The 55990-nt window shown below is 65.8% G+C and carries 54 protein-coding genes and 1 other RNA gene (2 of these 55 only partly in view); 23 read left to right on the plus strand and 32 right to left on the minus strand.

Translation table 11 applies throughout. The features are described 5' to 3' along the window. The 4 genes from dtd to thiD all read right to left on the minus strand — a co-directional run. Positions 1–211, minus strand: the 5' end (the start) of a protein-coding gene (gene dtd, locus HALO32_RS02235; RefSeq protein WP_151442164.1) for a D-aminoacyl-tRNA deacylase. Its footprint begins 227 nt before the window's first position; only the first 211 of its 438 coding nucleotides appear in the window; it begins with the start codon at positions 209–211; its stop codon lies off the left edge, out of view. Positions 212–267: 56 nt separating this feature from the next. Next, the gene (locus HALO32_RS02240) at positions 268–825 is read right to left on the minus strand and encodes a chalcone isomerase family protein (RefSeq protein ID WP_151442165.1); all 558 of its coding nucleotides are present in this window, start codon (positions 823–825) and stop codon (positions 268–270) included. An 80-nt stretch (positions 826–905) separates the two neighbouring features. Further along, a complete protein-coding gene (locus HALO32_RS02245; RefSeq protein WP_151442166.1) occupies positions 906–1751 on the minus strand; it encodes a universal stress protein in 846 nt (281 codons plus the stop codon). A gap of 83 nt (positions 1752–1834) precedes the next feature. Then, positions 1835–2647: a bifunctional hydroxymethylpyrimidine kinase/phosphomethylpyrimidine kinase gene (gene thiD / locus HALO32_RS02250; protein WP_151442167.1), complete on the minus strand. Its 813-nt coding sequence runs from the start codon at positions 2645–2647 to the stop codon at positions 1835–1837. A 63-nt stretch (positions 2648–2710) separates the two neighbouring features. Here thiD and HALO32_RS02255 point away from each other — a divergent pair, with 63 nt between their 5' ends. Next, positions 2711–3142, plus strand: a complete 432-nt coding sequence (locus HALO32_RS02255) for a YqaA family protein (protein ID WP_151442168.1) — start codon at positions 2711–2713, stop codon at positions 3140–3142. Between the two features lie 75 nt (positions 3143–3217). Here HALO32_RS02255 and HALO32_RS02260 read toward each other — a convergent pair whose 3' ends face one another. The 6 genes from HALO32_RS02260 to HALO32_RS02285 all read right to left on the minus strand — a co-directional run bounded on the left by HALO32_RS02260 (position 3218) and on the right by HALO32_RS02285 (position 8797). Further along, entirely contained in the window at positions 3218–4324 is a 1107-nt protein-coding gene (locus tag HALO32_RS02260; protein WP_151442169.1) for a TRAP transporter substrate-binding protein, read from the minus strand. 159 nt (positions 4325–4483) lie between these two features. Then, positions 4484–5887: a TRAP transporter large permease gene (locus HALO32_RS02265; RefSeq protein WP_151442170.1), complete on the minus strand. Its 1404-nt coding sequence runs from the start codon at positions 5885–5887 to the stop codon at positions 4484–4486. Continuing rightward, positions 5887–6450 (minus strand): TRAP transporter small permease subunit, encoded by a 564-nt coding sequence (locus HALO32_RS02270; protein ID WP_151442171.1) that lies wholly within the window; start codon positions 6448–6450, stop codon positions 5887–5889. The genes HALO32_RS02265 and HALO32_RS02270 overlap by 1 nt, the downstream gene beginning before the upstream one ends. Before the next feature lie 106 nt (positions 6451–6556). Further along, positions 6557–7393: an endonuclease/exonuclease/phosphatase family protein gene (locus HALO32_RS02275; RefSeq protein WP_151442250.1), complete on the minus strand. Its 837-nt coding sequence runs from the start codon at positions 7391–7393 to the stop codon at positions 6557–6559. A gap of 1 nt (position 7394) precedes the next feature. Beyond that, entirely contained in the window at positions 7395–8027 is a 633-nt protein-coding gene (locus HALO32_RS02280; protein WP_151442172.1) for a thiol:disulfide interchange protein DsbA/DsbL, read from the minus strand. Positions 8028–8176: 149 nt separating this feature from the next. Next, positions 8177–8797 carry a c-type cytochrome gene (locus HALO32_RS02285; RefSeq protein WP_151442173.1) on the minus strand — a complete coding sequence of 207 codons (621 nt, stop codon included), beginning with the start codon at positions 8795–8797 and terminating at the stop codon, positions 8177–8179. 243 nt (positions 8798–9040) lie between these two features. Between HALO32_RS02285 and yihA the strand changes: the two genes are divergently transcribed. Beyond that, positions 9041–9658, plus strand: coding sequence for a ribosome biogenesis GTP-binding protein YihA/YsxC (gene yihA, locus HALO32_RS02290; protein WP_151442174.1), 618 nt, complete (start codon positions 9041–9043; stop codon positions 9656–9658). A gap of 60 nt (positions 9659–9718) precedes the next feature. Here yihA and HALO32_RS02295 read toward each other — a convergent pair whose 3' ends face one another. Genes HALO32_RS02295 through argH form a run of 7 tightly spaced genes read right to left on the minus strand, consistent with a single transcriptional unit; the run spans position 9719 to position 15848 of the window. Next, complete coding sequence (locus HALO32_RS02295; protein WP_151442175.1) at positions 9719–10462, minus strand: HAD family hydrolase; 744 nt, start codon at positions 10460–10462, stop codon at positions 9719–9721. Beyond that, a complete protein-coding gene (locus HALO32_RS02300) occupies positions 10459–11361 on the minus strand; it encodes a tyrosine recombinase XerC (protein ID WP_151442176.1) in 903 nt (300 codons plus the stop codon). The genes HALO32_RS02295 and HALO32_RS02300 overlap by 4 nt, the downstream gene beginning before the upstream one ends. An 11-nt stretch (positions 11362–11372) precedes the next feature. Continuing rightward, on the minus strand, positions 11373–12089 hold the full coding sequence (locus HALO32_RS02305; RefSeq protein ID WP_151442177.1) for a DUF484 family protein: 717 nt from the start codon (positions 12087–12089) through the stop codon (positions 11373–11375). Between the two features lie 29 nt (positions 12090–12118). Continuing rightward, positions 12119–12952, minus strand: coding sequence for a diaminopimelate epimerase (gene dapF / locus HALO32_RS02310; protein WP_151442178.1), 834 nt, complete (start codon positions 12950–12952; stop codon positions 12119–12121). After that, complete coding sequence (gene lysA, locus HALO32_RS02315) at positions 12952–14232, minus strand: diaminopimelate decarboxylase (RefSeq protein ID WP_151442179.1); 1281 nt, start codon at positions 14230–14232, stop codon at positions 12952–12954. The genes dapF and lysA overlap by 1 nt, the downstream gene beginning before the upstream one ends. 3 nt (positions 14233–14235) lie before the next feature. After that, a complete protein-coding gene (gene lptM / locus HALO32_RS02320) occupies positions 14236–14430 on the minus strand; it encodes an LPS translocon maturation chaperone LptM (RefSeq protein ID WP_151442180.1) in 195 nt (64 codons plus the stop codon). Then, a complete protein-coding gene (gene argH, locus HALO32_RS02325; RefSeq protein ID WP_151442181.1) occupies positions 14430–15848 on the minus strand; it encodes an argininosuccinate lyase in 1419 nt (472 codons plus the stop codon). Before argH ends, lptM begins: the two co-directional genes overlap by 1 nt. A 265-nt stretch (positions 15849–16113) precedes the next feature. Between argH and hemC the strand changes: the two genes are divergently transcribed. The 5 genes from hemC to HALO32_RS02350 all read left to right on the plus strand — a co-directional run bounded on the left by hemC (position 16114) and on the right by HALO32_RS02350 (position 22257). Next, entirely contained in the window at positions 16114–17055 is a 942-nt protein-coding gene (hemC, locus tag HALO32_RS02330; RefSeq protein ID WP_151442182.1) for a hydroxymethylbilane synthase, read from the plus strand. Further along, the gene (locus HALO32_RS02335; protein ID WP_151442183.1) at positions 17055–17849 is read left to right on the plus strand and encodes a uroporphyrinogen-III synthase; all 795 of its coding nucleotides are present in this window, start codon (positions 17055–17057) and stop codon (positions 17847–17849) included. The genes hemC and HALO32_RS02335 overlap by 1 nt, the downstream gene beginning before the upstream one ends. A 6-nt stretch (positions 17850–17855) precedes the next feature. Beyond that, on the plus strand, positions 17856–19439 hold the full coding sequence (locus tag HALO32_RS02340; protein WP_151442184.1) for a uroporphyrinogen-III C-methyltransferase: 1584 nt from the start codon (positions 17856–17858) through the stop codon (positions 19437–19439). Continuing rightward, positions 19436–20686, plus strand: coding sequence for a heme biosynthesis HemY N-terminal domain-containing protein (locus tag HALO32_RS02345; protein WP_151442185.1), 1251 nt, complete (start codon positions 19436–19438; stop codon positions 20684–20686). The genes HALO32_RS02340 and HALO32_RS02345 overlap by 4 nt, the downstream gene beginning before the upstream one ends. Before the next feature lie 212 nt (positions 20687–20898). Continuing rightward, the gene (locus tag HALO32_RS02350; protein WP_151442186.1) at positions 20899–22257 is read left to right on the plus strand and encodes an NCS2 family permease; all 1359 of its coding nucleotides are present in this window, start codon (positions 20899–20901) and stop codon (positions 22255–22257) included. Positions 22258–22348: 91 nt separating this feature from the next. On the opposite strand, the gene ybiO is transcribed toward HALO32_RS02350, so the two are convergent. Beyond that, positions 22349–24670, minus strand: a complete 2322-nt coding sequence (ybiO, locus tag HALO32_RS02355) for a mechanosensitive channel protein (protein WP_151442187.1) — start codon at positions 24668–24670, stop codon at positions 22349–22351. A 293-nt stretch (positions 24671–24963) separates the two neighbouring features. On the opposite strand from ybiO, the gene HALO32_RS02360 reads away from it, so the two are divergent. Beyond that, positions 24964–25353 carry a fluoride efflux transporter FluC gene (locus HALO32_RS02360; RefSeq protein ID WP_151442188.1) on the plus strand — a complete coding sequence of 130 codons (390 nt, stop codon included), beginning with the start codon at positions 24964–24966 and terminating at the stop codon, positions 25351–25353. Further along, positions 25350–25742 carry a fluoride efflux transporter FluC gene (locus HALO32_RS02365; protein WP_151442189.1) on the plus strand — a complete coding sequence of 131 codons (393 nt, stop codon included), beginning with the start codon at positions 25350–25352 and terminating at the stop codon, positions 25740–25742. The genes HALO32_RS02360 and HALO32_RS02365 overlap by 4 nt, the downstream gene beginning before the upstream one ends. Before the next feature lie 6 nt (positions 25743–25748). Here the strand turns inward: HALO32_RS02365 and pgi are convergent, their stop codons facing one another. Genes pgi through pyk form a run of 3 tightly spaced genes read right to left on the minus strand, consistent with a single transcriptional unit; the run spans position 25749 to position 29384 of the window. Further along, on the minus strand, positions 25749–27389 hold the full coding sequence (gene pgi, locus HALO32_RS02370; RefSeq protein WP_151442190.1) for a glucose-6-phosphate isomerase: 1641 nt from the start codon (positions 27387–27389) through the stop codon (positions 25749–25751). Between the two features lie 53 nt (positions 27390–27442). Continuing rightward, the gene (locus HALO32_RS02375) at positions 27443–27919 is read right to left on the minus strand and encodes a methylglyoxal synthase (RefSeq protein WP_151442191.1); all 477 of its coding nucleotides are present in this window, start codon (positions 27917–27919) and stop codon (positions 27443–27445) included. Continuing rightward, positions 27912–29384 (minus strand): pyruvate kinase, encoded by a 1473-nt coding sequence (pyk, locus tag HALO32_RS02380; protein ID WP_151442192.1) that lies wholly within the window; start codon positions 29382–29384, stop codon positions 27912–27914. The genes HALO32_RS02375 and pyk overlap by 8 nt, the downstream gene beginning before the upstream one ends. A gap of 360 nt (positions 29385–29744) precedes the next feature. Here pyk and gap point away from each other — a divergent pair, with 360 nt between their 5' ends. After that, the gene (gene gap, locus HALO32_RS02385; RefSeq protein ID WP_151442193.1) at positions 29745–30767 is read left to right on the plus strand and encodes a type I glyceraldehyde-3-phosphate dehydrogenase; all 1023 of its coding nucleotides are present in this window, start codon (positions 29745–29747) and stop codon (positions 30765–30767) included. A 151-nt stretch (positions 30768–30918) separates the two neighbouring features. Here the strand turns inward: gap and HALO32_RS02390 are convergent, their stop codons facing one another. The 6 genes from HALO32_RS02390 to smpB form a co-directional block, all read right to left on the minus strand. Beyond that, complete coding sequence (locus tag HALO32_RS02390; protein WP_151442194.1) at positions 30919–32217, minus strand: aspartate kinase; 1299 nt, start codon at positions 32215–32217, stop codon at positions 30919–30921. 13 nt (positions 32218–32230) lie between these two features. Next, a complete protein-coding gene (nspC, locus tag HALO32_RS02395; protein WP_151442195.1) occupies positions 32231–33403 on the minus strand; it encodes a carboxynorspermidine decarboxylase in 1173 nt (390 codons plus the stop codon). A 7-nt stretch (positions 33404–33410) separates the two neighbouring features. Beyond that, positions 33411–34610, minus strand: coding sequence for a saccharopine dehydrogenase family protein (locus tag HALO32_RS02400; protein WP_151442196.1), 1200 nt, complete (start codon positions 34608–34610; stop codon positions 33411–33413). 163 nt (positions 34611–34773) lie between these two features. Next, complete coding sequence (locus HALO32_RS02405) at positions 34774–35994, minus strand: cation diffusion facilitator family transporter (protein WP_151442197.1); 1221 nt, start codon at positions 35992–35994, stop codon at positions 34774–34776. A 249-nt stretch (positions 35995–36243) separates the two neighbouring features. Next, positions 36244–36624: a transfer-messenger RNA gene (ssrA, locus tag HALO32_RS02410) on the minus strand. A gap of 40 nt (positions 36625–36664) precedes the next feature. After that, the gene (gene smpB / locus HALO32_RS02415) at positions 36665–37156 is read right to left on the minus strand and encodes an SsrA-binding protein SmpB (protein WP_151442198.1); all 492 of its coding nucleotides are present in this window, start codon (positions 37154–37156) and stop codon (positions 36665–36667) included. Positions 37157–37284: 128 nt separating this feature from the next. Here smpB and HALO32_RS02420 point away from each other — a divergent pair, with 128 nt between their 5' ends. Beyond that, positions 37285–37719 carry a type II toxin-antitoxin system RatA family toxin gene (locus tag HALO32_RS02420; RefSeq protein ID WP_151442199.1) on the plus strand — a complete coding sequence of 145 codons (435 nt, stop codon included), beginning with the start codon at positions 37285–37287 and terminating at the stop codon, positions 37717–37719. After that, positions 37709–38023, plus strand: a complete 315-nt coding sequence (locus HALO32_RS02425) for an RnfH family protein (RefSeq protein ID WP_225809670.1) — start codon at positions 37709–37711, stop codon at positions 38021–38023. The genes HALO32_RS02420 and HALO32_RS02425 overlap by 11 nt, the downstream gene beginning before the upstream one ends. Before the next feature lie 52 nt (positions 38024–38075). Here the strand turns inward: HALO32_RS02425 and HALO32_RS02430 are convergent, their stop codons facing one another. Then, a complete protein-coding gene (locus HALO32_RS02430; protein ID WP_225809673.1) occupies positions 38076–38504 on the minus strand; it encodes an outer membrane protein assembly factor BamE in 429 nt (142 codons plus the stop codon). Between the two features lie 72 nt (positions 38505–38576). Here HALO32_RS02430 and fur point away from each other — a divergent pair, with 72 nt between their 5' ends. After that, positions 38577–39023: a ferric iron uptake transcriptional regulator gene (fur, locus tag HALO32_RS02435; protein WP_151442202.1), complete on the plus strand. Its 447-nt coding sequence runs from the start codon at positions 38577–38579 to the stop codon at positions 39021–39023. A 120-nt stretch (positions 39024–39143) separates the two neighbouring features. Here fur and recN read toward each other — a convergent pair whose 3' ends face one another. Next, positions 39144–40817, minus strand: a complete 1674-nt coding sequence (recN, locus tag HALO32_RS02440) for a DNA repair protein RecN (protein WP_151442203.1) — start codon at positions 40815–40817, stop codon at positions 39144–39146. Positions 40818–41054: 237 nt separating this feature from the next. Here recN and grpE point away from each other — a divergent pair, with 237 nt between their 5' ends. The 3 genes from grpE to dnaJ all read left to right on the plus strand — a co-directional run bounded on the left by grpE (position 41055) and on the right by dnaJ (position 44987). After that, positions 41055–41696, plus strand: a complete 642-nt coding sequence (grpE, locus tag HALO32_RS02445) for a nucleotide exchange factor GrpE (RefSeq protein ID WP_151442204.1) — start codon at positions 41055–41057, stop codon at positions 41694–41696. 121 nt (positions 41697–41817) lie between these two features. Beyond that, the gene (gene dnaK, locus HALO32_RS02450) at positions 41818–43746 is read left to right on the plus strand and encodes a molecular chaperone DnaK (RefSeq protein WP_151442205.1); all 1929 of its coding nucleotides are present in this window, start codon (positions 41818–41820) and stop codon (positions 43744–43746) included. Between the two features lie 92 nt (positions 43747–43838). Continuing rightward, positions 43839–44987, plus strand: a complete 1149-nt coding sequence (gene dnaJ, locus HALO32_RS02455; protein WP_151442206.1) for a molecular chaperone DnaJ — start codon at positions 43839–43841, stop codon at positions 44985–44987. A gap of 75 nt (positions 44988–45062) precedes the next feature. Here dnaJ and HALO32_RS02460 read toward each other — a convergent pair whose 3' ends face one another. Both HALO32_RS02460 and corA read right to left on the minus strand, forming a co-directional pair. After that, positions 45063–46007 (minus strand): HNH endonuclease, encoded by a 945-nt coding sequence (locus HALO32_RS02460; protein ID WP_151442207.1) that lies wholly within the window; start codon positions 46005–46007, stop codon positions 45063–45065. A gap of 126 nt (positions 46008–46133) precedes the next feature. Then, complete coding sequence (gene corA, locus HALO32_RS02465; RefSeq protein WP_151442208.1) at positions 46134–47099, minus strand: magnesium/cobalt transporter CorA; 966 nt, start codon at positions 47097–47099, stop codon at positions 46134–46136. A gap of 186 nt (positions 47100–47285) precedes the next feature. Here corA and HALO32_RS02470 point away from each other — a divergent pair, with 186 nt between their 5' ends. From HALO32_RS02470 to greA, 6 genes are all read left to right on the plus strand, one after another. Next, on the plus strand, positions 47286–47564 hold the full coding sequence (locus HALO32_RS02470; RefSeq protein ID WP_151442209.1) for a DUF2218 domain-containing protein: 279 nt from the start codon (positions 47286–47288) through the stop codon (positions 47562–47564). After that, positions 47561–48460, plus strand: a complete 900-nt coding sequence (locus HALO32_RS02475; protein ID WP_225809675.1) for a DMT family transporter — start codon at positions 47561–47563, stop codon at positions 48458–48460. Before HALO32_RS02470 ends, HALO32_RS02475 begins: the two co-directional genes overlap by 4 nt. A 52-nt stretch (positions 48461–48512) precedes the next feature. Beyond that, a complete protein-coding gene (dapB, locus tag HALO32_RS02480; protein ID WP_151442210.1) occupies positions 48513–49319 on the plus strand; it encodes a 4-hydroxy-tetrahydrodipicolinate reductase in 807 nt (268 codons plus the stop codon). A gap of 508 nt (positions 49320–49827) precedes the next feature. After that, positions 49828–50973 carry a glutamine-hydrolyzing carbamoyl-phosphate synthase small subunit gene (carA, locus tag HALO32_RS02485; protein WP_151442211.1) on the plus strand — a complete coding sequence of 382 codons (1146 nt, stop codon included), beginning with the start codon at positions 49828–49830 and terminating at the stop codon, positions 50971–50973. Between the two features lie 53 nt (positions 50974–51026). Then, a complete protein-coding gene (gene carB / locus HALO32_RS02490; RefSeq protein ID WP_151442212.1) occupies positions 51027–54257 on the plus strand; it encodes a carbamoyl-phosphate synthase large subunit in 3231 nt (1076 codons plus the stop codon). Then, entirely contained in the window at positions 54254–54730 is a 477-nt protein-coding gene (gene greA, locus HALO32_RS02495; protein ID WP_151442213.1) for a transcription elongation factor GreA, read from the plus strand. The genes carB and greA overlap by 4 nt, the downstream gene beginning before the upstream one ends. A gap of 179 nt (positions 54731–54909) precedes the next feature. Here greA and HALO32_RS02500 read toward each other — a convergent pair whose 3' ends face one another. Next, positions 54910–55236 (minus strand): YhbY family RNA-binding protein, encoded by a 327-nt coding sequence (locus HALO32_RS02500; RefSeq protein ID WP_151442214.1) that lies wholly within the window; start codon positions 55234–55236, stop codon positions 54910–54912. Between the two features lie 194 nt (positions 55237–55430). Between HALO32_RS02500 and rlmE the strand changes: the two genes are divergently transcribed. Next, positions 55431–55990, plus strand: partial view of a 23S rRNA (uridine(2552)-2'-O)-methyltransferase RlmE gene (gene rlmE / locus HALO32_RS02505; protein ID WP_151442215.1) — the 5' portion only. It continues 106 nt past the right edge of the window; 560 of the gene's 666 nt are visible here — the first part of the coding sequence; its start codon is at positions 55431–55433; its stop codon lies beyond the right edge, outside the window.

Below are 55990 nucleotides of genomic sequence, written 5' to 3' on the forward strand. Positions count from 1 at the left end.
CCTCGGCCTGCTGCAGGTTGCAGTTCATCTTGCCCGCTTCGTCGGGAAACACGCGATAGTGCAGCAGCTTGTGCAACAGCCTGTCGGCCGCCGCCTCATCGTCACCCTTCTCGACCCCCACCAGGGCCAGCAACCCCAGGCCTATGGCGCCTACCTCGCGATCGTCTATCTCGACGCTTGCACGTTTCACGCGCTGGATCAGGGCCTTCATGGGGTGGGGTCTCCTTGGCTGCCGTTACGGACCGCCAAGCCTAGCATGTCGCCGCCTCAGCGCCCCAGCAGGTCGTCACGGAACGCTTCGCCCAGTGGCTCCTCGCCCAGCCAGATGCCGAACAGGGCGCTGGCAAGATCCGGGTCGTTCCCTTCGTAGAGCATCTCGCCGTTCAACGCCAGGGTCAGCCGGTCGCCATCCCAGGTCAGCGCATAGCGGTCGCCGGGTTCGACGTCGCGATAGCGCTCGTTGAAGGTCTCCAGTGGTGAACTCAGCTCTTCATAGGTAGCGTCATCGAGGGCCTCACGCACGCTCTTGCGGGTCGCCTCGGCGAACTCCTCGGCCTCGATGGCGTGGAAATATTCGAGCTCCAGGCGGCGCGGGACCTTGGACAGTGGAGCCGGACGCGGAAAGCCCTGGGCCTGATAGTAGGCGCCAGCATAGGCATCCCAGATCATGTAGCGGAAGAGGCCGTGGCCGATCCGCTCGTAGCGCCGCTCATCGGTCTCGATGGTAGCCGGGAAGCTGGCACCTTCGATCTCTACGGTATCGGCCGTCGCGGTGGTGGCCATTGCCGCCAGCAGGAGTGCGCTCAGATTACGGGGCAGCGACATGATGAATCTCTCACGACAGGGGATTGTCCTGTACGGACAATATCCTTTCGTAAAAGTTCTGTATAGCTATTCGGCGTTTCCTACCAGGCGCGACAGAGCATGATGTCGCAGTGAGGTTCGGACAGCAGACGCTCGGTGATCTGGCTCTGGCGACCCAGCGGGCCACGGCTGCCCAAGGCGAGCAGGTCCGGCGGCTGACGGCGCAGACGGGTCATCAACACCTCGAGGGGGTCGCCCTGCTCCAGCACCAGCTCGAGCTCCGGAACGTCGTCGAGCTCGCTCATCAGCTGCTCGGTCTCGCGCTCGAGCTGGGTACGCAGCCGCTCCACCTCGCGGTCGCGCCAGCGGGCATAGTCGCGGTCCGAGCCCAGTTCCCGCTCGCCGGGGATGTCCCAGGCATGCAGCAGGGTCAGCCGGGCCTCGGGGAATCGCTTGAGAGTCTCGCGCAGGGTGTGCCGCGAGGTCAGCGAGAAGTCCACCGGCACCAGGATGTCCTGCCACTCCTGGGTGGCCAGATGGCTGACCGAGAGCACCGGGCAGGGGGCGCTGCGCAGCACCCTGGCGAGGGTCGTGCCGGCGACCAGATCGGGCTGGCCGCGCTTGCGATGAGCACCGAGGATGATCATGTCGGCATCGCGCTCATGGGCCTCACGGATGATTTCGGCATAGGGAGCGCCGGCCATGGTCTGGATCAGGCACTGGGGTTCGGGCAGCGCATAGTCCTCACGGATGTCGACGAGGAAGGCGCGGATATCCTCCACCACGGCTGTTTCCAGGTCGTGCAGGACCCGCCGCGGCAGGTAGGGATCGAGCACATGGATGATATCGAGTCGAGCGCCGCTCTCCACCGCCAGGCGTATGGCTCGAGCGAAGGCGGCCCGGTTCTCGGCTGAGAGGTCACTGGCGAACAGCAGGGTCTGGCTCATGACGGCTACCTCCCGGGAAGGTTGAGTCCCATGGCATTGCCTTCAGCATGAGCGGCAGGGTGAAAGGGCGCAAGCCTGGCGGGTTACCTCCTGCCGTGAAAATGATGCACCGGGCCGCGTCCCTGACCCACATCAAGTCGGTGACTCTCCTCGAGCGCCCGCGACAGCCAGGTCTTGGCGGTGGCCACGGCATCGGGCAGGGCATCGCCATGGGCCAGGCGGGCGCAGATCGCCGAGGAGAGGGTGCAGCCCGTGCCATGCAGGTTGGTGGTATCGATTCGGTGGCCCTCGATCCAGTTCGCTGCTTGGGCGGTGATCAGCAGGTCGGGGCACTCGCCGCCCTCCAGGTGGCCCCCCTTGAGCAGGGTTGCCCCGGCCCCCAGGTCGCGCAGCGCCGGTACCAAGGCCTCCATGCCGGCGCGATCCTCGGGTACCGGGCAGCCCAGCAGTACGGCGGCCTCCGGCAGGTTGGGGGTGATCAGGTCGGCCAGGGGCACCAGGCGCTCGCGAACCGCCGCGATGCCGGCATCGTCGACCAGGATATCGCCGCTCTTGGCCACCATCACCGGGTCGAGCACGATCCAGCCCGGCCGCCGCAGAGTCAGGGCCTCGCGGATCACGTCGGCCACCTCGCGGCTGGCCACCATGCCGATCTTCACGGCGTCGATGTCGACGTCAGCAAGCAGCGTCTCGAGCTGGGCGGCGATGAACTCCACCGGTACCGGGTGAACGCCGCTGACGCCGCGGGTGTTCTGGGCGGTCAGGGCGGTGATCACGCTGGTAGCATAGGTCCCCAGGGCCGAAAGGGTCTTGAGGTCGGCCTGGATGCCGGCGCCGCCACTGGGGTCGGAGCCGGCAATGGTCAGGGTATTGGGTATGCAGCGGGAGGCGGCCATTGGTATCACGTCATTGCGGTTGAAGGGAGTGCCTAGCCTACGTCAGGGACGGTGGGCAGTGCCATGCTGACCCTGTTCCTGGTGGCCCTGGCCAGTGCCACCCTGCTGCCCGGTGGCTCCGAGGTGTGGTTGGCCCGGCTGTGGTGCACCGGCGAGCCGGCCATGCTGCTCTGGGCGGTGGCCAGTCTCGGCAATATCCTGGGCAGTCTGGTGAATGTGGCACTGGGGCGCTACGCGCGGCAGTTCCAGGATCGCCGCTGGTTTCCGGTATCTCGGCATGGGTTGGAACGGGCCGAGCGCTGGTACCGTCGCATCGGAGAGTGGAGCCTGCTGGTTTCCTGGGCGCCGGTGATCGGTGACCCGCTCACCGTGCTGGCCGGTGTCCTGCAGCTACCTTGGTGGCGTGCCATTCTGCTGATTACCCTGGCCAAGGCAGTCCGCTATGCCCTGGTGCTGTGGCTCGCCGAGGCCTGGCTGGCGCCATTGTGCCGCTGATGGCAAGGCCATGGGTCACCACCCAGACGAAAAGAGCCGCCCGAAGGCGGCCTCTGCGCGGGTGGGACAACGAGTTCAGTTGTCGGTGCTCTCGTCCGGGTTGCGGGCGTTGTAGTAGGCCTGTTCGGAGATGGTGTGGTAGTTGACCACCTTCTCCTGGAAGGCCCGGTAGGAGTCGTGGATCTTCCCGGCCATCTCGCTGTCCTCGGCGAGTTCGGCGACCACCTCGGCGGAGTGCTCCTTGGCCCGGGCCAGGACGTCGTCCGGCAGGCGGCGCAGCTCCACCCCATGCTCGTTGACCAGGGTCTCCAGGGCGTCGTTGTTACGCGCGGTGTACTCGTCCAGCACATCGGCGTTGATGTCACGCACCGCGGTGCGCAGGATCGCCTGCAGGTCGGCGGGCAGCGCGGCCATGGCCTCCTCGTTGATGATCGCCTCGAACATCACGGTCGGCTCGTGCCAGCCCGGGTAGTAGTAGTAGTCGGCGGCCTGATGCAGGCCGAAGGCCAGATCGTTGTAGGGGCCGATCCACTCGGTGGCGTCGATGGCGCCGGACTGCAGCGACGTGAAGATCTCGCCGCCGGGCATGTTGACGATGGCCACCCCCATGCGCTCCATCACCTCGCCGCCGAGGCCCGGCATGCGCATCTTCAGGCCGTCGAGGTCATCGACGGAGTTGATCTCCTTGTTGTACCAGCCGCCCATCTGCACGCCGGAGGCACCGGCGACGAGGACATCGACGCCGAAGTCGTCATAGAGCTCGTTCCAAAGCTCGAGGCCGCCACCGTAGTGCAGCCAGGCGTTCATCTCCTGGGCGTTCATGCCAAAGGGCACGGCAGCGAAGAACTGGGCGGCCGGCGCCTTGCCCTTCCAGTAATAGGAGGCGGAATGGCCCAGCTCCGCGGTGCCCTCGGAGACGGCGTCGAACACCTCGAAGCCCGGCACCAGCTGGCCGGCCCCGAAGACCTCGATGGTGAGGCGGCCGTCGGACATCTCATCGACGATTTTCGCCAGGCGCTCGGGTCCCTGGCCGACGCCCGGGAAGTTCTTCGGCCAGGAGGTGACCATCTTCCACTCGAAGGTTTCCTGCGCCTGCGCCGTGTTATCGACGCTGGAGACGAGCATCAGGCCGGAGACGGCGCCGCTCATGGCGACGGCAACGGCGAGTGATCTGAGTTTCATGTGCTTTCCCTCTGGATATTGTGGGTGTTGTCGTGGAAAGCCCTCTTGGGGCTGGCAGTTAGCCGGTGGCCCTTGTGGGGCCCCGGGTGGTACCGAAAACGACTTGCCCCGGCGTTACCCGCCCGAACGGGTCGGCAGCCCCGGGGACATGTCGGCGGGTCAGAACTGATCCGGCAGCCAGGTGGCCAGTTCCGGGAACCAGGCCAGGGCCAGCAGCATGCAGAGTTGCAGCCCGATGAAGGGGATCACCCCCTTGTAGATCGCCGAGGTAGGCACCGAGTCCGGCGCTACCCCGCGCAGATAGAAGAGGGCGAAGCCGAAGGGCGGCGTCAGGAAAGAGGTCTGCAGGTTGATGGCGATCATGATGCCCAGCCAGACGGGGTCGACCCCCATCGCCAGCAGGATCGGCCCAACGATGGGCACTACCACGAAGGTGATCTCGATGAAGTCGAGGATGAAGCCAAGCAGGAAGATCACCAGCATCACGATGAGGGTGGCGCCCACCACGCCGCCGGGCATGTCCTCGAACAGGTCGGTGACCAGTTCCTCGCCGCCATAGGCGCGGAACACCAGCGAGAAGAGCGCGGCACCGATCAGGATCATGAAGACCATGGTGGTGACATGGGTCGTCGAGCGCAGCACCTCCTTGAGGGTCTGGATGTTCAGGCGCCGATAGGCCAGAGCCAGGATCATCGCACCGAAGGCACCGACGCCTGCCGCCTCGGTGGGCGTGGCAAAGCCGCCGAGAATCGAGCCCAGCACGGCAACGATCAGTACGATGGGCGGGACCAGCCCCTTGAGCAACAGGAGCCCCAGGCCCCCTTCATGACCCAGCTCGTCCATCAGCTCCTTGCGATCGGCGGGTGGGGCGGATTGCGGCCTGAGCCAGGCGACCACCGAGACATAGGCGATGTAGAGCACCACCAGGGCAAGCCCGGGCACCAGGGCGCCCATGAACAGATCGCCCACCGAGACCGTCTTGGGGCTGAAGATGCCCATGGAGAGCTGGGCTTGCTGGTAGGCGGAAGAGAGCACATCGCCGAGCAGCACCAGGGCGATGGAGGGGGGAATGATCTGTCCCAGGGTGCCGGTGGCGCAGATGGTGCCGGTAGCCAGCGGCATGCTGTAGCCGCGCTTGAGCATGGTGGGTAGCGACATCAGGCCCATGGTCACCACGGTAGCGCCGACGATGCCGGTAGAAGCGGCCAGCAGCATCCCCACCAGGGTCACCGAGATGCCCAGGCCCCCGCGTAGTGAGCCGAACAGCAGCGCCATGGCATCGAGCAGGTGCTCGGCAACCTTGGACTTCTCCAGCAGCACGCCCATCAGCACGAACAAGGGGACCGCCAGCAGTGTCTGGTTGGTCATGATGCCATAGAGGCGATTGGGGAAGGCGCCCAGATAGCCACCGTCGAAGTGGGCATCGATTCCCAGAGCCTCGAGGCCCAGCCCTAGCCCGGCAAAGGCCAGGGCGGTACCGGCCAGCGACAGGGCGACGGGGTAACCGGCCATCAGTACCAGACAGATGACCAGGAAGAGCACCAGGGGCATGAACTCCAGCATCAGAGGAGCTCCTCGACATGAGGGTCATCGTCCTTTTCGGGCGGAGGCAGGCGTCCGGTGAGGACCAGGAAATGGCGGCTCGCTTCCACCAGGGCCTGAAGGAGCATCAGCCCTGCGAAGAGTGGGATCAGCGTCTTGAGCAGGAAGATGCCGGGGATGCCGCCGGTATCGGGTGAGCCCTCGAGAATGCTCCAGGACCTGCCCACATAGTTCAGGCTCGTGAGGATCACGAAGACCATTACCGGTAGTAGCAGGAAGAGGGTGCCGCAGAGGTCGACCAGCGCCTTGCGCTTCGGCGTCATGGCACGGTAGAAAATGTCCACTCGCACGTGGCCGTCATGCTTGAGGGTCCAGGCGGCGGCCAGCATGAACACCACGGCGTGCATGTACATCACCGACTCCTGCATGGGGATGCTGTTGAAGCTGAAGGCGTAGCGCAGCACCACGATCAGGAACTGGATGAGCATCATCGGCAGCACCAGCCAGGAGAGGCTCCTGCCGAGCCATTCCGAGGCACGGTCGAGCCAGGCGATGAAGCCTGGTAGCTCGTGGGATTGGGCCATGGGTATGGATCTCGCTGTTCGGATTTTGCGTCTGCTGAAGCATGATGGTCGCACACCAGGGGGCCGGCGTTTGCCCCTCGAGCCAACGATGACTATACGGTGGTCCTCAGTGTCGCGGCTTCTCAGCCTCGCGTCGAGTGGCGGCCAGGCAGGTTTGCAGGCAGGCCTCGGGCAGCCGTACGTCCACTGCAATGGGCAGGTGGTCCGAGAAGAGGTGGTCGAGTACCCGCACCTCGTCCGCCTGCAGGGACTCCGACAACAGAATGTGATCCAGGGCCCGGCGGGGTTGCCAGGAGGGGTAGCTGAGCGGTGGGCGCACCGGGTGCAGCGGCAGCGAGGCACGAAAGCGCTGGTGGCCATGGAGCTGTTCGGGCGTGCAGTTGAGGTCGCCCATCACCACCACGTGGCGCAATGGCTGGATGATCTCACTGAGGTAGTCGAGCTGTCGTACCCGGCCGCGATGACTCAGCGCCAGGTGGGCGACGAAGAGGTGCAGGGCATCGCTGCCCTCGCCGTAGCGGGCATGGATGGCGCCACGACCGGGCAGAGTGCCGGGCAGGCGATACTCCTCGATGCGGCTCGGCGCCAGTCGCGACAGCAGCCCGTTGCTATGCTGGGCAATGCGCCCTAGGTTGCGGTTGAGCTGCTGGAAGTGGTGGGGAAAGCCGGCGTGGCTGGCCAGATACTCCACCTGGTTGACCTGGCTCGAGCGGAAACTCCCGCCGTCGGCCTCCTGAAGCCCGACGATGTCGAAGCGGCCGAGCACCTCGCCGATCATGTCCAGACGCCGTAGACGGTTCGGGTGCGGCAGCAGGTGCTGCCAGCTGCGCGTCAGGTAGTGATGGTAGGCCGAGGTCTGGATGCCCACCTGCAGGTTGAAGGTGAGCAGCTTCAGATGGCCGCCCACGAGCAGTGGCGTCCTTGCCTCGGCCAGATGGGACATTTCAGTCTGCACGCTCCTCGCGGACTCTTTCGACCAGGGCACCCGCCACCTGTGGCATGTTGTCGAGGCTGCCGGCCGAGCTCGGTGAGACCAGATAACGGCCGTCGACGATCAGCGCCGGAACGCCCATCAGTTGCATCTGGCGCATGCGGGCGTGGGCCTGGTTCACCTTGCCCTTGACGCCAAAGGAGCCCAGCGCCTCCTGGGCTTCCGCCTCGCTGACGCCGTAGTTGCTGAAGAACTCGGCGATGGCATCGGGGTCGGTCAGGTCGCGGCCTTCCTCATGAATGGCGTGGAAGAAGTCGTCATGCAGGTCGTCGAGAATTCCCAGTTGCTGGGCCGCGTAGAAGGCGAAGGCGTGGGTGTTCCAGTCGCCGCCCATGGTGGCCGGCATGCGCTGGAAGGCGACATCCTCGGGCTGTTCGGCAACCCAGGCGTTGAGGGGCTCCTCCAGGTTGTAACAGTGGGGACAGCCGTACCAGAAGGCCTCAGTCACTTCGATACGCTCCTCCTCGACCTGGGGCTCCACCGGGTTGTCGAGCACTTCGTAGTGCTCACCCTCAACGAGGGACTGGGCGCTGGCCAGGCCCGGTAGGGCGAGGCCGGCGAGGACGAGCATCAGGGGCTTGAGCATGGGGTTCTCCTTGAGTGCATCATGGTCCCGGTGCCGAGAGGCGGCACGTCGGAGCTTTGATTCTTGCCCGGGAGAGGGGTTCCCCCGTAGACGCCAATGGCGGCCCTAGGCCGCCCCGACGTGCCAGCGCCTCAGGCGCCGGGTCGATCTCAGTGCAGGCCCAGCACGTAGTTGGCGACGGCTTCCATATCATCATCGCTCAGCTTGGAGGCGATGCTGCCCATCATGTTCGCCGGGTCGTTGTTGCGCGCTCCAGAGGCGAAGTCCTGCAGGGTGCTCAGGGTGTACTCGGGGTGCTGGCCGGAAAGCGCCGGATAAACGGCCGTGCCGATGCCCTCGCCGGTGGGCGAATGACAGGCGGCACAGGCGGGGATGCCCTTGGCCATGTCGCCGGCGCGGTACAGTTCGCGGCCACGCTCGATCAACGCCTCGCCAGTGTCGGCCTGGCCCAGCGCCGGATCCTGCTCGGCGTAGAACTTGGCGACGTCCCAGGCATCCTGGTCGGAGAAGTTGTCTACCTGCCCGGCCATCTGGGCAACTTCTCTGCGCCCTTCTCGGATATCCATGATCTGCTTGGCCAGGTAGGAGGCCTGCTGACCGGCCAGGTTGGGGAAGGCACCGGACGGGCTGATGCCCTGCTGGCCGTGGCAGGCGGCACAGGGCTGCGCCATCTCCTTGCCGGCTGCTGCATCGGCATCCGCTTGAAGGTCTGCATGGGCCACGCCGACGGCGCCCACGGTGATTGCCAGGCTTGCCAGTAGATTTCTCATCGCTGTTCCACTTTCCCGTTACGTTGTTGGCCGGTACGTCCCCTGGGTGCCGCCCGATCCTCGAGGCCGGGTGCCCTCTGGCCGGTCGCCGCCGACGCCTTGTGGTCGGTCGCTGACGGACGGAGCACGGTGGTATACTGGAGCGCCCCGGGTCGCAGACAAAGACGCTTTATTATAACGGAACACCAGAGCCGCGGGAATGCAACCCGTGGCGCCCTCGATCAACGTCAGGACTTTCCCGCGATGTCGCGACTCAACTATCAGGCCTCCCGTTTTCTCATCAGTGCCCCGACCCTGGCCAAGTGCCCGCCGGATGATGGGGCCGAGGTGGCCTTCGCCGGCCGTTCCAATGCCGGAAAGTCCAGCGCCATCAATGCCCTGACGCGGCAGAAAGCGCTGGCCCGCACCTCCAAGACGCCGGGGCGCACCCAACTGATCAACTTCTTCACGCTGGGCGACGATAGTGGCCACCGGCTGGTCGACCTGCCGGGCTACGGCTATGCCAAGGTGCCCGAGCAGGTCAAGCTGGAGTGGCAGCGTCATCTTTCCGACTATCTGCGCCGGCGCGGCTCGCTGCGCGGACTGGTGCTGGTGATGGATGTGCGCCATCCGTTGACCGAATTCGACCAGACCCTGCTCGGCTGGGCCGACGAGGCCGGTATGCCGGTACATATCCTGCTGACCAAGGCCGACAAGCTCAAGAGCGGAGCGGCTAAGAGTGCCTTGCAGCAGGTGCGCTTGCGGCTGCGCGAGTGGGAGGACCTGGTGAGCATCCAGCTCTTCTCCGCCCTCAAGAAGCAGGGCCTCGAGGAGGTGCACGAGCGCCTCGACCAGTGGCTGCTAGAGCCTAAGGAAGGATAAAGGTTGGTCGGGGGAGACGGTATCTCCTCTCTGGCTTGCCCACGGCGCTCCTCACCGGTGTCAGGACTCCCCTTCCAGTTTGGTAATCAACGCCGGCAGCTCCCGCACGTGGCGCAGGCGGTATGCCCCCGCGGGGAGCTCGCCGGCATGGGGTGTATCGGCGGCAATCCAGGCCGCACGCATGCCCAGGCGTAGAGCCGGCAGCACATCCTCCTGCCAGGAATCCCCGACATGCAGTGCCCGGGAGGGCGGGGTGGCGAGGCGCGCCAGGGCGGCGAGGAAGGGGCGGGCGTCCGGCTTGGGGGCCTGGATCTCGCCAGCGGCGATGCTGACCTGGAAATGGCGGTGCAGCGCCAGGCGATGCACCGCCAGATTGCCGTTGGTGATCGAGCCCAGACGGTAGCGGCCGCCGAGCTCGCAGAGCAGCGGTTCAACCTCGGGATGAGGCGAGACATCGATGCGCAGGGCGTGGAAGCGCGCCATGGTCGCGGCGGCCCACAGCCAGGCGGCACTGCGCGGCAGCCCGAAGGCCTCCAGCAGTTCGACGAGGGCGCGTTCACGCAGCCAGCTGAAGTCACCCCGACGCAGCGGGTACTGCTCGGCGAGGCGTTGGCGACTCTTCTGGTAGGCCGCCAGGGGGAAGCGTTCCGCGAAACAGCCGCGATGCGTTTCTCGGCGGCGCGCCAGCCAGGCGGCCAGGCTCTCGTCGAGCCAGGCGTAGTGGCCGGTCTCGGTGCGACTCATCACGCCGCGGTTGTCCCACAGGGTGTCGTCGAGATCGAAGGTGATGGCCTGCAGGGTCATGACGGCTCACCGGTATCGTCGGAGCGGCGGCGTGCTCGAGGGTGGGCCGCGTCGTAGCTCGCCGCCAGGTGCTGCCAGTCGAGCCGAGTGTAGACCTGGGTGGTGGCGAGGTCGGCATGGCCCAGTAGCTCCTGAACGGCGCGCAGGTCCTGGCTCGACTCCAGCAGATGGCTGGCGAAGGAGTGGCGCAGCCGGTGTGGATGGAGGTGCTCGGCCAGTCCCCTGACCCTGGCCAGTTCGGTGAGGCGTTTCTGGATGGCGCGATGGCCCAGCCGGGCCCCGCGGACACCGACGAACAGCGCCGATGTGTCGCGGTTGGCCAGCTGACCGCGGACGTCCTTCCAGGCGTCCAGGGCCTGTCGCGCCCGGCGGCCTACCGGTACCTGGCGGGGCTTGCCGCCCTTGCCCAGTACCCGGACACGCTGGGGCTGGAGGTCCCCGAGATCGAGCGCCGCCAGCTCGGCCAGGCGCAGACCGCTCGAATAGAAGAGCTCCAGCATCGCCTGGTCGCGACGGGCCAGGGGCGAGCCGTCATGAGGCGTGTCGAGGAAGTGGGCCAGCTGATCCACGTCCAGTGGCCGGGGCAGGTGCCTGGGTTGGCGCGGCGTCCGCACCAGCGGCACCGGGTTGTGGCGGAGCCGGCCGACCTCTACCAGGTGTCGGGCGAAGCCCGAGATGGCCGCTCGCCGGCGGGCCAGGCTGCGGGGAGCCTGCCCCCGCATACGTTCGCTGCCCAGGAAACGGCGTAGCAGGGCAGCATCCAGCCGGGACCAGTCGTCGACGGCCTCGGCTTCGAGGAAGGCCAACAGGGCCGCCAGGTCATGCCGGTAGGCGCTCACCGTGGCCGGACTGGCGGTGCGCGCCAGTCCGGCCAGGAAGGCCTCCACCTCTCGCTCCATCGCGCGACCTGTCACGAAGAGGCCGGGGCCTGGCGCACCAGCAGCCGTGCGACTACCTCGCCCACATATTCCGTGAACAGGGTATCCATGCTGGCGCGGAAATGGTCCGGGTCGTGGCTTGCCAGCACCAGATAGCCCAGCGGCTCGCCCAGGGCCAGTCGTGACAGGGCGCAGGAGCCGGCCTTGTCGGGAGCCGGCACGTGGGGCAGCAGGCGCTTCCAGTCAGTCGGCGTCAGTCGCGTGCAGCGGCTGTTGCGGCCATCGAGGAGGGCAGCCAGGCGCTGGCCAGCATGGTCGTCGAGGACCTGGCGAGGGGCCTGGGGCGGTAGAGGCTCGGCATCGGTCAGACTGGCCGGGCACCACAGCGCCACCGCCGGGGTATGGAAGCGTTCGGCGAGCTGGGTGGCCAGTGCCTGGCCCAGGGCGTCGTTGTCCTCGGCCTCGAGCAGCGCCAGCACCAGCTCACGAGTGCGGCGATACTGGGCCTCGTTGTGGCGGGCCGACTCCAGCAGCTGTTCCAGGCGCCATTCGGCCTGCTCGGCACGGGAACGCAGGTCATGGACCAGGCGCTCGAGTAGCGAGGTGGTGCCGCGGGCCTCCGGATGCGGCACCTTGAGCTGCTGCAGCAGGCCCTCGCGCCCGACGAAGAAGTCCGGGTGACAGGCCAGCCACTGGGCCACCCGATCGGGGTCGAGGGTCTTGCGCGGGTCAGGGACGGCTCGGGTCATGGGAGCTTCTCCTCTGGTGTCGGGGCGGCTCAGTTCAGGATGACGCGGCCGTCGAAGACGCACTCGGCGGGACCGGTCATGATCAGGGGGGCGTCGCCGCCGGCCCAGTCGATACGCAGGTCACCGCCGCGCAGGTGCACGGTGACCGGGCTCGAGAGCAGCCCCTGGCGGATACCGCTGGCCACCGCGGCGCAGGCGCCGGTGCCGCAGGCCAGGGTTTCGCCGCTGCCGCGTTCATACACTCGCAGGCGGATCTCGTGAGGCGTCACCACCTGCATGAAGCCCACATTGACCCGCCGAGGGAAGCGTGGGTGAGCCTCGAGAGCCGGCCCCAGGCGCTCGACGGGGGCCACGTCGACGTCGTCGACGCGCAGTACCGCATGGGGGTTGCCCATCGAGACCACGCCCACTTCGAGGCGTTCGCCGTCTACCTCCAGCGGATGGAGCATTCGGTCCTCGGCGGCCTCGAAGGGCAGGGCCTCGGGCGCGAAGCGCGGTGCGCCCATGTCGACGCGGACCCCGCCGCCGTCTTCGACCACCAGGGTCAGCGGGCCGCCCGAGGTCTCGACTCGAATCTCGTGCTTGTGGGTCAGGCGCTGGTCGCGCACGAAGCGGGCGAAGCAGCGGGCACCGTTGCCGCAGTTCTCCACCTCGCTGCCGTCGGCGTTGTAGATGCGGTAGCGGAAGTCCATTTCCGGATCCCGCGGCGGCTCGACGACCAGGAGCTGGTCGAAGCCCACGCCGAAGCGGCGGTCGGCCAGCCGGCGGATCTGGTCGTCGGCCAGGCGAGCCCGCTGGGTGACCAGGTCGACCACCATGAAGTCGTTGCCCAGCCCCTGCATCTTGGTGAAGTGCAGCAGCATCAGCGTACCTCTCCGCGATCGTCGGGCAGCAGCGACTCGCCCGCCCACAGGTCTGCCAGCCTTTCGCGGCGCCGCACCAGGTGGGCCTGGTCGCCGTCGACCATCACCTCGGCGGGGCGCGGGCGGCTGTTGTAGTTCGAGGCCATCGCGAAGCCGTAGGCGCCAGCGGAGCGCACCGCCAGCAGGTCGCCGGCGGCGATGGCGAGCGCGCGGTCCTTGCCCAGGAAATCGCCGGTCTCGCAGACCGGGCCGACCACGTCATAGGTGGCGGTGTCGCGCGGCTTGCGGGTATCGACCGCCAGGATCGTCTGCCACGCCTGGTAGAGGGCGGGACGGATCAGGTCGTTCATGCCCGCATCAACGATGGCGAAATTCTTTGTCTCTCCGGGCTTGAGGTATTCGACCCGGGTCAACAGGACCCCGGCATTGGCGGCGATGGAGCGGCCCGGCTCGAAGAGCAGGGTCAGGCGCTCGCTGCCTTCCCAGCGGGAGAGACGCTCGATCAGGGCGGTGGCATAGTCGAAGGGCGCCGGCGGGTGCTCGTCGCGGTAGGGCACGCCAAGCCCGCCGCCCAGGTCCAGGTGCGCCACCTCGATGCCGCGCTCGCGCAGGCGCTCGAGCAGGGCCAGCAGGCGGTCCAGGGCGTCGAGGAAGGGCGCGAGTTCGGTGAGCTGGGAGCCGATATGGCAGTCCAGGCCGGTGACGGCGACGTGGGGCAGCTTGGCGGCCAGCTCGTAGACGGCCAGCGCCTCGTCCACCGGGATGCCGAACTTGTTGTCCTTGAGCCCGGTGGAGATATAGGGGTGCGTGCCGGCGTCCACATCCGGATTGACCCGCAGCGACACCGGGGCGATCTTGCCGACTCGGCCGGCCACGGCGTCGAGACGCTCCAGTTCGGGGCGCGATTCGACGTTGAAGCACTTGATGCCTACCTCCAGCGCCCGGGCCATCTCGGTCTCCTGCTTGGCGACGCCGGAAAAGACGACCTTGGCCGGCTCGCCACCGGCGGCCAGCACCCGCTCCAGCTCGCCCACGGAGACGATGTCGAAGCCGGCACCGAGCCTTGCCAGCAGCCCCAGCACCGCCAGGTTGCTGTTGGCCTTCACCGCATAGCAGATCAGATGCGGGTGGCTGCCCAGTGCCTCGGTGTAGGCGCGAAAGTGGCGTGCCAGGGTCGCGCGTGAGTAGACGTAGCACGGGGTACCGAATTCGTCGGCGATGCGGGTGAGTGGCATGTCCTCGCCGTAAAGGACGCCGTCGCGGTATTCGAAATGATCCATGCCTTAGCTCTCGTCGTCTTGGGCGGTATCGTCGTCCGGTTGGGCCGCGTCCTCGTCCGACGCTTCCTGCTGGCCGGCAGGGTCGTAGCGTTCGGCGGCGGCCTCATCGCCGGGCAGGTAGAGCGGTCCCTTCTGGCCGCAGCCGGCCAGGGCCAGTCCTAGTCCCAAGGCAAGGATAAGCGGAGCGAGGTGACGCATCAGACCGGGTCCGTCAGGGTCGCGAGGGCATCCCGCGCCCGCTGGGCAGCGGCGCGCACCTGGTCCGGGGCAGTGCCGCCGATATGGTTGCGAGCGGCCACCGAGCCCTCCAGGGTCAGCACGTCGAAGACGTCCGCCTCGATGGTAGCCGAGAACTGGCGAAGTTCCTCGAGGGTCATCTCGGAGAGGTCCTTGCCCTCGCGCAGGCCGAAGGCCACGGACTGGCCGACGATCTCGTGGGCGTCGCGGAAGGCTACGCCCTTGCGCACCAGGTAGTCGGCAAGGTCGGTGGCGGTGGAGAAGCCGCGGCGGGCGGCTTCGGTCATGCTCGTCTTCCTGGGCTCGATGGCCGGCACCATGTCGGCGAAGGCACGCAGGCAGCCCTTGACGGTATCCAGGGTGTCGAACAGCGGCTCCTTGTCCTCCTGGTTGTCCTTGTTGTAGGCCAGCGGCTGGGACTTCATCAGGGTCAGCAGGCCGATCAGGTGGCCGTAGACGCGACCGGTCTTGCCGCGCACCAGTTCCGGCACGTCCGGGTTCTTCTTCTGCGGCATGATCGAGGAGCCGGTGCAGAAGCGGTCGGGCAGGTCGACGAAGGCGAACTGGGCGCTGGTCCACAGCACCAGCTCCTCGCTCATGCGCGACAGGTGCATCAGCAGGATGCTGGAGAACGCCGTGAACTCGATGGCAAAGTCGCGATCGCTCACGGCGTCCAGGGAGTTTTCCGCGGGTCGCTCGAAGCCTAGCAGTTCGGCGGTGACATGGCGGTCGATGGGATAGGTGGTACCGGCCAGTGCCGCCGCACCCAGCGGCATCACGTTGACCCGTCGGCGGCAGTCCAGCAGGCGTTCATGGTCGCGGGCGATCATTTCCTGCCAGGCCAGCAGGTGGTGGCCGAAGGTGACAGGCTGAGCGGTCTGCAGGTGGGTGAATCCGGGCATGATGGTATCGGCTTCGCGATCGGCCAGCGTGATCAGCCCCTCGCGCAGGCGCGCCAGCTCGGCGCTGACCTTGTCGATTTCGTCGCGCAGGAAGAGGCGGATGTCGGTGGCCACCTGGTCGTTGCGCGAGCGGCCGGTATGCAGCTTCTTGCCGGTGATGCCGATCTTCTCGGTAAGACGCGCCTCGATGTTCATATGCACGTCCTCGAGGGCCACAGACCACTCGAAGGTGCCAGCCTCGATCTCGCCGCGAATCTCGGCGAGCCCCTCGATGATGGCGTCTCGCTCCTCGTCGGTGAGCACCTCGACCCGGGCCAGCATGGTGGCATGAGCGATGGATCCCTGGATGTCGTGGAGGGCGAGACGCTGGTCGAAGTCGACCGAAGCAGTGAAGCGTTCGACGAAGGCGTCGGTGGGCTCGCTGAAGCGGCCGCCCCAGGACTGGTTGGTGCCGGGGCTGGGTGAACTAGGGCTCATCGGGGCTGGGCATCCTGACTAGACGATTGCGATGGGTGACGGTCGGAGGACCGGTCGCAGCGCCGCCGGGGCGGTGCTGCCTTGACATGGCGGAAAGTGTACCAGAGTCCATGCGGCTGGCGAGGGGCGGCAGTGGATGGTCACCGTGGGACGACGCGATTTTTCCTGCTCCGCGCGGTGCTTTATGATGAAGGGTATCCATATCATCACCGGGGTGCCGGCACATGGTGCGCCAACGGCAGTCAACCCGGTACGGGAGAACCACGTGCAAGCCATCAATACCCTGCGAATCGCCACCCGCAAGAGTCAACTGGCCATGTGGCAGGCCGAGCATGTCCGCGACCGACTGATGGCCGCCCATCCCGGCCTGAAGGTGGAGCTGGTGGCCATGTCCACTCGCGGCGACAAGATCCTCGACACGCCGTTGGCCAAGGTCGGCGGCAAGGGGCTCTTCGTCAAGGAGCTGGAGGAGGCGATGCTCGACGGCCGCGCCGATATCGCCGTGCACTCCATGAAAGATGTGCCCATGCACTTTCCCGAGAGCCTGGGGCTCTCGGTGATCCTCGAGGGCGCCGAGCCCACCGATGCCTTCATCTCCAACCACTACGCCTCTCTGGACGAGCTGCCCGAGGGCGCACGCATCGGCACGTCGAGTCTGCGTCGCGGCCTGCAGATGCGCGAGGCACGTCCCGACTTCGAGGTCCTGAGCCTGCGTGGCAACGTCCAGACCCGCCTGGGCAAGCTCGATGACGGCGAGTTCGATGCCATCCTGCTGGCCACCTCCGGTCTCCGCCGGCTGGGGCTCGATGACCGCATCACCATGGAATTGCCCCCCGAGGTTTGCCTGCCGGCCTGCGGCCAGGGCGCTCTGGGTATCGAGTGTCGCCTGCACGACCCCGAACTGCTTGCGCTGCTCACTCCCCTGGACGATGCGCCCACCGCGACCCGCGTGCGCGCCGAGCGCGCCATGAATACCCGGCTGGAGGGTGGCTGCCAGGTACCCATCGGCGGTCACGCAGTGTTCGAGGATGACGGTCAGACCCTGTGGCTGCGTGCCCTGGTGGGCAATCCGGAAGGTACCCGGGTACTGCGCGCGGAAGGACGAGGCTCCCTGCATGAGCCGGAGGCCCTGGGGATTCGCGTCGCCGAGGAGTTGCTCGACCAGGGCGCCGGCGAGATTCTCGCCGAGGTCTACGGCGCCGTCTGATGGCGAAGCTACCGGTACTGATCTCACGACCGGGCGAGCGGGCCGGGCCGCTCGCCGAAGCCATCGAGGCTCGCGGCCTTCCCGTCAAGCGCCTGGATGTCATGGACCTCGAGCCGTTGCCGGAAACCCCGGCGATGCGCAGCGCCTGGCTGGACATCGATCATTTCCGCAAGGTGGTAGTCGTCAGTCCCTTCGCGGCCGAGTGTCTGGTCGAGGCGCTGAATCGCTACTGGCCGCAGCTTCCGGTGGGTATTGACTACTATGCCGTGGGGGCCTCCACCGCCGCCCTGTTGCACCGGCGGCTGGGGGTGCGGGTCCATGTGCCGTCGCCGTCGGCCGGGGAGGACACCAGCGAGGCGCTGCTGAAGCTGGCCTCGCTGCATGCCCTGGACGAGCAGCGTGTGCTGCTGGTCGCCGGCGAAGGAGGGCGTCCACTGATCGCCGATACGCTGGGCTCCCGCGGTGCTCGGGTGACCCGGCTGGTGGTCTATCGCCGCCGTCTTCTCGATCCTGATCCCGCCATGGCAGCGAGATTGGCCAATGGCGATTATCGTGCGCTGGTGGTCAGCAGCGGAGAAATCCTTGAACATCTGGCAAGATGGTGTACAGAAGCCGCCTTGAACCAACCGCTAATCGTTTCCAGTGCTCGGTTGGCTACACTGGCCGGCAGGTTGGGGTTTAATGTCCCCGTCGTGGCGTCGGGCGCCACGCCTGCCGCCCTGGCGGTAGCGGTCGCCAGGAGCAGCGCCCCGGAGGAGGCCGATGTCGATCATGATGATCTCGAAAAGGGCTAGCGACAGATGAGCAAGCAACCACACGAACAAGATGAACAGCAGGCGCCCTCCGGCGCAGAGTCGGCGAGCGCGGGGGGTGAGGCCGGCAAGCCGTCCGCTTCCGGCAGGCGCCGCTCGCGGCGTTACGACAAGACTGCCGGTAAGCAGGCCGCGGACGCGTCACAGGGGAAACCGGATGCTGCAGAGGCGACTGGCGAATCCGGGAGCGGCAAGTCCTCCCCTGTCGCGGCCGACAACTCCGCCAGTCGCCCGGAAAAGGGCGACAAGCCGGCATCCGGCAGCGACAAGCCCGCTGACCAGAAGGCCACAGCGGAGAAGCCTGGCGCTGACAAACCCGCTGCGGGTCAGGCAGCCAGCGCCAAGCCCTCTGCCTCGAGCGGCAGCGCCGACAAGTCCGGCACGTCTACCAATGCCGGCTCCTCTGCCAAGCCCGGCCGCCCTGGCGGTGACAAATCGTCTGCCCCTTCGGATGGCGGCGGGGCCGGTGGTTCGCGCGGGCGCACCGCTGGTGATTCTTCCGGTGACGGTGGCAAGGGCGGCGGCAAGGCCGGGATACTTGCCCTTGTGCTGGTGATCCTGCTGGCTATCGGTGTCGTGCTGTTCGGCTGGCAGGCCTGGCAGAAGCTTGATGCCCAGCAGCAGCGCCTGGCCTCGTTGCCCGGCGATGTGGCCAGCCAGTCGGATATCGGTGAGCTCCAGTCGGATTTCGGCGAGCTGCAGGGACAGCTCGAGAGCGCCGAGAGCGAGCGTGATGCGGCCCTCGACTCGGCTATCTCCGACCTGCGCAGCGAGTTTTCCGATTACCGCAGCAGTGTCAACGAGACCCTGGACCAGGTGCTCGACGAACTCTCTCGCGAGCAGAACGCCGATGAGCGCGACTGGCTGCATGCCGAAGCCGCCTACCTGCTGCGCCTGGCCAACCAGCGCCTGCAGCTGGAGCGCGATGTGGAGGGAGCCGCCGCCCTGCTGCGCACCGCCGACGAACGGCTACGTGAGGCCGACAATCCGGCTCTGATGCCGGTGCGCCGCGAGATCGCCTCCGAGCTTGCCGCACTGGACTCAGTGCCCCAGGTCGACCGTAGTGGCCTCTATCTGGCGCTCAATGCCCAGCAGGAGCAGCTTGCCGGGCAGCCGCTGGCCCAGGATATCGAAGAGGCCGCCGCCGCCGACGCCCTCGAAGAGACGCCCTCGGGTGGCTGGCAGGAGCAGCTGGCACGCTTCGGCGGCGAGCTCAAGGATCTGGTCACCGTGCGCAAGCATGATCAGGCCCTGGAGGCGCTGATCTCGCCCGAGCAGGAGTCCTATCTGCGCCAGAGTGTGCGCCTGGTGCTCGAGCAGTCCCAGCTGGCGCTGCTCAAGGAGGAGCAGGAGCTCTACGAGGCCAGCCTCGACAAGGCCCTGACGCTGATTCGTGGCTATTACGACACCAGCACCAGCGGTGTTCAGGCGGTGATCGAGCGTCTCGAGGCGCTCAAGCAGCGCAGCATTCGCCCGGAGCTTCCCGATATCAGCGACTCCCAGCAGGCGCTGGCGACCTTCATCGAGCGGCGCTTCGAGGGTCGTGACGACGGCCAGGGAGATGACGCATGAGAAAGCTGATCCTGATCGTAGTCCTGGGCCTGGCGCTCGGGGCGCTGTTCGGCCAGCTGATGATGTCGGTGCCGGGCTACTGGCTGGTGAGGGTGGGCGATACCTCCTACCAGACCTCCTTCTGGTTTGGCCTGGTCATCCTGCTTGCCGTCTTCATCGTGCTGCACTTCGGCCTGAGGCTGTTGATGCGCCTGACCCGACCGGTGAGTCGCTTCAAGGTGTGGAACAGTCGTGCCCGCAACCGTAACGCCATGAAGCGCACCGTGCGCGGCCTGGTGGCACTGGCCGAGGGTCGCTGGAAGAAGGCCGAGAAGTCGCTGGTCAAGGCGGCCGACGACTCCAGCACGCCGCTGGTCAACTACCTTTCGGCCGCCCTGGCGGCCCATTATCAGGGGCGCTACGAACAGGCCGACACCCTGCTCAAGCGGGCCCATCTGAGTACCGAGGGTGCCGACACGGCAGTGGGCATGATGCAGGCCCAGCTGATGCTGGACCGCCAGCAGTACGAGGAGGCGCTGGCGATCCTGACCCGCCTGGATCGCCATCTGCCCAACCACCCTCAGGTGCTCAAACAGCTCAAGCAGGCCTACCTCAGCGTCAGCGACTGGGATGGCCTGCGCCGCCTGATGCCCCGGCTGGGGGCCCAGCAGCTGATCTCCCGCGAGGAACGCGAGCAACTCGAGCAGCGCGCCTACCGCGAGCTGATCGGTCAGGAAGCGCGCAACCCCGGCGATATCGAACGGGTCCGCAATCTGTGGGCCGACATGCCGGACCACCTGCGTACCAATACCGACCTGGTCGTGCTTTACACCGAGGCGCTGGTGCGGGGCAACGAGGAAGGCATTGCCGAGCGGCTACTGCGCCACTCGCTGAAGGAGCACTGGGACAGCCGCCTGGTGCTGCGCTATGGCCTGCTCGACGTGGATGCGCGCCGACAGCTGGTCCTGGCCGAGAAGTGGCTGCAGGAGCGGCCCAACGATCCGGACCTGCTGCTGACACTGGGCCGTCTGTCGCTGCGCAACGCCTACTGGGGCAAGGCCCAGGAGTACTTCGAGGCGAGCCAGCGCCAGCGGCCCAGCGGAGTGGTCTGTGCCGAGCTGGCCCGGCTCTATGCCAACCTGGGCGAGCACCAGAAGAGCCAGCTCTTCTACCGGCAGAGCGTCGAGCTGCTCGACAAGTCGCTGCCTTCCTTGCCCCAGCCAAGCGAGGAGCCGGAAGAGACGAAGACCAAGACCAAGACGGCCTGAACCATCCCGCCGCTTGAACGGCCAGTGATCCACTCTCCACAGGGGCGCCAGATGGCGCCCCTTCTGCTATCTGGCCTTCTGATAGCCAGATATTAGACCTTTTTGTATACCTTGATGGCGTCACAGGTGTTGTCCAATCGGTCAAGAATTGCCTACCCTAGTTGGCGACAGACCTTTCACATCACCACGCACAACAACAACAGGACCCCGTCATGGAACAGATATCTCACGCCGCGGCCTCGCCCGGCGCTTCGTCGGAAGTGCGCTGGATCGAGCGTTATTTTCGTATACGCGATCGCGGCTCCTCCCTGCGCACCGAGGTGCTCGCGGGCATCGCCACCTTCCTGGCTTCGATGTACATCATCGTGGTCAACCCGGCGATCCTCTCCGATGCCGGTATCCCCTTTTCGGCAGCGCTCTCCGCCACCGTGCTGATCAGCTTCATGAGCAGCCTGGCCATGGGGCTCTATGCGCGCAATCCCATCCTGGTGGCTCCCGGCATGGGCATGAATGCGCTCTTTACTTACACGCTGGTGCTGGGTGCCGGCCTCTCCTGGGAGGTGGCGCTGGGCTGTGTCTTCTGGTCCGGTGTGCTGTTCGCAGTGCTGGCGATGTTCAACGTCCGCCAGGCGATCATCGAGGCGATCCCGGCCTCATTGCGCTACGCCATCACCTGCGGCATCGGGCTCTTCATCACCTTCATCGGCCTCAAGAACGCCGGCTTCATCGTCGGCAGCGAGGCCACCCTGGTGAGCCTGGGCAGCTTCGACGCAAGCCTGGTGACCTTCTTCATCGGGCTGATGGCCACGGCGATCATGGTGGTGCTGCGCTTCAACGGTGCGCTGATCCTCGGTATTGCCCTGACTACCCTGCTGGCCGCTCCCATGGGGCGCCTGTGGGGCGAGGAAGTCATGGTCGAGTGGAGCGGTCTGGCCGCCTGGCCCGATTTCAGTGCGGTAATGCAGGTGGACATCCTGGGGGCGCTCAAGGTGGCCTATCTGCCGTTCATTTTCGTGATGCTGTTCACCAACTTCTTCGATGCCCTCTCCTGCTTCATGGCACTCTCCGAGTCGGCGGACCTCAAGGACAAGGACGGCAATCCGCGCAACCTCAAGCGCTCCATGACCGTGGATGCCTTCGCCTCCATGATTGCCGCGCCGCTCGGTACCAGCGCCGCCCAGACCTTTATCGAGTCCGGCGCCGGGGTCGCCCAGGGCGGGCGTACCGGCCTGGTGGCGGTGACGATCGCCCTGCTCTTCCTGCCCTTCCTGTTTCTCTCACCGCTGCTTTCGCTGGTGCCGGGCATCGCCACGGCACCCGCTCTGGTACTGGTGGGGCTCTTCATGCTGGCGCCGGTGGCGAAGATCGACTGGGGCAGCTATGACGAAGCCTTCCCGGCCTTCCTGGCGATCATCCTGATGCCGCTGACCTACTCCATCACTCTGGGCATCGCCTTCGGATTCCTTTCCTTCGTGTTGATCAAGCTCTTCACCGGGCGTCTGGAGGCGATCCGGCCGGCCATGTGGGTCTCGGCGGCGCTCAGCGTGCTGATGCTGATGACGACCCACTGAGGCATCGTCTACAGGCCCCGGCCTAACGCACAGCGGGGCTGCCGAATGGGCAGCCCCGCTGTGCGTGCTGAGATGCAAGATTGCCGGGTCGTCAGGGCTCCTCGACATCGTCTCCCGTAGGATTGCGGTGGTCGGGGTCGGCGATCTCCTGAATGCCCTGCTCGGGATCATCCTGGTGAGGCGTGTCCCGCCGGCGCTGTTGCGTTTTGGGCCCCAGCACCCGGACGTTCGCCGCCGGTGAGCGGCCCTCCTTGTCCTCGCCGAAGTAGAGCGTGGTATGCGGGAAGGGGATCTCGATGCCGGCCTCGTCGAAGCGCAGCTTGACCAGGCGATTGTAGGCTCGGCCCACCGCCCACTGGTCGCCGGGCGTGGTCTTGATGACCACCCGGATGTTCACCGAGCTGTCGGCCAGGGCGACGACCCCGGCCACGGTGAGCGGTTCCAGCAGCTTGTGGCCGTGTTCTTCGCTGGCCTTGAGGTCCTCGAAGGCCAGGTTCAGCTGCTCGATGGCCTCGTCGATGCTCTCGTGGTAGGCGATGCCATACTCACCGACGTGGTTGCCGAACTCGCGCATGTAGTTGGAGACGGTGTCCACACTGGAGAAGGGCACCAGGTGGTAGGTGCCGGCGAGGTCGCGGATGCCCACCGAGCGGATGCTGAGCTTCTCGGCGGTGCCGGTGATGCCGCCCACGGTGACCACGTCACCGGTGTTCATGGCGTTCTCCACCTGGATGAAGATGCCGGTGATGATGTCCTGTACCAGCTTCTGGGAGCCGAAGCCGATGGCCAGGCCGAGCACACCGGCACCGGCGATCAGCGGACCGATGTTGATGCCGATCTCGGCCAGCACGATCATCATCGTCATGGTCATGATGGCGATCGCCAGGGCATTGCGGAACAGCGCCAGCAGGGTCTGGGCCCGGGCCGAGGGCACGCCGCCGCCGGTCTCCGGGTTGAGCTTGTGCTCGATCAGGCTGGCCAGGCCCAGCCATACGGCGACGGCGATCACCAGGATGACCGCCACGCTGACCAATTTGCCCACCAGGGTGCTTCCCGCATCCGAGGCATACCAGGCCGCCAGGTCGAAGGCGCCCCAGGCGTTCAGCACCATCAGGAACACGGTGATCAGAATCAGGGTGCGAATGATGCGCAGGGCATTGGGCACGTAACTGTTGAGCCGCGGCTCCAGCAGTGGAAGCTTGCGGCGCAGATCGTCACCCAGACGTATGCGCCGGCCAATGGTCTGAGTCAGCAGGTTCGAGACCAGCAAGCCTACCACGACGGCCGCAAGACTCTTGAGGGTGGCGAAGAGCACGAAGGGCAGGGCGTCGGCGGGCCGTGTCAGGGTCAGCACCAGGACCATCAGGAAATAGGCCAATGCAAAGAGGTGCCAGGTGCGAGCGAACAGCTGCAGCGAGACGCGGGAGGCCGCCATGCTGGTACGGTTTGCCTTGTCATTGATGGCAGTGCGCAAGCGGACTCGATTGGTCAGCACCACCGTGACGGCATAGAAGAAGGCCGCGAACATGATCAGGGTGCCGATACTCTCTCCCAGCGTGGGCGCCAGGTAGAAATTGATCAGGGGTACCACGACCATCAGGCCGTAGCCGACCATGCCGATCAGACGGGCGAGCCAGCGGTTCCAGTAGGAGGCCTCATTGGTCGAGATAGGCAGCAGGCGCAGCCCCTCGTAGCGGGACGAGAACAGCATGCGCACCCCGGCCTTGAGCAGTTCGATCACCAGGAAGGCATTGAGGAACAGCGAGGCCCGGGTCGAGAGTTCACCGGTCTCCCCGACGGCGAAGGTGGCGATCAGGTTGCCGCCCACATAGGCCAGCGCCACGATTAGCACATCCACCACGGCGGCCAGGGCCACACAGATGACCAGTCGAAGTACGGTGGTCAGGCCGGCACCGTTGAGTGACCACTGGCTGAAGCCGGTGAATAGCGGCTTGGCCAGACGCCGGAAGGCGACGAAGAACACCAGGGTGGCGAGAATCACCAGCCCCAGGTTGATCGCGGCGCTGGTGAAGGCCGCCGTGTTGAAGGTGCTGTCCTCGACGCCACCGGTGAACAGGCCCGCCATGGCTTCAACGGCATCGCCGAACCGACTGCCGATGTCACCGGCGATGCGGCTGGTGGCCTGGGCCAGTTGCCGAGGGAGCGAAGGCTCTTCGCTGGCGGCGCTCTCCTCGGCGGCCGTTTCCGAGGCGGCGACGTCATCGGCCATACCGCGCAGCTGGTCAATCAACTGCTGGCGTGACTGCTCGTTCTCGAGCAGGTCGGCCAGGGTGGAGTAGGCCGGCGGCTCGCTGCCTGCGTCGGCTTGCTGGGCCTGGGTCGGGGTGGCGAAGGCCACCAAGGCGATCAGAAGCCAGCCAATGATGGCAGGAAAGGCTCGCAATGGGTTCACGCTGTGACCTCCGTCTCTTGGCGTGTTATCGATGTGCTGTCGGGGATGCGTTCAGGTAACCGCATGATACGGCCTTTGGTTCACGGTCTCGAGTCGGGGCCGCAACCCTGTTTTCATGTACACGCATTGTACATGACGATAAAGATGTGCCAATATTGACTTTGGTGGCTTACCGGTCACTGCCCCTGCAAGGCAAGCATGCGATACTTTGGCCACCCTCATCGGGTGGCTTTTTTGTTCTGGCGGATCGTCGCCATCACCCTTGGACCTTTCTTGCAACGCTTGGGGAGTGAATGAGCATCGACCCATTGGTGCTGCTGGTCGTGGCCGGTGGCGGAGGCTTGGGCGGCATGGCGCGTCTGGCAGTGGGCAATCTCGTGGCCCGTTACCTGGGCGCCGGCCTTCCCTGGGGAACTCTGGTGGTCAACCTGAGTGGGGCCCTGCTCATGGGCCTCGCGGCCGGGATGCTGGGCCTGTCCGGCCCCGAGACGGGTCTGACCTGGCCGCTGCTGGCCATTGGCCTGCTGGGGGGCTACACCACGGTCTCCACCTTCAGCCTGCAGACCCTGACGCTCTGGCAGCAGCGGCGCAAGGCCGCGGCCCTGGGCTACGTCGCCCTGACCCTGGGAGCGGGGGTGGCCGCGCTTGCGGTCGGCGCCTGGCTGGCGGGAGGCCTGCCATGATCGTCTGGCGTGCCTATGCTGCGGTGGGGGTGGGCAGTGCCCTGGGCTCCACGCTGCGCTACCTGGTCTCGCTGGCGCTGGCGGGGCCGGCCTTCCCCTGGGCTACCCTGGCGGTCAACGCCCTGGGTTCCTGGCTGATCGTCGGTTTCGCCGCCTATGCCGCCCGCCGTACCCGTGGCAGGGTCGCGAGCTGGCAGCCCTTCCTGGCGGGTGGCTTCTGCGGCGGCTTCACCACCTTCTCGCTATTTGGCCTGGAAACCCTGGCCCTCATGCACCAGGGCCACCGGGCGGCGGCCCTGGGCTATGTGGTGGCCAGCCTCCTCCTTTGGCTGGTTGCCGCCTGGGCGGGCCACCGCACCGGGCAGTGGCTGGCCGCCGCCCGCGGTTGAGAGGCCTCAGCCCTTGCTCTTGCCTCGCTTCGCATTTCGGGAGGGGGGTTCGGCGTTATCGCGGGGGAAATTTTCCCGCACCAGCGCCAGCAGACCCTGGGTGGAGGCATCGAAGTCCTGGCTTTGGGCGTCGATGCGTTCGCTGATCTCGCCGGCGATGCGCTTGCCCAGCTGTACGCCCCACTGGTCGAAGGAATTGATGTTCCATATCACTCCCTGGACAAACACCTTGTGCTCATAGAGCGCGATCAGCGCGCCGAGGTTCTTGGGTGTCAGTTCGTCGAGCAGCAGCACGCTGGAGGGGCGATTGCCCGGGCAGCTGTAGGGGTCGAGGCGGCTGCCGGTCTGGCTGCCCTCCATGAAGGCGTTGGCCTGGGCCAGCATGTTGGTGAGCAGCGCGAAATGGTGATCCTCGACGCCGGGCTCGGGCTTGAGCGAGGCGATGAAGTCGATGGGCACGTAGCGGGTACCCTGATGGAGCAGCTGGAAGAAAGCGTGCTGGCCGTTGGAGCCGGTCTGTCCCCAGACGATGGGGCCGGTCTTGTAGTCCACGGGGTGGCCGAAGATGTCCACCGATTTGCCATTGGATTCCATGTCGAGCTGCTGCAGGAAGGCCGGCAGCTGATGCAGCGCCTGGTCATAGGGCACGATGGCCTGGGTCTCGGCGCCCTGAAAGTTGATGTGCCAGATGCCGATCAGCGCCATCAGCACCGGCATGTTCTCGGCGAAGGGGGCCGACAGGAAGTGCTGGTCCATCTCATAGGCGCCCTCGAGCAGCTCCATGAACCCTTCGAAGCCGATCGACAGGGCGATGGGCAGGCCGATGGAGGACCACATCGAGTAGCGCCCGCCGACCCAGGCCCAGAATTCGAAGACATTCTCCTCGCGGATGCCGAACTCCGTGGCCGCCGCCTTGTTGGTCGAGGCGGCGATGAAGTGCGCCCCCACATCGGCGTCCGGGCCGGCGTTCTCCAGAAACCAGCGGCGTGCGGTATGGGCGTTGAGCAGCGTCTCCTGGGTGGAGAAGGTCTTGGTGGAGACGATGAAGAGGGTGGTGGCCGGGTCGAGTCGGCTGAGCACCTTCTGGATATGGGCGCCGTCGACGTTGGACACGAAGTGGAAGCTGAGATCCGGGTGGCGGTGCTTGAGCAGTGCCCGGCAGGCCATGTTGGGGCCAAGATCCGACCCGCCGATGCCGATGTTGACCACGTCCTTGATACGTTGGCCACTGTAGCCCGTCCACTCGCCGTTGCGCACTGCCTCGGAGAAGGCGCGGATCTGCTCGCGGGTGCGATGGATCTCCGGCATCACGTCCTGGCCGTCGACCTTCAGTGGCCCCTCGCCGAGATTGCGCAGGGCGGTGTGCAGCACCGGACGGTCTTCGGTGACGTTGATGATATCGCCGGAGAACATCTGCGCGCGGCGCTGGACCAGCGCCGAATGCTCGGCGAGTTCGATCAGGGTTTCGAGGACCTCGTCCGAGACCGGCTGCTTGGAGTAGTCGAGGAAAAGCCCACCAACGCGCAGGCTCATCTTCTCGAAGCGCTTGGGGTCGGCGGCGAAGTAGTCGCGGATGCGATCACTGGCGGTCGTCTGCTGCAGCCCCTTGAGGGCCTGCCAGGTGACGCTGCGGGTAAGCTGGAACATGGTCGACCTCTTGTGAGTGGAAAGCGGTGTCGACGCCTCGGCGGCGGACGCAATCAGCCGGAGCGGGAGGAGACCCAGGCGCCGGCATCGGGGATGGTCATCTCGTAGTCCTGGTCGAGCCAGGGGGAACTGATCAGGAAGTCGGCGCTGGCGGGATTGCAGGCGACCGGAATGTTCCAAAGTGCCGCCAGTCGCAGCAGGGCCTTGACGTCGGGGTCGTGGGGCTGCGGTGCGAAGGGATCCCAGAAGAAGATCAGCAGGTCGAGCCGCTGCTCGGCAATGCGTGCGCCGATCTGCTGGTCGCCGCCCAGTGGGCCACTCATCAGGCCTTCCACCTCGAGGCCCAATTGCTTGCTGATCCGGGTTGCGGTGGTGCCGCTGCCGACCAGCTGGTGACGGGCCAGGGTGGGCTGCCAGCGGCCTGCCCACTCGAGCATCTCGTCCTTCTTGCCGTCGTGGGCGACCAGGGCGATGCGCTTGCGGGCCGGCAGGATCCGCTGCACGTTGCGCGGAGGACGGGTGTCACTCATGGCTGGCCTCTACGGCGAGAATTTTGAGGGTGTTGGTGCCGCCATGGGCATTCATGTGGTCCCCCCGGGTGAGGATGACATGGTCGCCGGGTTTGGCGATGCCCTGTTTCACCAGCCGCTGGATGGCGCGGTCATTGAGCTCGTGGGCGCTCATCTCGCTGGTGTCGAAGGGCAGCGAGACGACCCCGCGGTAGAGCGCCATGCGCCGCTGGGCCACCGGATTGTGGGCCAGGCCAACGATGGGCAGTCCCGAGCTGATCCGTGAGGCGATCAATGGCGTGTAGCCGGAGGCGGTCATGCAGGCAATGGCCGCTACCCCGGCGAGATGGTTGGCGGCATACATGGCGGAGAGCGCAATGGTCTCGTCGATCTGGCTGAAACCTTCGTGGATGCGGTGGCCGGATTCCTGGATGCGCCGCTCGCGCTCGGCGCCCAGGCAGACCCGGTCCATGGCCTCGACCGTTTCCACCGGGAAGTCGCCGGCGGCGGTCTCGGCGGAGAGCATCACCGCATCGGTGCCGTCGAGCACCGCGTTGGCCACGTCGAACACCTCGGCCCGGGTGGGCAGCGGCGACTCGATCATCGACTCCATCATCTGGGTGGCGGTAATCACCGCACGGTTGAGGGTGCGGGCATGCTTGATGATGCGTTTCTGGGTGCCGATCAGCGATGCGTCGCCGATCTCCACGCCCAGGTCCCCGCGTGCCACCATCACGGCTTCGCTGGCACGGATGATGGCGTCCAGCGTCGCGTCGTCGGCCACCGCCTCGGCGCGCTCGAGTTTCGCCACCAGGCCGATCTCCTTGCCGGCCTCGCCGAGGCGCTCGCGGGCCTCCTGCATATCGGCTGCACTGCGAGGGAAGGAGATCGCCAGGTAGTCGACGCCGATCGCCACGGCGGTCTCGAGATCGGTCTTGTCCTTTTCGGTAAGCGCCGGGGCGGAGAGGCCGCCACCCTGCTTGTTGATGCCCTTGTTGTTGGAGAGCGTGCCGCCCACCACCACGCTGGTGTGTATCAGGTGGTCGACAACACGATTGACGTCTAGCACCACCCGGCCGTCGTCGAGCAGCAGGCGGTCGCCGGGGGCGACGTCATCGGCCAGGGTCTTGTAGTCACAGCCGACGCGGTTGGCGTCGCCCTCATCGCTGCTCAGCCCCATGTCGAGGATGAAGGACTGGCCCTCCTCGAGCTTCACGGCTCCTTCCTTGAAGCGGGCGATGCGGATCTTGGGCCCCTGCAGGTCACCCAGGACGGCAACGCTCTTGCCTTGCCGGTCGGCGATCTCGCGGACCCGTACCAGACGCTGGCGGTGGTCATCGGGGCTGCCGTGGGAAAAGTTGAGGCGTACCACGTCGACGCCGGCGGCGATCATCGCCTCCAGGACGCCCTCACGGTCGCTGGCGGGGCCCAGGGTGGCGACAATCTTGGTGCGACGGATGGGAGTGTGCAGCGGAGTGGCCGACATATCGTGCTCCTCGGTTGGATGCTGGTTGTTATCTGATCACCATACCATTTTAAGGTAAGTTTACTACATAATGATCGGTATTGAAGCCCCCTGTTGGGTCATGCAACACGACTTCTCTCCCGTTATGCTTAGTTATTCTATTGGATTGAGGTGCTTGCGCCCGATAGGCGGGTGAAGCGCTGCATGTTGTAAAATTACTAAAAAGTACTTGAGCCTCGCCCATGACTGGTCCACATTATGGGGTAGATGATGCGTGGCCCGTTGCGCAGGCACGCCCGAGCCGGGCTATGGCCAAGACCTTCCTGCTTACTGGCTTCGCCACGTCCCATAGAACGCTACTGGACCGAGGAGAACAACGCCATGACGCTCAAGATCGCCATCAACGGTTTCGGCCGCATCGGGCGCAATGTGTTGCGCGCCCTGTACGAGAACGGCTACCGCCATCGCGTGGAGGTGGTTGCCATCAACGACCTCGGCGACCCTTCGCTGAATGCGCACCTGCTGCGCCATGACACCGTGCACGGCCACTTTCCCTTCTCCGTTGAGCACGATGAACGGAGCATGACCGTGGATGGCCAGCGCATCGAGATCCTCTCCGAGCGGGACCCTGAGGCGCTGCCCTGGGCTTCCCTTGGCGTGGATCTGGTGATGGAGTGCACCGGCCTGTTCACCAAGCGCGAGGCCGCTGCCAAGCACCTCGCGGCGGGTGCCGAACGCGTGCTGATCTCCGCGCCGAGCCCCGATGCCGACGCCACCGTGGTCTACGGCGTCAACGAGGACGTGCTCACGCCGGAGCACAAGGTGGTGTCCAACGCTTCCTGCACCACCAACTGCCTGGCCCCGGTTGCCCAGGCACTGCATGCGGCGGTGGGCATCGAGAACGGCCTGATGACCACGGTTCACGCCTATACCAACGATCAGAACCTCTCCGACGTCTACCACAAGGACCCCTACCGGGCGCGCAGCGCGACGCACTCGATGATTCCCACCAAGACCGGCGCCGCCGCCGCGGTGGGCCTGGTGCTGCCGGAGCTGGATGGCAAGTTCGACGGACTGGCCGTGCGCGTGCCGGTGATCAACGTCTCGCTGGTCGACCTGGTCTTCACCGCGAGCCGCGATACGACGCGGGAAGAGATTAACGAAATCGTGGCTAGCGCCGCCGAGGCCTCCCCGGTGCTGGCGGTCAACGCCCAGCCGCTGGTCTCCATCGACTTCAACCATGATGCTCACTCCTCGACCTTCGATGCCAATCACACTCGGGTGAACGGGCGCCTGGTCAAGGTGATGGCCTGGTACGACAACGAGTGGGGCTTCTCCAACCGCATGCTGGATACCGCCCTGGCCATGCACGCGGCAGGCGAGGGCAAGCGCGACGTCGCCTGATCCCCGGCCATCGCTGATGGCCCCTTTCGCCTCCCGTGCAGCATGAGAGCGCCGGCTCACTAGTGTGGCCCGGCGTTGTCTCGTGACAAGTATGGGATGAAATCCAAGCAAGGACCATGTCGCTCCCTGACACCCTCTGGTGGGCCAAGCCTTACAGAGGGATGTGCCAGGTTCCCTGGCACTGGGTGCTGGGAAAGAGCCGCTGGGCGGTATCGGCGTTACGTCGTTCGGCGAGGCTGTCGCGTCCGGCGCTCAGGGCCGCCAGCAGTGCATCGTCGGCGTGGCGCACGGTAAGCAGGGTCAGGTCTTCGTGACGCACCACCGCATAGTCGGCACATAGTGAGCTGACCAGCGGCTCCAGTCGATCGGGGTGGCCGTCGTCCAGGCAGAGCGAGAGACGCATGGCCCCGGCATCGATCAGGCTGGCGTGCAGCCCGGCTTCAACCAGGCGGCCGAGGATGTCGTGCTGGCGGGGCTCGTCCATGAAGGCGAAGTCTCGTGAGCGGATCTCCAGCAGCGTCTGTTCCTCGAGCAAGACAAGGGAGGGCGTCTGGGTGTCGAACCGGGTGTCCCGGCCGATGGTGCTGGGAGGCGCCTCGAGGTCCTCGAAGGAGCGCACCGTCAGCGGAATCGACTTCTGCTGCAGTGGCCCCAGGGTCTTGGGGTGGATCACCTTGGCGCCGTGCCAGGCCAGTTCAATGGCCTCGTCGTAGGAGATACGCTCGAGCTGTACCGCATTGTCGAAGCGACGCGGGTCGGCATTGAAGAGCCCCGGTACGTCCTTCCAGATGGTGACCTCCTCGGCGTCCAGGCAGTGGGCGAGGATGGCCGCGCTGAAGTCGGAGCCCTCGCGGCCCAGGGTGGTCGATACGCCCTCGGTGGTGCCGCCGATGAAACCCTGGGTGACCCGGATCTTGTCATCGTCTGTTGCCAGCCCACGTACCCGCTCCACGGTGGCCTGCCAGTCCACGTTGGCCGCCTGGTGGCAGTCGTCGGTGACCACCAGGTCCCGGGCGTCAAGCCACTCGGTCGCCATGCCGGCCTCGTCGAGCCAGGCGCTTATAATGGTCGTGGAGAGCAGCTCGCCGTAGCAGACGGTCTGGTCGTAGTGGAAGGGGCGCTCACGGCTGGCATGGCGGCGATGAAGCTGATCAAGCTCGGTGATCAGCGCCTCGACACGCTCCGTCACGGGTCCGGCCCTGTCGCCGAACAGGGCCTCGACGGTGGTCAGGTGCTCCTGGCGCAGGGTCTCGAGGCGGTCGCGATACTCCTCCGTCTCGCCAGCCCGCGCCGCGGCCAGCAGCGTCTCCAGGGCGTTGGTAGTCTTGCCCATGGCGGAGACCACCACGATCAGCGGGCGCGCTCGGAAACGGGCCAGCAACTCGCCCACTCGACGGATGGCCGCGGCGTCCTGGATCGAGGCACCGCCAAACTTGAAGACCTGGGTCATCTCTTGTCTCCCTTCAGCTGAGTCGTTGCCGGTAATCCGCGTATCCGAAGGACTTCACCGTGCGCACCTCCCGGCTGGCCTCGTCGATCCGGCAGATCGACGGCAGGCGCATGCCGTTGAAGGTGGTGGTCTTCACCATGGTGTAGTGGGCCATGTCGGTGAACATCAGCCGGTCGCCGATCGCCAGCGGGGCGTCAAAGCTGTATTCGCCCACCACATCGCCGGCCAGGCAGGTCAGCCCGCCCAGCCGGTAGGTGTGGGCCTTCTCGCCGGGCTCGCCGGCGCCGATGATCTCGGGCCGATAGGGCATTTCCAGCACGTCGGGCATGTGTGCCGTGGCGGAGGTGTCGAGGATGGCGATCGTGCCGTCGTTCTCGACGATATCCAGCACGCTGCACACCAGGTAGCCGGTATTGAGCGCAATCGCCTCGCCGGGCTCCAGGTAGATCGTGAGGTGGGGATGGCGGGCCTTGAAGTCGCGGATCACCCGTACCAGCCGCTCGACATCATAGTCCTCGCGGGTGATGTGGTGACCGCCGCCGAAGTTCACCCACTTGCGGCCGGCGAGGTGCCGGCCGAAGCGTTCCTCGAAAGCGGCCAGGGTGTGCTCCAGGGCGTCGCTGTTCTGCTCGCACAGGGTATGGAAATGCAGGCCCTCCAGGCCGTCGAGGGCCACGCCTTCCAGGTCCACGGCCCGGGTGCCGAGCCGTGAGCCCGGGGCGCAGGGGTCGTAGAGCGCCACCTTGCCCTCGGAGTACTGCGGATTGACGCGCAGGCCGCAGGAGACCCGTCGCGGTGCGGCCGCGACGGTGTCGCGGAAGCGCTGCCACTGGGCCGGCGAGTTGAAGCTGAGGTGGTCGGCATACTGCAGCACCACCGCCATCTCCGCCTCGCTGAAGGCCGGCGAGTAGCAGTGCACCTCGCCGCCGAAGGTCTCCGCCCCCAGTTGCGCCTCGTCCTGGCCGCTCGCCGTGGTGCCCACCAGGTACTGGCGGATCAGCGGGAAGGTATCCCACATGGCGAAGCCCTTCAGCGCCAGCAGGATACGCGCGCCGCTCTCTTCCTGGACCCGCCGCAGCAATTCCAGGTTACGGCGCAGCAGGGCGTCGTCCACCACATAGGCGGGCGACGGACAGGCCCCAATGTCGAAGGGGTAAGCATCGAACGGATAGGCGGTCTGGCTCATGTCGGGCTCAGGCCAGGGGGTCGGTATCGGGGTCGAGCTCGACCATCTGCCAGGGCAGGCCCATGTCGCCGATGCGCTCCATGAAGGGGTCCGGGTCGAGCTGCTCGACGTTGAACACGCCTTCGCCCTTCCACAGGCCTTTCAGCATCAGCATGGCGCCGGTCACCGCCGGCACGCCGGTGGTGTAGGAGATCGCCTGGGACTGCACCTCGCGATAGCAGGCCTCGTGGTCGCAGATGTTGTAGATGTGCACCTTGCGACGCTTGCCATCCTTGATGCCATCGAGGATCACGCCGATGTTGGTCTTGCCCTTGGTGCGCGGGCCGAGCGAGGCCGGGTCCGGCAGCACCGCCTTGAGGAACTGGAGCGGGGTGATCTCGCGGCCCTCGAACTCGATCGGCTCGATGCTGGTCATGCCGACGTTCTCGAGCACCTTGAGATGGGTGATGTACTTCTCGGAGAAGGTCATCCAGAAGCGGATACGCTTCAGGCCCTTGATGTTCTGGCTGAGGGACTCGAGCTCCTCGTGGTAGAGCAGGTAGAGGTCCTTCTCGCCGATGCCATCGAAGTCGAAGGTGCGCTTCTCGGCCAGCGGCGCGGTCTCCTTCCACTCGCCCTCTTCCCAGTAGCGGCCGTTGGCGGTGATCTCGCGAATGTTGATCTCGGGATTGAAATTGGTGGCGAACGGGTAGCCGTGGTCGCCGCCATTGGCATCCAGGATGTCGATGCGGTGGATCTCGTCGAACAGGTTCTTCTGGCCCCAGGCGCAGTAGATGTTGGTCATGCCCGGGTCGAAGCCGCAGCCCAGGGTAGCCATGTTGCCGGCCTTGGCGTAGCGCTCCTGGAAGGCCCACTGCTCCTTGTACTCGAACTTGGCCTCGTCCGGGTGCTCGTAGTTGGCGGTATCCAGGTAGGGCACGCCGGTACGCAGGCAAGCCTCCATGATGGTCAGGTCCTGATAGGGCAGGGCCACGTGGATCAGCACGTCCGGCTCGTACGACTCGATCAGTGCGACCAGCGCCTCGACGTCGTCGGCATCCACCTCGGCGGTCTGGATGGGACGGTCCAGCTGGGCCGCGATGGCACGGCACTTCGCCTGGTTGCGGCTGGCCAGGCAGATTTCGCCGAATACCTCGGGATGCTGGGCGCACTTGTGGGTGACGACACCGCCGACGCCGCCGGCGCCGATAATCAGGACTTTGCTCATGGGGGTAGAATCCAGATCGGGAAAGTCAACAATGGCAGGGGATCATGCGACCCCGGTCTCGACCTCGCCGGGCCTTGGCCGGCGAGTGGGCGAAGATGATGGCTCCCCCCGAGGCTGGTCGCAAGTGGTTTTCGCGTCAAGGCTACTACGAAAGTCGGGTTAATCAGTCGCTGATGTGGCTCGTCGTGGAATCAGTCGAGGTGGGCGGAAGTGTCTGCCGGTGGTCTGCTGACAAGGGGCGTCCCGCCAGGCGGCGCACTTCAACGTGGGAGAGCCATTCGATGTCCCGGGCACGGTCTTCGAGAAGCTGGATCACTGCGTCGCTGTCGAAGGACGACGACTCGTCCAGGCAGATCACCACCGTGACGGCGCCATCCAGATAGTGCAGCTCGATCTCACGAATTGCCGGCCAGACGTCCAGCTCTGCCCAGCGCCGTGCCAGGGCATTCTCTACCTCGGGGCGCAGTGGCAGCCCCGGGAAACGGCTGGGGTCGCCCTCGCCGGCGTCGTCCTCCGGGTCGATATGGAAGGTGAGGTCGGTGAGGGCGGGGAAGGCGTTGCGCAGGCGCCGGCTCACCTCGTTGCCGATCTCGTGGCCCTCGGAAACGCTGATCCGCGTCGGCACCACCACGTGCAGGTCGAGCATGGTGTGCCCGGCCGACTGGCGGGTTCGCAGGTCATGTATGCCCCGGACGCCGGACACGCTCAACGCTACCTGGCGCATTTCCTCCTGAGTGGCCACGGGCAGGGCCGTGTCAACCAGCTCACGGCTCGCGTCCCACAGCAGGTCCCAGCCTACCTTGCCGACCATCAGGCCGACGACCACCGCCGCCACGGTATCGATCCAGGTGGCACCGAACTGGCTGCCCACCAGGGCCACCATGACCACGCCAGTGGAGAGCACGTCGCTGCGGTGGTGCCAGGCGTTGGCCTCCAGCATCTGCGAGCCGATGCGTCGTGCCACTCGGCGTGTAAGGTGGAAGAGCCACTCCTTGGCCAGTAGCGCCAGGGCCGTCAACAGGATCGCCCAGACGCCGGGCGGCGGAATCTCGGCGGAGGAGAGCAGGCGCTCAAGGCTCGACCAGGCGATACCGCCGGCCACGAAGATCAGCACGCTGCCCAGGAACAGGGTGGCCAGGGTCTCGATGCGGCCGTGGCCATAGTGGTGGTCGTGGTCGGGCCCCTGGTGGCCATAGTGAGACGCGGCGAGCACGAAGCAGTCGGTCACCAGGTCGGAAAAGGAGTGTATGCCGTCGGCCACCAGAGCGGCGGAGCCGACGAGCCAGCCGACGATGATCTTGGCCACGCCGAGCAGGGTGTTGACCGCCACCGACAGCATGGTGACGCGCCGAGTGGCCTGATGCTTCTTGGGGTTGCTCTGCATGGTCGTTTCTCGGGACGTTCCCCTGAACAGGCCGCCGGATGGTGGATAGGCTAAATGGTACCGAAGAGGTACAGATTCGCACAAGGTGTCGGCGTGAAGGGCTCTCCCCCCTTCTCCCTGGCGCTTCTGCGATGGGGATGGAACCCGTCCCCGGCCTTGCGCCATGGCAGCTGCCGCTCTCACCCTGGGTAGGACTTTGCGAGATACAACGAAAAAAGCACCCGTAGGTGCTTGATTCGTCGACTTGATTGGTGGAGGCGGCGGGAATTGAACCCGCGTCCGCCGGCACTCACCCTTTGGCTCTACATGCTTAGTTTCGTCTTTTGATTTAACGCGGCTGGCTCCGACGAGCAGGATCCAGTCACGCGATTCCTCGTAAGGTTTAGCAATCGGCGAGAGGACACCACCGATCGCGATCCCATCAGTCTTCGCTCGTATCCCCTCCGTGATGAATGGGCACATCACTTCGGGGCCGGGCTAGAAGCTAGCGGCGTTTAAGCTGCCAGCGCGCCCTGAGCGTAGTTGTCGTCGTTTGCGACTATTGAATCGTGATGTTGTATTTACGAGATACATCACGCTCTCGGCATGCACCTCAGGGATTGTCACCGGCGTCGAAACCGTGTCGCCCCCGTAACGCGCATCCTAACAGGATGTGCAGTTCTGTGACACCTCACCCCTTGATTTGTTCCCGCATGATACGGCCCTTCTGGCGCTGCCAGTCGCGGTCCTTCTCGGTGGCCCGCTTGTCGTGCAGCTTCTTGCCGGTCACCAGGGCCAGTTCGCACTTCACCCGGTTGTTCTTCCAGTAGAGCTTGATCGGCACACAGGTATGGCCCTTCTCCTGGGTGCGCGAGAAGATCTTGGCGATCTCCTTGCGATGCAGCAGCAGCTTGCGGGTGCGCGTGGGGTCCGCCACCTCGTGGGTGCTGGCAGTATTGAGGGGCATGATGTGACTGCCCAGCAGCCAGGCCTCACCGTTCTTGACCAGGATATAGGTGTCGGTGAGCTGCGCCTTGCCGGCCCGCAGGCTCTTCACTTCCCAGCCGGCCAGCACCAGGCCGGCTTCGAAGGTCTCGTCGATGTGGTACTCGAAGCGGGCCTTCTTGTTCTGGGCGATGACGTTGTTGCCGGGCCCCTTGCTCTTGCCTTTCTTGTTGGCCATGAAACCTCGTGTCCTGTATCTGCCGGTGGCGCTGCCCCTTCGATGTGGGGGGAAGCGTGGTACCATTCAAGGCCTGAAATAACCGCTCATGATACGCCCTGGGCACTGTGAAGTCAGTGGAGAGCTCAATGCCAACGGTCAATCGGTCCGCCATGGTGCGGCACACCCCCAAGGACATGTTCGACCTGGTCAACGACTTCGAGCGCTACCCGGAGTTCCTGCCAGGGTGCCGGCGCGCGCGTCTGCTCGAGCGCGATGAATCGCACCTGATTGGCGAGATGACGCTGGGGCGGGCCGGGATCGAGCAGAGCTTCACCACCCGCAACGATCTGATCGAGCCCGAGCGCATCGAGATGTCGCTGGTCAGCGGCCCCTTCAAGCGTCTGCGGGGGCGCTGGCTGTTCCTGCCCATGGGCGAGCGGTCCTGCAAGGTGAGCCTCGAACTGGAGTTCGAGTTCGCCAACCGCCTGCTGGGCATGGCCTTCGGCAAGCTCTTCCAGCAGGTGGCCGGCCAGCTGGTGGATTCCTTTACCCGCCGCGCGAACGACCTCTATGGCTCCTAGTGCGCCCGCCATGCTCGACGTGGAAGTGGCCTTCGCCCTGCCTGATCGTCAGCGCATTATCTCGCTTTCGGTGCCCCAGGGCACCACGGCACGCCAGGCGGTAACGATGGCGGGGCTGGAGGCGGCGTTTCCCGAATTGCCCCCGGCGACCTTTGGGCAAGCCGATCTGGGCATCTTCGGCAAGCGGCTGGGCGACCCGGAAACGGTGCGGCTGCGCCACGGGGACCGGGTCGAGGTGTATCGACCCCTGCAGATCGATCCCAAGGCGGCGCGCAGCGAGCGGGCCGGTCGCGAGAAACGCTGACGCCCCGACCAGCGAAAGCCGGGGCGTCAGCAAGGAACCTCGTCGGGCTATCTCAGGGGCGGTCTGGAGTGACGTTGTCGATGGGAGATTCCCGCTCGTCTGACGTGCCCTCGACGCTGGGGCCGACACCCTGGTCATCGGGCAAGCGGATGTCGCCCGAGATATCGCCCTCGCTATCGATGCCGGCCAGCCGGTCTCCCTGGAAGGTCAAGGTGATGCGGCGTTGCTCCACGTCACCATAGGCCTTGTCGAGGCGATAGACATAGTCCCACTCGTTGGCGTCAAAGGGCGCTTCGAGCAAGGGGCTACCCATCAAGTTGACGACCTGCTGACGGCTCATGCCCGGCTGCAGCTGTTCGACCATGCCCTTGTTCACCAGGTTGCCCTGGGGCAGGTCGCGCTTGTACACGCTGAAGTAGTTGCAACCGCTGATCATCAGCAGAGCGACGGAAAGGGTGACGATTCTTGTCAGCTTTTGCATTTGCGCCTGTTCTTCACTATCGTGGTTTCGGTCGATCATAACCGACCCTACCCGATACTGCGAAGAGCGACCATGGCCGACCAGAACCATGAACTGCGCAAGGCCGGTCTCAAAGTGACCCTGCCGCGCGTCAAGATCCTGCAGATCCTCGAGAATGCCTCCGAGCAGCACCACCTGAGTGCCGAGGATGTTTACAAGACCTTACTGGATGCAGGGGAGGACGTTGGCCTGGCCACCGTCTATCGCGTGCTGACCCAGTTCGAGTCCGCTGGCCTGGTGATCCGGCACAATTTCGATGGCGGTCATGCCGTCTTCGAGCTCTCCCAGGAGGAGCACCACGATCATATGGTGTGCCTGGAGAGTGGCGAGATCATCGAATTCTTCGACGAGACCATCGAGCGTCGCCAGCAGGAGATCGCCGAGGAACATGGCTTCGAACTGGTGGATCACGCCCTGGTGCTCTACGTCAGGCCTCTGGGTTCCCGGGCGACGCGCCAGGAGGGCATCCAGAAGAAGTGACCTCGCCCCGCTGAACCCGGCAGGCAGATGAGCGCGGCCCCGATCTCAGGAGGGGGGCCGCGCTGCGTTAGGTCTAACGTTATGACTTGGCGTCAGAACGGGGCAAGCGGTGTGGCGTGCTCAGTGGTGGGCACGCTGGCTGGCATCGAGCATTTCCCGGGCATGGGCCAGGGTGCGGTCGGAGAGATTCACCCCGCCCAGCATGCGAGCCAGCTCACCGACTCGGCCCGCCTCGTCGAGCAGCGCCATGCGGGTCAAGGTGGAGGCCTCGTCGGCCTGCTTCTCGATATGCAGGTGATGGTTCGCCTGGGCCGCCACCTGGGGCAGGTGAGTGACGGTCATCACCTGGCCGTTGTCGCCGAGCCGTCGCAGCAGCTGGCCGACGATCTCGGCGGTAGCGCCGGAGACGCCCACGTCGACCTCGTCGAACACGAGGCTTGCGATGGTGGAGTTCTCGGCAGCCACCACCTGAATCGCCAGACTGATGCGCGAGAGCTCGCCACCGGAGGCCACCTTGGCCAGTGGCCGCGCCGGTTGACCGAGGTTGGCGCTGATCAGCATGCGCGCGATCTCGAGCCCTTCGACGGCCGGGGCCTCGCGGGCCTGGAGCTCGACCTCGAAGGTCGCCTTGTCCATGGCCAGGAAGGCCAGCTGCTCCTGCACGGCCTGGCCGAAACGGCGGGCGGCCTGCCGGCGGGCTCGGGAAATCTCGGTGGCCTGTTCGTGCCAGCGGCGCTTCAGCTCTTCTGCCTCGGCGGCCAGTGCCTCCAGGTCACCGTCGCCACCCTCGAGGCCCTCGAGTTCATCGGCGAGCCGCCGATGCAGGGCGAGGAGCTCCTCCGGCAACACATGATGCTTGCGAGCGATGCGATGCACTTCGCCCAGGCGCCCTTCTACCCAGGCGAGCCGCTCCGGGTCCAGCTCGACGCTGCCGGCGAAGTGGCCGAGTTCGCGGCTGGCCTCCTCGACCTGGATGCGCGCATCGCCGAGCATGCTGAGGGTGTCGGCCAGGCTGCCGCGCTCGCTGCCCGGCAGCGCCGAGAGGTGCTGGATCGCCTGGTTGAGCAGCGACAGGGCGCCGCCTTCGTCGCCATCGCAGCAGTCGGCGGCGAACTGGGTCTCGCGCAGACGCTCCTCGGCGTGGGCCAGCTCCTCCTGCTCCTCCTCGAGCCCCTTGAGTTCGTCCTCGGCCAGCGCCAGCTGGTCGAGCTCCTCGACCTGGTAACGCAGCAGCTGGCGTCGGGCGCGGATCTCGTCGCCATCCTCGGCCAGCCGCTCCAGGCGGCGCCGGGTCGTCTGCCAATCGCGGAACGCCTGGCGCATCTCGGCCACCTGCTCGCGGTGGCCGGCAAAGTCATCGAGCAGGCGCAGATGGGTCTCTTCATGCAGCAGTGCCTGGTGGGCATGTTGGCCATGAATCTCGATGAGGTGTTCGCCCAGGGCGCGCAGGTCGGCCACCGTGGCCGGCTGGCCATTGATCCAGGCCTTGGAGCGTCCGCCCCGGGTGACCACTCGGCGCAGCAGGCAGTCGTCCGTGGCTAGCTCACGGGACTCGAGCCAGGCGCGGGCTTCGGGCAGCGCCTGGAGATCGAAGCGGGCGCTGAGGTCGGCGCGTTCGCGGTCGTGGCGAACACTGGCGCTGTCGGCGCGCTCGCCCAGGCAGAGCCCCAGGGCGCCCAGCAGGATGGACTTGCCGGCCCCGGTCTCGCCGGTGATGGCGGTCATGCCGGCACCAATCTCCAGCTCGAGATGGTCGACGATGGCGAAGTCGCGAATGGCAAGCTCTGTCAGCATGGTGCCTCCCGGGGTCTGTCTGGGGCCAGTGTTCCAGTGCCACTGTGTATCTATACACGTATTGTTCTTTTATACAGTAGCCAAGGTGCGCCCACAATGCACGTCCGGCGTCGTCTCTCGGTGATGCCTTGAGTTCGCCACGGGCAGCCCCATATACCTCGCAGATACGCACACACGCCATCATTCACGCCTTGCCAGCGGCGCCTGGCCGCTGATTGCCATTTTCAGGAGATTCACATGGCCAAAGAGCCTCAGACGCCACAGCAAGACGAAATCGATCGCGAGCTGGCTCGCGACGCGCAGGAAGCCGAGCCGCAGGCCGAGCCCGAGACCCTGGAGGGTGAGCTGGAGGACGCCATCGAGGGCGCCGAACAGGCCGCCACCGAGGCCCAGGCCTCGGACAATCCCGAGGCCGAGATGCTGGCCGCCCGGGTCGAGGAGCTGGAGCAGAGTGTCGCTGATGCCAAGGAGCAGCAGCTGCGCACTGCGGCCGAGGCCCAGAACGTGCGTCGCCGGGCCGAGCAGGAGGCCGAGAAGGCGCGCAAGTTCGCCCTCGAGAAGTTCGTCAAGGAGCTGCTGCCGGTGGTCGACAGCCTGGAGAAGGCGCTGGAGGCCATGCAGGACGGCGCTTCCGAGGCGCACCGCGAGGGCGTCTCCATGACCCTCAAGATGCAGCACGACGTGCTGGCCAAGTTCGGCGTCGAGGTGGTAGACCCCCACGGCGAGCCCTTCGACCCGCAGTACCACGAGGCCATGGCCATGGTGCCCAACCCCGAGATGGAGCCCAACACCGTCATGGAGGTGATGCAGAAGGGCTACCTGCTCAATGGACGCCTGGTGCGCCCGGCCATGGTGGTGGTCAGCCAGGCCGCCGACTGAGGCCGAGCCATACAAAAGCGGGCCTCGGGTCTTGAAAAGGTCTCGAGGGCCCCCAGATAGACGGCAACCCCGCGGTGAAAGCCGCAGACAATGAATTCAACTGTAATTTCGAGGATTTCCTATGGGACGCATCATCGGTATTGATCTGGGGACCACCAACTCCTGTGTCGCCGTGCTCGACGGTGACCAGGCCAAGGTGATCGAGAACGCCGAAGGCGCACGTACTACGCCCTCCATCATCGCCTATACCGAAGACGGCGAGATTCTGGTGGGCCAGGCGGCCAAGCGCCAGGCGGTGACCAACCCGCATAACACCGTCTACGCCATCAAGCGCCTGATCGGCCGTCGCTTCAAGGACGACGTCGTCCAGAAGGACATCAAGATGGTGCCCTACACCATCTCCGAGGCCGACAACGGTGACGCCTGGGTGGAAGTGAAGGGCAAGAAGCTCGCGCCGCCGCAGGTCAGCGCCGAAGTGCTGAAGAAGATGAAGAAGACCGCCGAAGACTACCTGGGTGAAGAAGTCACCGAGGCGGTCATCACCGTGCCGGCCTACTTCAACGACAGCCAGCGTCAGGCTACCAAGGACGCCGGCCGTATCGCCGGTCTCGAGGTCAAGCGCATCATCAACGAGCCGACCGCGGCGGCGCTGGCCTACGGCATGGACAAGGCGCGCGGTGACAAGACCATCGCGGTCTACGACCTGGGCGGCGGCACCTTCGACATCTCCATCATCGAGGTGGCGGACGTCGACGGCGAGACCCAGTTCGAGGTGCTGGCCACCAACGGCGACACCTTCCTGGGCGGCGAAGACTTCGACCTGGCGCTGATCAACTACCTGGTCGACCAGTTCAAGTCCGATAGCGGCATCGACCTCTCCGGCGACAACCTGGCCATGCAGCGCCTCAAGGAGGCCGCCGAGAAGGCCAAGATCGAGCTCTCCAGCGCCCAGCAGACCGACGTCAACCTGCCGTACATCACGGCCGACAACACCGGGCCCAAGCACCTCAACGTCAAGGTGACCCGCGCCAAGCTGGAATCGCTGGTCGAGGATCTGATCAAGCGCTCCATGGAGCCGTGCAAGACCGCGCTCAAGGATGCCGGCCTGTCCGCCTCCGAGATCGACGACGTCATCCTGGTCGGCGGCCAGACCCGCATGCCCATGGTGCAGAAGTCCGTGGCCGACTTCTTCGGCAAGGACGCCCGCAAGGACGTCAACCCCGATGAGGCCGTGGCCGTGGGTGCTGCCATCCAGGGCGGCGTGCTGGGCGGCGACGTCAAGGACGTGCTGCTGCTCGACGTCACCCCGCTGACGCTGGGCATCGAGACCCTGGGCGGCGTGATGACCCCGCTGATCGAGAAGAACACCACCATCCCGACCAAGAAGACCCAGACCTTCTCGACCGCGGATGACAACCAGACGGCCGTGACCATTCACGTGCTGCAGGGCGAGCGCAAGCAGGCGGGCGGCAACAAGTCGCTGGGTCGCTTCGACCTGGCCGATATCCCGCCGGCGCCGCGTGGCGTGCCGCAGATCGAGGTCGCCTTCGACCTGGACGCCAACGGCATCCTGCACGTGTCCGCCAAGGACAAGGCGACCGGCAAGGAGCAGTCGATCGTCATCAAGGCTTCCAGCGGTCTCTCCGAGGAGGAGGTCGAGCAGATGATGCAGGACGCCGAGGCTCACGCCGACGAGGACAAGAAGTTCGAGGAGCTGGTGCAGCTGCGCAATCAGGCCGATGGCATGGTCCACGCCGCCCGCAAGACCCTCGAGGAGGCCGGCGACAAGGCCAGCGACGAGGAGAAGCAGGCCATCGAGAGCGCCGCAGCCGAGCTGGAAGAGGCGATCAAGGGCGACGACAAGGACGACATCCAGGCCAAGCTGGACAAGCTGACCGAGGCGTCCGGCAACCTGGCCCAGAAGATGTACGCCGAGCAGAGCGATGCTGCCCAGCAGGCCGATGAGGCTGGCGAGGCTGGCGCCAAGAAGGAAGATGACGTGGTCGACGCCGAGTACGAAGAAGTCAACGACGACCAGAAAAAGCAGTAAACCACGACATCTGAAACACGGATGACGCCAGCGCGGGGGCCTGACTCCCGCGTTGGTGTTTCCGCAGAGTCCCTACGGAGGCGGACAGACTCATGTCCAAGCGTGATTACTACGAAGTACTGGGCGTCGAGCGCGGGGCCGACCAGAAGGACATCAAGAAGGCCTACCGACGCCTCGCCCAGAAATTCCATCCGGACCGCAATCCGGATGATGGCAGCGCAGCGGAGAAATTCCGCGAAGTCTCGGAGGCCTACGAGGTCCTGAGCGACAGCGAGAAGCGCGCTGCCTACGACCAGTTCGGCCATGCCGGGGTTGACGAACAAGCCGGTGGCGGCGGCGGTGGTTTCGGCGGTGCCGGGGCCGGCGGCTTCAGCGATATCTTCGGCGATGTGTTCGGCGATATCTTCGGCGGGGGTGGCGGACGCCGTCATCCCAATGCCCCGGCCCGTGGCTCGGACCTGCGCTACAACCTCGAGCTCGACCTCGAGGACGCCGTGGCCGGCACCAGTGTGGATATCCGCGTGCCGCGCCACGTCGAGTGCGAGCGCTGTGACGGCAATGGGGCCGAGCCGGGCTCCTCGAAGGATACCTGCCCGACCTGTAATGGCATAGGTCAGGTGCGCATGCAGCAGGGCTTCTTCGCCGTGCAGCAGACCTGCCCGACCTGCCACGGTAGCGGCCAGCACATCAAGGTGCCGTGTCACAAGTGCAACGGCGAGGGCCGGGTACGCGAGACCCGCACCCTCTCGGTGAAGATTCCGGCCGGTGTGGACACCGGTGATCGCATTCGCCTCAACGGCGAGGGCGAGGCCGGCATCAACGGTGGCCCGCCCGGGGATCTCTACGTCCAGGCGGCGATCAAGCCCCACCCCATCTTCCAGCGCGACGGTCGCCACCTGCAGTGCGAGGTGCCGATCAACTTCGTCGACGCCGCCCTGGGTGGCGAGCTCGAGGTGCCGACGCTGGATGGACGGGTCAAGCTCAAGATCCCGCCCGAGACCCAGACCGGCAAGGTCTTCCGTCTCAAGGGCAAGGGCATCAAGCCAGTGCGTGGCGGCCCGCCGGGCGACCTGCTGTGCAAGGTCGTGATCGAGACACCGGTGAAGCTCAGCGAAGAGCAGAAGGAGCTGCTGCGCAAGTTCCAGGACAGCCTGGGCGGCAGCAGCGGCCATCACCACTCGCCGAAGAAGTCGAATTTCTTCGATGGCGTGAAGAAGTTCTTCGAGGACATGAAGCCGTAAGGCGAGTCCCCACGGAGACTGACAGGGCCCCGGCATCGCATGATGCCGGGGCCCTGTCATGTCTGATCCGTGACGTCAGCGCTGCAGGTGATCCATCCGCCAGGCCAGGCCTTCAGCGTGGGGATGGAAGCGTTCCTCCCGGGGCATCACGAGTGGTTGCCTATCCAGCCGCCATAGCCACTGGTTGTCCTCTACCAGCGCGTCGACCACGGGGCTGACGTGCCAGGTGCGGTCGGGCCCGGGGGCGATCAGGTGATTATCCACTGCCCAGTGCAGATCCGGCGTCAGGGCCAGGCCATTGCAGGGGCGATCGTCGCGGCTCGCCGCGAAGGGGATCAGATGGGCGGCCTCGACCAGGAAGCGAAAGTCCGGGGTGATGAAGCGTCGCCGGCTGGCGGCGCAGCGATAGTCGTAGGCATCCAGCACCAGGGTGCGAAAGGCCGCGGACCTGGCCTCGCTCTGGCCGGATTCGCGAACCTCGCCTGCCAGGCGCTCGGGGGCTCTCTCATACTCGCCGCTGACGAATGCCGTTTCGAGATATGTCTGCAGGAGCGCATGGGCTTCCTTGTTCGAGGACAGGTATCGGCTGACCAGCAGTGCACAAGCTTCCCGGGCAATGTTGGTGTCCTGAAATGCCGAGAAAAGGGCGGGATCGAGCCGTGCAGCTCCGAAGCGCTGTTCGAGCTGGTTCATGGATTTCGGTTGGCCCATTTGATCGGCCAATCCCTGTACGGCCTGGACATACTCCGGGTGCCAGAGCTTGCCGGTGGGACCTTTGCGATTTCTCAACGCCCACATCGGCATCCAGGGACGGGCTCGGTAGCGCTCTCCTGTCGCCGTCTCGAAGATGTCGTGGTAGCGGGCGATCAGGCGTGTATCGATGCGGACAAGCGGGGAGGTGATATGGCCAGCTTGGATCTCGCAGATGATGGCCAACAGAAGACATGGCTGGTGTGGTGCGGGCCGTCCCGTACTCTGGTCGACCTTGAGCCGTGACAGGCATTCAAGCCGCGTATCCATCCGCACTTCCTCTCGTGTTCCCTGATTTCGCTGCCCCTGGGCTCCCACCGTCTGCCATGTCTTGCTGCTCAGGGGTGCGGTTACCCTATATCACTCATGGACTAAGGTGCAGGCCGACGGTGATCGCTACAGCCAGCCGGCGCGACGGAAGCGATAGTAAAGCAGGCTGCAGGTGCCTCCCATGACCAGCAGGGCCAGCGGGTAGCCGAGTCGCCAGTCCAGCTCCGGCATGTGGGTGAAGTTCATGCCCCAGATGCCGGCGAGGATGGTGGCTACCGCGAAGATGGCCGCCCAGGCGGCGAGACGCTTGTGCACCTCGCCCTCCTCGATGGCCACCATGGAGAGGTTGACCTGGATGGCGGTGATGGTCATCTCGCGAATGGTGTCCACCGTCGACTCGATGCGGTGCAGGTGGTCGTAGACATCACGGAAGTACTCCCGTGTCTTGCGGCACAGCGCCGGTACCCGGCCGCCGAACAGGTGCGCCGTGGCCTCGCCCAGCGGCATGGCGGCATGCTTGAGCTTCATGGTCTGGCGCTTGAGCTTGTAGAGGCGCTCCAGGCTCCGGCGGGCCGTGCCCTTGACGAAGATCTCGTCCTCGATGCTTTCGAGCTCGGCCTGCAGCGCCTCGATCACCGGGAAGTAGCGGTCGACGATGGTGTCCATCAGGGCATAGAGCACGAAGGCCGGTCCATGCCGCAGCAGCTTCGGCTCGTACTCGCAGCGCTGGCGTACTTCGGTGAAGCCTCGCCCCGGGTGGAGCCGCACGGAAAGCACATAGCCCGGGCCGGCAAACACCGCCACCTGGCCGGTCTCCAGCTGGTCGTCGCGCATCGTGATCATGTGCATGACCATGAACAGCGCGTTGCCGTACTCCTCTAACTTGGGGCGCTGGTGCCCGTTCAGGGCGTCCTCCACCGAGAGCTCATGAAGACCGAACACCGCCTGGAACCGGGCCATTTCCTGCTCGTCGGGCTCGTGCAGTGCCACCCACACGAAACGGTCCGGCGTCCCCAGGTAGTCGCCGATCTCGTGGATCTGGATGTCCTGCAGGCGGTGCCCCTTCTCGTAGGCCGCACAGTTGACGATCATGGTCGTGTTCTCCTCCCGGCGAGTGATAGAGCCGTGTGCATGAGCATAGTCGCTGAGGCCGTTCGCCTGCCGTCCCCTTCCAACGGTGCAGCACGTGAAGTAGGCGGTAAAGTGCGGGCAGGGCTAGCGTTCCGGGGTGGCGTCGTCATAATCTGAACGCTCACCCAACGAGACGCGGAGGCCGCCATGCCGATTTCACGAGCCGAGATTCCCGCCGAGGATGCCCATGAACTGATTGAGCGGCTGTGCCGAGACTGGGCCGATGCGCGGCCGATCGACCGTGAGGAGACCCAGGCGCGGGTAACCTTCGATGAGGGCAGCTGCCTGCTTCAGGCCGAGTCGGACCGGCTGGTGGTCGCCGTTGAAACGCTGGATGACGAAACCCTGGATCGCCTCGAGGGCAAGGTGAATGCCGCGCTCGAGGGGCTGACGGGCGTGACCCTGGAGATTGTCTGGGAGAATTGAGCAAGAGCCTCTCTCCCGGTGCCGCCCACCTTGGCATGCTGCTATGGGCGGTGCTGGTGGGGCTGTCGTTTCCTGCGGTGGGCGTGATGAGCGAGCTGCCGCCGTTCTCGCTCACCGCGCTGCGCTTCGTCATCGCCTGCAGCGGCCTGTGGTGGCTTGCCCGGCGCTCGCCGGCCTTCCTCCCTGCCTGGCGGCAGCTGCCGCTCTACGCCCTGATGGGGCTGTGTCTGGCCGGCTTCTTCGGTGCCATGTTCTGGGCGGCGCACCATGCCACGGCGCTCTCCATGGCCACGCTCTTCGTCACGGTGCCGCTGCTGGCTTTTCTGCTGGGGCTGGGTTTCGGCGTGGAGCGGCTGGCCTGGCGTTTACCGGCGGTCCTGTCGCTGGGCGCGGTGGGGGCGCTGGGCCTGGCGTTCGCGGAATCTCTGGTCAAGGGCGGGCGTCTTCAGTTCGGCATTGGCGAGGCGGTGTTCTTCCTGGGCTGCCTCTCCACGGCGCTCTATCCGGTGCTCAGCAAATGGGGGCTGGCGACCGGGCGCCTGCCGACGTCAGCGGCGGTGCGCACCTTCTGGAGCCTGGGTCTGGGCGCCGTGCTGATCGGGCTGCTGGGGCTCGCCGCCGAGCCGGTGGAACGCCTGGCCACCATGAGCGGGCGTGACCTGCTGCTGCTGGTCTATCTGGGGCTCTTTTCTACGGCCCTGACCTTCTGGCTCCTGCAGCGTGCTACCTCCGTGCTGACGCCGGGGGCGGTCACCGCCTATAGCTACTTCGTGCCCTTCGTTTCCATGCTGCTGCTGTTTGTTCGGGAGCCCGAGCGTATCGCCTGGGTCTGGCTGCCGGGCAGCCTGCTGGTGATCATCGCCATGGTACTGCTGATGAAGCGAGATGCGGCCTGAGCCTCTGGTATACTGCCGTCACCTTGTCGCCATCGCATTCGCAGGAGTCCGCATGACCCGTATCGCCATCGTCGGTGTCGCCGGCCGCATGGGCCGCACCCTGGTCAACGCCGTGCAACAGGATGCCGGGGCCACCCTGGCCGGCGGCATCGTCGAACCGGGCAGTTCGCTGGTGGGCGTCGATATCGGCGAGCTGGCGGGGGTCGGCAAGCTGGGCGTGACCGCCGTGGATTCCCTCGAGACCATTGCCGACGACATCGAGGTGCTGATCGACTTCACCGCGCCACAGGTGACCCTGGCCAACCTGGCCTTCTGCGCCGAGCACGGCAAACGCATCGTCATCGGTACCACCGGTCTGAACGACGCGGAGCTCGCCGAGCTGGACGCCTTCCGCGACCGGGTGCCGATGGTCTTCGCGCCGAACATGAGCGTGGGGGTGAATCTGACGCTGAAGCTGCTGGAGACGGCGGCGAAGGCGCTGGGCGACGAGGGCTACGACATCGAGGTGATCGAGGCCCATCACCGCCACAAGGTGGATGCCCCCTCCGGCACGGCGCTGAAGATGGGCGAGGTGGTGGCCGAGAGCCTGGGTCGCAGCCTAAAGGAGCACGGTGTCTTCGAGCGGGTGGGGCATTGCGGGCCTCGCGACCCCAAGGAGATCGGCTTCGCCACGGTGCGTGCCGGCGACATCGTGGGCGAGCACACCGTGATGTTCGCCACCGAGGGCGAGCGCATCGAGATCACCCACAAGGCCTCTAGCCGCATGACCTTCGCCAAGGGCGCGGTGCGCGCCGCGCGCTGGGTGGCCGGCCAGGCCAACGGCCGCTACTCGATGCAGGACGTGCTGGGGCTGGAGTGATGGGAATAGCGTAGCATGAGGGCGGCCGGTGCCCCTCCCGGTTGGATAGGCGCCACCACCTTGTGGGAGCGGTGCTCGCACCGCGAAAGGCAGTGGGCAACGGCATGGAATCGCCGTGCAAGCACAGCTCCCACAAAACCCACGGCAGCTTGGTCAGCTGATGACGTGACCTGCCCTGCCCCCTTGGCAGTCCCGCGATGGCCCTGTCGGGTAGGCCGCCGGGGGTAGCCGCCGGACGCCATTTCCTGTAGTATCCCCAAGATTTTGGCCGGGCGCGCGGGTGAAAAGCCCTCTCGAGCGCTTGTTGCTTCGGCCCAGGCATTCCGAGCGAATGACAACAAGCGGGATGAAACCGGTCTTACATCGGATTTCGTCCCGCTTTTTTGCGGGGCGGCCATCCGCGGGGCGGCCTTCCACGGGCCGGCCACCCTGGGCCCTGCCATGGCCCCGCAGTATTCCTGACGAGCTGTCTCGATAGCTCTCTCTAAAAACCTGGGAGGACGTTGCATTGAACAAGCCCGCAATACTGGCCCTGGAAGACGGCAGTGTATTCCACGGCACGGCCATCGGTGCCGATGGACAAACCAGCGGTGAGGTGGTGTTCAATACGGCCATGACCGGTTACCAGGAAATCCTGACCGACCCCTCCTACACCCGTCAGATCGTCACCCTCACCTATCCCCACATCGGCAATACCGGCGTCAACGCCGAGGACGTCGAGTCCGGCGCCATCGCCGCCGCCGGCCTGGTGATCCGTGACCTGCCCCTGCTGGCCAGCAGCTTCCGCTGCGAGCAGACCCTCTCCGACTATCTCAAGAGCCAGAACGTGCTGGGCATCGCCGACGTCGACACCCGCCGCCTGACCCGCATCCTGCGTGACAAGGGCGCACAGAACGGCGCGATCCTCGCCGGTGCCGATGCCGAGGGTGACGACGCCGTCGAGCGGGCCCTGGCCGCGGCCCGCGCGTTTCCGGGCCTCAAGGGCATGGACCTGGCCAAGGTGGTCTCCTGCCAGACCCCCTACGAGTGGAATGAGGGTGAGTGGGCCCTGGGGGCGGGCTACGCCGATGCCTCAGCCGGCGAACGCCCCTACCATGTTGTCGCCTACGACTACGGGGTGAAGCGCAACATCCTGCGCATGCTCGCCTCGCGCGGTTGTCGTCTAACGGTGGTGCCGGCCCAGACCCCGGCTGCCGAGGTGCTGGCCATGGCCCCCGATGGCATCTTCCTGGCCAACGGGCCCGGCGACCCCGAGCCCTGTGACTACGCCATCGCGGCGATCCAGGAGCTCCTCGAGACCGAAATTCCGGTGTTCGGCATCTGCCTGGGCCACCAGCTGCTGGCCTTGGCCTCCGGTGCCACCTCGGTGAAGATGAATCATGGTCATCACGGCGCCAACCATCCGGTGCAGGACCTCGACAGCGGCCAGGTGATGATCACCAGCCAGAACCACGGCTTCGCCGCCGACGAGGCGAGCCTGCCGGCCAACCTGCGGGCGACGCATCGTTCGCTGTTCGACGGCACCCTGCAGGGTGTGGAGCGCACCGACCGCCCGGCCTTCAGCTTCCAGGGCCACCCCGAGGCCAGCCCCGGGCCGCGCGACGTATCGCCGCTGTTCGACCGCTTCGTCACCATGATGAAGGAACGCCGCTAGGCGGGATCGTTCTCCATCAGACCGTCATTCATCGATTAGCCGCGGGAACCGTCATGCCCAAGCGTACCGACATCCAGAGCATCCTGATCATTGGTGCTGGCCCCATCGTCATCGGCCAGGCCTGCGAATTCGACTACTCCGGCGCCCAGGCCTGCAAGGCGCTGCGCGAGGAGGGCTACCGGGTCATCCTGGTCAACTCCAACCCGGCGACCATCATGACCGACCCGGTGATGGCCGACGCCACCTACATCGAGCCGATTACCTGGCAGACGGTTGAGAAGATCATCGAGGCCGAGCGCCCCGATGCCGTGCTGCCGACCATGGGCGGTCAGACCGCGCTCAACTGTGCGCTGAACCTGGACAAGCACGGCGTGTTGGCGAAGTACGGCGTGGAGATGATCGGCGCCAATGCCGACGCCATCAACATGGCCGAGGACCGCGACCTCTTCGACCAGGCCATGAGGCGCATCGGCCTGGAGTGTCCCAAGGCCGAGGTGGCCCACAGCATGGAGGAGGCCTGGCGCATCCAGTCGCATTTCGGCTTTCCGGTGATCATCCGTCCCTCCTATACCATGGGCGGCTCCGGCGGCGGCGTGGCCTACAACAAGGAGGAGTTCGAGGAGATCTGCCTCCGCGGGTTCGAACTCTCCAACAACCACGAGTTGCTGATCGACGAGTCGCTGCTGGGCTGGAAGGAGTACGAGATGGAGGTCGTTCGTGACAAGAACGACAACTGCATCATCGTCTGCGCGATCGAGAACTTCGACCCCATGGGCGTGCATACCGGCGACTCCATTACCGTGGCCCCGGCCCAGACGCTGACCGACAAGGAGTACCAGATCATGCGCGACGCCTCGCTGGCGGTGCTCCGCGAGATCGGCGTCGAGACCGGCGGCTCCAACGTCCAGTTCGGCGTCGACCCCGACACCGGGCGCGTGGTGGTCATCGAGATGAACCCGCGGGTGTCGCGCTCCTCGGCGCTGGCTTCGAAGGCCACCGGCTTCCCGATCGCCAAGATCGCCGCCAAGCTGGCGGTGGGCTACACCCTCGACGAGCTGCAGAACGACATCACCGGCGGGCGCACCCCGGCCTCCTTCGAGCCCTCCATCGACTACGTGGTCACCAAGATCCCGCGCTTCACCTTCGAGAAGTTCCCCCAGGCCAACGACCGCTTGACCACCCAGATGAAGTCGGTGGGCGAGGTGATGGCCATCGGCCGCACCTTCCAGGAGTCCCTGCACAAGGCGCTGCGTGGCCTGGAAACCGGCAACGACGGTCTCGACCCCAAGGTCACGGCGTTCACCGATGACGCCATGGCGCACATCCGGGGCGAGCTCAAGGCCGCCGGCGCCGAGCGTATCTTCTTCATCGCCGATGCCATGCGCGCCGGGATGAGCGTCGACGATATCTTCGCGCTGACCAACATCGATCGCTGGTACCTGGTGCAGATCGAGGATCTGGTGAAGGACGAGCAGGCGGTGGCAAAGCGCTCGCTCTCCGAGTTAACTCCCGGCGAGCTGTTCGCCCTCAAGCGCAAGGGCTTCTCTGATGCCCGCCTGGCGAGCCTGCTGGGGGTGGCCGAGAAGGAGTTTCGTCGCGCGCGCCAGAAGGCCGGTATCCGCCCAGTCTACAAGCGGGTCGACACCTGCGCCGCGGAGTTTGCCTCGGATACCGCCTACATGTACTCCACCTATGAGGAGGAGTGCGAGGCCGAGGTTTCCGACCGCCAGAAGATCATGGTGTTGGGGGGTGGGCCCAACCGCATCGGCCAGGGCATCGAGTTCGACTACTGCTGTGTTCATGCCGCCTTCGCCATGCATGACGACGGCTATGAGACCATCATGGTCAACTGCAATCCCGAGACCGTCTCCACCGACTACGACACCTCGGATCGGCTCTATTTCGAGCCGGTGACCCTGGAAGACGTGCTGGAAATCGCCGACAAGGAGCGGCCGGTCGGCGTCATCGTGCAGTTCGGCGGGCAGACGCCGCTGAAGCTGGCGCGCGAGCTCGAGGCGGCCGGCGTGCCGATCATCGGCACCACGCCGGACGCCATCGACCGTGCCGAGGATCGCGAGCGTTTCCAGCAGATGATCGACAAGCTGGGTCTCAAGCAGCCGCCCAACGCCACCGCACGCAGCTTCGAGGAGGCCTTTGCCAAGGCCGAGGCGATCGGCTATCCGCTGGTGGTGCGCCCCAGCTACGTGCTGGGCGGGCGCGCCATGGAGATCGTCTACGACGCCTCGGAGCTGGAGAACTACATGACCCATGCGGTCAAGGTCTCCAATGATTCGCCGGTGCTGCTCGACCACTTCCTCAACGCCGCCATCGAGATCGACATCGACGCGGTCAGCGACGGCACCCAGGTGGTGATCGGCGGCATCATGCAGCATATCGAGCAGGCCGGCGTGCACTCCGGCGATTCCGCCTGCTCGCTGCCGCCCTACTCGCTGCCCGCCGAGGTGCAGCAAGAGATGCGCGAGCAGGTCAAGAAGATGGCCGTGGAGCTCGGCGTCAAGGGCCTGATGAACGTGCAGCTGGCCTGGCAGGACGGCGAGATCTACGTCATCGAGGTCAATCCGCGTGCCTCGCGCACCGTGCCCTTCGTCTCCAAGTGCATCGGCACCTCCCTGGCTCAGGTCGCCGCACGCTGCATGGCGGGCACCAGCCTCGAGGAGCAGGGCTTCACTCGCGAGATCGTGCCGCACTTCTTCAGCGTCAAGGAGGCGGTCTTCCCCTTCAACAAGTTCCCGGGGGTCGACCCGATCCTCTCGCCGGAGATGAAGTCCACCGGCGAGGTGATGGGCAGTGGCGACACCTTCGCCGAGGCCTTCTACAAGGCGCAGCTCGGCGCCGGCGAGGCGATCCCGCCGCTGGATGGCGATCGCAAGGCGTTCCTCTCCGTGCGTGATCCCGACAAGGCGGGCGTTATCGAAGTGGCGCGTTCTCTGGTAACCTTGGGGTTCACTCTGTGCGCGACCCGTGGCACGGCGGAGGCCCTGGAGGCCGCCGACCTGCCGGTGGAGATCGTCAACAAGGTCTATGAGGGCCGTCCGCATATCGTCGATCTGCTCAAGAACGACGAGGTCGCCTATATCGTCAACACCACCGAGGGCCGCCAGGCCATCAACGACTCCTCGGTGATCCGCCGCACTGCACTCGCCCGCAAGGTTCCCTATGCCACCACCCTGGCAGGGGCCAGTGCCGTTTGCATGGCACTCGAGTATGGCAATGCCATTACAGTGCGGCGGCTACAGGAACTGCATGCAGGAGCTACGCAATGAACAAGGTCCCGATGACCGTCGCCGGTGAGAAGCGGCTTCGCAAGGAACTCGAGGAGCTCAAGAGCGAGGCGCGGCCTCGGGTGATTGCCGCCATCGCAGAGGCTCGCGAGCACGGCGATCTGAAGGAGAACGCCGAGTACCATGCGGCACGCGAGCAGCAAGGTTTCATCGAGGGGCGTATCCAGGAGATCGAGGGCAAGCTCTCCAACGCCCAGGTGATCGATGTCGCCAAGCTGCCCCAGACCGGCAAGGTGATCTTCGGCGTGACCGTGGGGCTGATCAACCTGGAGACCGACGAGGAGGTGGCCTATCGCATCGTCGGCGAGGATGAGGCCAACATCAAGGAAGGCCGTATCTCGGTCACTTCCCCCATTGCTCGTGCCCTGATCGGCAAGGAGGAGGGCGACGTGGTGGTGGTCAAGACTCCCGGCGGTGAGGTCGAGTACGAGATCTCGAGCGTGGAGCACCTCTAAGCGCCAAGCGCCGAGCCACAAGCGCCAAGCCGCTCGATGACGGGCGGCGGGTGCGGAGGCAGGCGCCAGGCAAGAAGAAACCCCGCAGATTCCGGTCGGCGGGGCTTCTCTTTGTCACCGTGCTCTATTATTGGCCGCTTGGCCGCTTGGCCGCTTGGCCGCTTGGCCGCTTGGCCGCGTCAGCGCCGCCCGTGGTGGTTCTCGAAGCGCGTGATGTTGGAGAGCTTCGGGTTGACCCGCGGGTTGTGGCGGTAGAGCAGGGCCATCTTGCCGATTTTCTGTATCACCTCGGCGCCGCTCGCCGCGACCAGCTCGTCGAGCATGGCGGCGCGGTCGTCACGCTCGGGCAGGGCCAGCTTGACCTTGATCAGCTCGTGGTCGTTCAGGGCCCGTTCGAGCTCGGCCAGCACGCCTTCAGAGGCTCCGTTCTCTGAGACGGTGACTACGGGGTCGAGATAGTGCCCGATGCTGCGAAATGCTTTCTTTTGTGCCTGTGACAAGCTCATGGTATCTTGCTTCTTCCCGGTTGGCGCGCAGCGCACATGGTACGGTGAAACGCCCCGCGGCGAAAGCGCGTGGCCCTCCCGGCCTCAGGATTGTTCTGGCCGGGTCCGCAGGTCAGCACCCCGTCGTACCTCCACCAGGTCTTTCCGGAAACCGCTCGACTGCCTGTCATTCATGGTCACTCACAGGTGATGCCGTGGCACGTTCCAATGCTTCCCGCACCAAGGGCGCCGTCGGCAAGGCGCCGACCAGCAAGACCAGCAAGGGCTGGCTGAAGGAGCACTTCGGCGACCGCTTCGTGCAGCAGAGCTGGCAGGACGGCTATCGCAGCCGCGCCAGCTACAAGCTGCTGGCGCTGGACGAGAAGGATCGGCTGTTGCGGCGCGGGATGACAGTGATCGACCTGGGCGCCGCCCCCGGGGGGTGGAGTCAGGTGGCCGCCGAGAAGGTCGGCGCCGAGGGGGCGGTGATCGCCTCCGACATTCTCGAGATGGATGCCCTGGCGGATGTCGACTTCATCCAGGGGGACTTCACCGAGGAGAGTGTGCTCGAGGCTATCCTCGCCACTCTCGGCGATCGCCGGGTAGACCTTGTGATGTCCGACATGGCCCCCAATATGAGTGGTATGGCGGCCATCGATCAGCCTCAGGCGATGAACCTCGCCGAGCTGGCACTGGACCTGGCTCGCCAGACGCTCTCGCCCGGCGGCACCTTCCTGGCCAAGGTGTTTCAGGGCGAAGGATTCGATGCCTTTCT

Source organism: Halomonas lysinitropha, from assembly GCF_902500215.1.
Taxonomy (GTDB): Bacteria; Pseudomonadota; Gammaproteobacteria; order Pseudomonadales; family Halomonadaceae; genus Halomonas; species Halomonas lysinitropha.

Coding starts and splice junctions, on each gene's coding strand:
- HALO32_RS02240 (WP_151442165.1), bottom strand. CDS start 825: ATGTCGCTGCCCCGTAATCTGAGCGCACTCCTGCTGGCGGCAATGGCC.
- HALO32_RS02245 (WP_151442166.1), bottom strand. CDS start 1,751: ATGAGCCAGACCCTGCTGTTCGCCAGTGACCTCTCAGCCGAGAACCGG.
- thiD (WP_151442167.1), bottom strand. CDS start 2,647: ATGGCCGCCTCCCGCTGCATACCCAATACCCTGACCATTGCCGGCTCC.
- HALO32_RS02255 (WP_151442168.1), top strand. CDS start 2,711: ATGCTGACCCTGTTCCTGGTGGCCCTGGCCAGTGCCACCCTGCTGCCC.
- HALO32_RS02260 (WP_151442169.1), bottom strand. CDS start 4,324: ATGAAACTCAGATCACTCGCCGTTGCCGTCGCCATGAGCGGCGCCGTC.
- HALO32_RS02265 (WP_151442170.1), bottom strand. CDS start 5,887: ATGCTGGAGTTCATGCCCCTGGTGCTCTTCCTGGTCATCTGTCTGGTA.
- HALO32_RS02270 (WP_151442171.1), bottom strand. CDS start 6,450: ATGGCCCAATCCCACGAGCTACCAGGCTTCATCGCCTGGCTCGACCGT.
- HALO32_RS02275 (WP_151442250.1), bottom strand. CDS start 7,393: ATGTCCCATCTGGCCGAGGCAAGGACGCCACTGCTCGTGGGCGGCCAT.
- HALO32_RS02280 (WP_151442172.1), bottom strand. CDS start 8,027: ATGCTCAAGCCCCTGATGCTCGTCCTCGCCGGCCTCGCCCTACCGGGC.
- HALO32_RS02285 (WP_151442173.1), bottom strand. CDS start 8,797: ATGAGAAATCTACTGGCAAGCCTGGCAATCACCGTGGGCGCCGTCGGC.
- yihA (WP_151442174.1), top strand. CDS start 9,041: ATGTCGCGACTCAACTATCAGGCCTCCCGTTTTCTCATCAGTGCCCCG.
- HALO32_RS02295 (WP_151442175.1), bottom strand. CDS start 10,462: ATGACCCTGCAGGCCATCACCTTCGATCTCGACGACACCCTGTGGGAC.
- HALO32_RS02300 (WP_151442176.1), bottom strand. CDS start 11,361: ATGGAGCGAGAGGTGGAGGCCTTCCTGGCCGGACTGGCGCGCACCGCC.
- HALO32_RS02305 (WP_151442177.1), bottom strand. CDS start 12,089: ATGACCCGAGCCGTCCCTGACCCGCGCAAGACCCTCGACCCCGATCGG.
- dapF (WP_151442178.1), bottom strand. CDS start 12,952: ATGCTGCTGCACTTCACCAAGATGCAGGGGCTGGGCAACGACTTCATG.
- lysA (WP_151442179.1), bottom strand. CDS start 14,232: ATGGATCATTTCGAATACCGCGACGGCGTCCTTTACGGCGAGGACATG.
- lptM (WP_151442180.1), bottom strand. CDS start 14,430: ATGCGTCACCTCGCTCCGCTTATCCTTGCCTTGGGACTAGGACTGGCC.
- argH (WP_151442181.1), bottom strand. CDS start 15,848: ATGAGCCCTAGTTCACCCAGCCCCGGCACCAACCAGTCCTGGGGCGGC.
- HALO32_RS02335 (WP_151442183.1), top strand. CDS start 17,055: ATGGCGAAGCTACCGGTACTGATCTCACGACCGGGCGAGCGGGCCGGG.
- HALO32_RS02340 (WP_151442184.1), top strand. CDS start 17,856: ATGAGCAAGCAACCACACGAACAAGATGAACAGCAGGCGCCCTCCGGC.
- HALO32_RS02345 (WP_151442185.1), top strand. CDS start 19,436: ATGAGAAAGCTGATCCTGATCGTAGTCCTGGGCCTGGCGCTCGGGGCG.
- HALO32_RS02350 (WP_151442186.1), top strand. CDS start 20,899: ATGGAACAGATATCTCACGCCGCGGCCTCGCCCGGCGCTTCGTCGGAA.
- HALO32_RS02360 (WP_151442188.1), top strand. CDS start 24,964: ATGAGCATCGACCCATTGGTGCTGCTGGTCGTGGCCGGTGGCGGAGGC.
- HALO32_RS02365 (WP_151442189.1), top strand. CDS start 25,350: ATGATCGTCTGGCGTGCCTATGCTGCGGTGGGGGTGGGCAGTGCCCTG.
- pgi (WP_151442190.1), bottom strand. CDS start 27,389: ATGTTCCAGCTTACCCGCAGCGTCACCTGGCAGGCCCTCAAGGGGCTG.
- HALO32_RS02375 (WP_151442191.1), bottom strand. CDS start 27,919: ATGAGTGACACCCGTCCTCCGCGCAACGTGCAGCGGATCCTGCCGGCC.
- pyk (WP_151442192.1), bottom strand. CDS start 29,384: ATGTCGGCCACTCCGCTGCACACTCCCATCCGTCGCACCAAGATTGTC.
- gap (WP_151442193.1), top strand. CDS start 29,745: ATGACGCTCAAGATCGCCATCAACGGTTTCGGCCGCATCGGGCGCAAT.
- HALO32_RS02390 (WP_151442194.1), bottom strand. CDS start 32,217: ATGACCCAGGTCTTCAAGTTTGGCGGTGCCTCGATCCAGGACGCCGCG.
- nspC (WP_151442195.1), bottom strand. CDS start 33,403: ATGAGCCAGACCGCCTATCCGTTCGATGCTTACCCCTTCGACATTGGG.
- HALO32_RS02400 (WP_151442196.1), bottom strand. CDS start 34,610: ATGAGCAAAGTCCTGATTATCGGCGCCGGCGGCGTCGGCGGTGTCGTC.
- HALO32_RS02405 (WP_151442197.1), bottom strand. CDS start 35,994: ATGCAGAGCAACCCCAAGAAGCATCAGGCCACTCGGCGCGTCACCATG.
- smpB (WP_151442198.1), bottom strand. CDS start 37,156: ATGGCCAACAAGAAAGGCAAGAGCAAGGGGCCCGGCAACAACGTCATC.
- HALO32_RS02420 (WP_151442199.1), top strand. CDS start 37,285: ATGCCAACGGTCAATCGGTCCGCCATGGTGCGGCACACCCCCAAGGAC.
- HALO32_RS02425 (WP_225809670.1), top strand. CDS start 37,709: ATGGCTCCTAGTGCGCCCGCCATGCTCGACGTGGAAGTGGCCTTCGCC.
- HALO32_RS02430 (WP_225809673.1), bottom strand. CDS start 38,504: ATGCAAAAGCTGACAAGAATCGTCACCCTTTCCGTCGCTCTGCTGATG.
- fur (WP_151442202.1), top strand. CDS start 38,577: ATGGCCGACCAGAACCATGAACTGCGCAAGGCCGGTCTCAAAGTGACC.
- recN (WP_151442203.1), bottom strand. CDS start 40,817: ATGCTGACAGAGCTTGCCATTCGCGACTTCGCCATCGTCGACCATCTC.
- grpE (WP_151442204.1), top strand. CDS start 41,055: ATGGCCAAAGAGCCTCAGACGCCACAGCAAGACGAAATCGATCGCGAG.
- dnaK (WP_151442205.1), top strand. CDS start 41,818: ATGGGACGCATCATCGGTATTGATCTGGGGACCACCAACTCCTGTGTC.
- dnaJ (WP_151442206.1), top strand. CDS start 43,839: ATGTCCAAGCGTGATTACTACGAAGTACTGGGCGTCGAGCGCGGGGCC.
- HALO32_RS02460 (WP_151442207.1), bottom strand. CDS start 46,007: ATGGATACGCGGCTTGAATGCCTGTCACGGCTCAAGGTCGACCAGAGT.
- corA (WP_151442208.1), bottom strand. CDS start 47,099: ATGATCGTCAACTGTGCGGCCTACGAGAAGGGGCACCGCCTGCAGGAC.
- HALO32_RS02470 (WP_151442209.1), top strand. CDS start 47,286: ATGCCGATTTCACGAGCCGAGATTCCCGCCGAGGATGCCCATGAACTG.
- dapB (WP_151442210.1), top strand. CDS start 48,513: ATGACCCGTATCGCCATCGTCGGTGTCGCCGGCCGCATGGGCCGCACC.
- carB (WP_151442212.1), top strand. CDS start 51,027: ATGCCCAAGCGTACCGACATCCAGAGCATCCTGATCATTGGTGCTGGC.
- greA (WP_151442213.1), top strand. CDS start 54,254: ATGAACAAGGTCCCGATGACCGTCGCCGGTGAGAAGCGGCTTCGCAAG.
- HALO32_RS02500 (WP_151442214.1), bottom strand. CDS start 55,236: ATGAGCTTGTCACAGGCACAAAAGAAAGCATTTCGCAGCATCGGGCAC.